Raw genomic sequence first — 57387 nt, forward strand, 5'->3', positions numbered from 1 at the left:
GCCCTGGTGGCCATGACCCACAACCCGGTCATCCGGGCGCTGAAACAGCGGCTAAGCGAACGCGGCAAAGCCGGCAAGCAGATCGTGTGCGCCGCTATGCGCAAGCTCCTGCACCTCGCCTATGGCGTCCTCAAATCGGGCACCGCGTTCGACCCGAAAAGGGGCCTTGCCTGCTAGGGGATAAGACGGTATCTACGACGACACGCATCAAGCGCACGGCAGACCAAACGCCACGCCCGCGGTTCTCACCAATCACCAAAAAACTGCAGGCCGGCCCCTCAGTCGCCCAACCCTCCGCACGCATCGATGCAGCGGGCGATCGACGGGCGCACGGCGATGGCGCACGCCTGCCCTGCAAAGCCCGAACCTGCAATGAAAAACGCGCCATCGCTGGGCGATGGCGCGTTCGGTGTTCGCGACGGTGGAGCGCGAGCTCAGTCGGCCCAGCGCCCCGGGCCGGTGGACTGCGGCAGGACCTGCACCGACAGCGGATGGTCCTTCTCCAGCAGATTGACCGCATCGCTGAGGATCGAGGCCGATTCACGCAGCAGCGGATCCGGGCGCTTGTCGACCAGCTTCTCGCGCGCGGCGTCCTTGACGATGTCGCGCTCGTTGCCGGTCAGGCCGTCGTCGCTGCTGTCGTCGGCCAGCGGATCCAGCGGCAGGCCGAGCTGCTTGCGGATCTCCTGGCGCTGCTTGCGCTGCGCATCCTGCTTCTCACGCTCGGCGCGGCGCTCGGCCTCGTTGAGCACCACGTACTTCTTCGCCGCCTCGTCGCGGAACTGGCGCACGTCCTCTTCCCACCACTGGAATTCCTTGTCGCTGGCGATGCGGCTGTTGTGCAGCGCCTCCAGCTTCGGCAGCAGCGGTGCGAAATTGCCGTACTGGGTGTGCGGCACCGCGGCGATGCGGCTCCACGGCAGTGCGTTGTCGTAGGTGCTTTCGCCGAACTCGGTGGCATCGACGCTGGCCGGGAAGGCGATGTCCGGCACCACGCCCTTGTGCTGGGTGCTGCTGCCGCTGACGCGGAAGAACTGGGCGATGGTCAGCTTGACCTGGCCGAAGCGGTCGGTCTCGTTGGCCGGCCAGCGGTCCAGGTCGACGATGTTCTGCACCGTGCCCTTGCCGAAGCTGGTCTCGCCGATGATCAGGCCGCGGCCGTAGTCCTGGATGGCGCCGGCGAAGATCTCCGAGGCCGAGGCCGAGCCGCGGTTGATCAGCACCGCCAGCGGGCCGTCCCAGGCCACGCCCGGGTTCTGGTCGCTGTTGACGGTGACGCGGCCGCCGGATTCACGCACCTGGACCACCGGACCCTGCTCGATGAACAGGCCGGTCAGTTCGATCGCCTCGTCCAGCGAACCGCCGCCGTTGTTGCGCAGGTCCAGCACCACGCCGTCGACCTTGTCGGTCTTGAACCCGGCCAGCAGCTTGGCCACGTCGCGCGTCGCCGAGGCATAGTCCTTGGCGTTGCGGCGACGGCCTTCGAAGTCCTGGTAGAACGCCGGCAGCTTGATCACGCCGATGCGCCGCGCCGGCTCGCCGTCCTTCGCCGGCAGTTCGATGGTCTCGCCCTTGGCGGCCTGTTCGGCCAGGCGCACCTTCTGCCGGGTCAGCAGCACCTGGCGGTGCTTGCCGTCCACGCCGGCTTCGGCCGGGATGTATTCCAGGCGCACCTGGGTGTCCTTGTCGCCGCGGATCTTGGCGACCACGTCGTCGATGCGCCAGCCGATCACGTCCTCGACCGGCCCGGTCTTGCCCTGGCCGACGCCGACGATGCGGTCGCCCGGCTTGAGCGTGCCGTCCAGCGCGGCCGGGCCGCCCGGGATCACCTCGCGGATCACCACCAGGTCGTCCTGCTTCTGCAGCTGCGCGCCGATGCCTTCCAGCGACAGCGACATCTGCTGGTTGAAGTTCTCGGCGGTGCGCGGGGTGAAATAGTCGGTGTGCGGGTCGACGGTGTTGGTGTAGGCATTCATGAAGAACTGAAACACGTCCTCGCTCTTCAGTTCCTTCACCGAGTCGTCGAGATTGGCGTAGCGCCGATCCAGGGTCTTGCGGATGTCGTCCGGCTTCTTGCCGGCCAGCTTGAGCCGCAGCCAGTCGTTCATCACCGACTTGCGCCACAGCGCATCCAGTTCCTGGTCGTCCTTGGCCCACGGCGCGTTCTTGCGGTCGTACTCGAACTTCTCGTCGCCGTCGAAGTTGAAGTCCTGCTTGAGCAGCTTGCGCGCATAGGCGATGCGCTCGTCCACGCGCTGCCGGTACACGGCGAAGATCTGGAACGCCGGTTCCAGCTGGCCCGAGGAGATGTTGGCGCCGAGGTTGTTCTGGAACCCGGCGAACTTGTCGACGTCGGCCTGGGTGAAGAACTGCTTGCTGCCGTCCAGGGTCTCCAGATATTTCTTGAAGACCTCCTTCGAGGTCGCCTCGTCGAGGGCGCGCGGCCGGTAGGCGTAGCGGCTGTCGGAAAGCAGGCCGTACACCAGCTTGGCGGTGGTGGCCTGGTCGGCGGTGGCAGCGGCCGGCAGCGCGGGCGCATCGGTACGGGCGAACAGCGCCAGCGGTGCGGTCAGCGCAAACGCCAGCAGGAAGGCGGAAGCTTTGAATTTCATCTGGGAACTCTCGGCACCAGGCCGTCAGGGGGGCAGCACATCGCGTGAGACAACACGACAGTGACGCAAGTTGCAGGCCGTGTCACCTGTTCATGAAGCAGACTAGCGGCCGACATGCGCAGAAGTGTGAACGTTGCCGGTGCGAGCCGTGTGGACGGTCGCTGTGCGGCGACGAACGTGCGTCGCCGCCGCGGCCATGCGCGATGCGCGCGGGCCATGTACACGAATAAGTGTCAGGCGGCGACGCCGGCGCCGGCAGCCTGGCGATCGGCGTGGTAGGACGAGCGCACCATCGGGCCGGAGGCGACGTGGCTGAAGCCCAGCGCGTTGCCGTACTCCTCCAGCGCCTTGTATTCGTCCGGCGTCCAGTAGCGCATCACCGGGTGGTGGTGCGCGGTCGGCTGCAGGTACTGGCCGATGGTGACCATGTCCACGTCGTGCGCGCGCAGGTCGCGCAGGGTCGCCTGCACCTGCTCCAGGGTCTCGCCCAGGCCGAGCATGATGCCGGACTTGGTGGCGATGGCCGGATGCTGCGCCTTGAACTTCTTCAGCAGGGTCAGCGACCACTGGTAGTCGGCGCCGGGACGCACGTTGGGATACAGGTCCGGCACGGTCTCGATGTTGTGATTGAACACGTCCGGCGGATTGGTCGCCAGGATCTCCAGCGCGCGGTCCATGCGGCCCTTGCCGCGGAAGTCCGGGGTCAGGATCTCGATGCGGGTGGTCGGCGCGGCGGCGCGGATCGCGCCGATGCAGTCGGCGAAATGCTGGGCGCCACCATCGCGCAGGTCGTCGCGGTCGACGCTGGTCACCACCACGTACTTCAGGCCCATGTCGGCCACGGTCTGCGCCAGGCTGGCCGGCTCGCCGGCGTCCGGCGGCTTGGGCCGGCCGTGGGCGACATCGCAGAACGAGCAACGCCGGGTGCAGACCTCGCCCAGGATCATGAAGGTGGCGGTACCGTGGCCGAAGCACTCGTGGATGTTCGGGCAGCTGGCCTCTTCGCAGACGGTGACCAGACGGTTCTCGCGCAGCTTGGCCTTGAGGGTCTGCACCGCATTGCCGGAGGGAATGCGCACGCGGATCCACGAGGGTTTGCGCAGCACCGGCGCGTCGGCGAACTGCACCGGCGAGCGCGCGATCTTGTCGCCGCCCAACTGCTTGACGCCGGTCTGCAGCGGCGCGGAGGCGCTGTCGCCGGAAAGGACCTGCAAGGGAATGGAGCGTGCGCTGGGCTGGGTCATGGCGTGGTCGGCGGGCAGGCGGTCAGGCCGCGTGCGTGAGCGAGAGGTCGGGCAAGGCGTCGAGCGGCTGCAGGGTCAGCCCGAACTGGCGCGCCAGTTGGGCCAGCAGGACCGGAGTGACCGCCTGCATGCCGGAGGGACCGCCCAAGTCTAGCACCGCGGTCACCTGCAGGCCCTGGTAGCCGCAGGGATTGATCCGGTGGAACGGCTCCAGGTCCATCGCCACGTTGAACGACAGGCCGTGGAAGGTGCAGCCGCGGCGCACGCGGATGCCGAGCGCGGCGACCTTGGCGCCGCCGACGTAGACACCCGGCGCGCCCTCGCGGCGCTGGCCGAGAATGTTCCATTCGTCGAGGGTGTCGATGATCGCCTGCTCGATGCGGCACACGTAGTCGCGCACGCCGATGTGCAGCCGGCGCAGGTCCAGCAACGGGTACACCACCAACTGGCCGGGGCCGTGGTAGGTGACCTGGCCGCCGCGGTCGACCTGCAGCACCGGGATGTCGCCTGGCGCCAGCACGTGTTCCGGCTTGCCGGCCTGGCCGAGGGTGAATACCGGGTCGTGTTCGACCACCCACAACTCGTCGGGGGTCGCCTCGTCGCGCGTATCGGTGAAGCGCTGCATTGCGCGCCACACCGGCTCGTAGGGCTGGCGGCCCAGCTGGCGGACGCGGCACGGCGGCAGCGTCGTTGCCGGCGCCACTGGCGCGTCCGCGGCTACAGCGTCCACTTCACTTCCGGGTGTTCCCGCAGCGCCTGGTGCGCGGCGTCGTACTGGGCGCGGTCCGCGGCACGGAAGGCGATGCGCACCGACACGTACTTGCCGTTGGACGAATGCTTCCAGCTGATGCGCTCGTCCATCACCTCCACGCCGGCGGCGGCGAGCAGGCGCGGCAGCTCGGCCTCCAGGCCAGTGTCGGCGGTGCCCATGGCGCTCAGTTCGAACACGCCGGGGAACTGGAAACCGTGATCGGGATTGTCGGAAGTGATGTCCATGCCCGCATTATCGGGCCGGCGCCGGACAAACCCAAGGCCGCGCCCGAGTGAGCCGGCAGTGCTCCGGCACCCGGGACCGCGCAGGACAGGGTACCGACCAACTGACCAGGCGTCGTCGTGGCGTGGCCTCCTGCCGGGGGCAGTGCCTCCCTGCCCCCGCACGGTGCACCACCGCCTTCACACGACAAGAGGGCAAATGGGACGGACAAACCCAAACGGACGAATTTGTCCGCTACGCCACATTTGCCTATCCTTGTCGCACGGGCTGCGTTCATGGTCCGGGGTGTTCGCCGGCATCGGCTGCCGCAGGCGCGCATCGCCGCTCACTCCCCCTCCCGACCAGAGACGCCGTCCATGCCGTCATCGCGCCCGTTTCTCCCCCTTGCCGCCGCGCTCGCCCTCGCCGCGGCGCCGGCCGCCGCCACCGAATGCCCACGCGAGACGCGGGGGGCGACCCCGCCCACGGTCAACTTCCGCCTCGACAACGATCTGTTCGGCGGTGCCGGCCAGGATCAGGGCTATACCAACGGCTTCGGCCTGATCCTGGTCTCGCCGAACCTGCGCGACTACACCGACGACCCCTGCCTGCCGCGGCTGGCGCGGGCGGTGAACCGCTCTCTGACCTGGCTGCAGCCGAACAGCGACTTCACCCAGCGCAACATGACCTTCGCGATCGGGCAGGCGCTGTTCACCCCCACCGACAAGACCCGCCGCGACCTGATCGAGGACGACCGTCCCTACGCCGGCCTGTTGCTGACGAACATCGGCTACAACGCGCGCAACGACGACCGCCTGCGCACCACGCAACTGACCCTGGGGCTGATCGGCCCTTCGGCACAGGGCAAGCAGGTGCAGGATGCGGTGCACGAGGTGCTCGGCGACGCCAAGTTCCAGGGCTGGGACAACCAGTTGCACGACGAACCGGTGTTCCGCGTGCTGCACGAACGCATGCGCCGCTGGTCCGGCGAGGGCAGCCGCGACGGCTGGGGCTGGGACGCGATCAGCCACTGGGGCGGCGCGCTGGGCACGCTGGACACCCACGCCAATGCCGGCATGGAACTGCGCCTGGGCTGGAAGCTGCCGGACGATTTCGGCAGTTCGCCGCTGCGTCCCGCCGGCGAGAACGTCGCCCCGCCCGCCAGCAGCGTGGGCAGCGGCTGGTCGGCGCATCTGTTCGTGACCAGCGACGGCCGCTGGGTACTGCGCGACATCACCCTGGACGGCAACACCTTCCGCGACAGCCACAGCGTGAAGAAGCGCCCCTTCGTCGGCGACGCCGGCGTCGGCCTGGCGGTGACGCGCGGCAAGTGGAAGTTCGCGCTCGCCCGCTACTGGCGCACCCGCGAATTCGACCTGCAGCGACAGACGCCGGTATTCGGGAGTTTCACGATCAGCTATCGGCTTTAGCCGCCGGGATTGGGGAGTCGGGATTGGGGATTCGCAAGTCTTCGCGAGCGCGCAGTGCCGTACGAGCGGCTTCAGCCGCGACGCGTTACCGGTAACGTGTCGCGGCTGAAGCCGCTCCTACAAAAACGAGAGGCAGCATGCGTTGTCGCCACCAATCCCGAATCCCCACTCCCGAATCCCCAAGAAAAAAGCCGGCGTCAGCCGGCTTTTTTCGAGAGGAGAGGAACTTACTCCGATTCCCACCACATCCAGAAGCTGTCCCACAGACGCTTGAAGAAGCCGGCCTCGTCGACCGCCTTCAGCGCCACCAGCGGGGCCTGCGCCACCACCTTGCCGTCCAGACTCACCTTGACCATGCCGATCTGCTGGCCCTGCTTGATCGGCGCTTCCAGGGTCTTGGGCACTTCGATCGCCGGCTTCAGCTCGTTGTAGCGGCCGCGCGGCACGCTGACCAGCAGCGGCTGCGCCACGCCCAGCAGCACCTGCTTCTCGGTGCCCTTCCACACGCGCTGCTGCGCGACCTGCTTGCCCGGCTCGTACAGGCTGTGGGTCTCGAAGAAGCGGAAGCCCCAGTTCAACAGCGCCAGGCTGTCCTCGGCACGCTGCTTCTCGGAGCTGTCGCCCATCACCACTGCGATCAGGCGCTGGTCGCCGCGCTTGGCAGAGCTGAGCAGGCAGTAGCCGGCCTCGGAGGTGTGGCCGGTCTTGATGCCGTCCACGCTGGGGTCGCGCCACAGCAGCAGGTTGCGGTTCGGCTGGGTGATGTCGCCGACGCGGAATTCCTTGATCTTGTTGTAGGCGTAGGTTTCCGGGTAGTCGCGCACCATCGCCCGGCCCAGCAGCGCCAGATCGTAGGCGGTGGTGTAGTGGCCTTCGGCCGACAGGCCGTGGGCGTTGACGAAGTGCGAGCCGGTCATGCCGATCTTCTTCGCGTACTCGTTCATCAGCGACGCGAAGGCTTCCTCGCTGCCGGCGGTGTGTTCGGCCAACGCGATCGCCGCGTCGTTGCCGGACTGGATCGCCATGCCCTTTTCCATGTCTTCCAGGCGCGCGGTCTTGTTGACCGGGAAGCCGCTGTAGCTGCCGTCGGTACCGGCACCGCCCTCGCGCCAGGCGCGCTCGCTGAGCATGACCTGGTCGTCGCGGGTGATCTTGCCCAGCTTCAGTTCGGCCGCGATCACGTACGAGGTCATCACCTTGGTGATGCTGGCCGGGGCCACGCGTGCGTGTTCGTTCTCGCCGGCCAGCACCTGGCCGGTGGCGTAGTCCATCAGCACCCAGGACTTGGACACGGCCGGCTTCGGCGCGGGCGGGATCGCCACGGTGGCCGGAGCGGCGGCAGCAGCGGGCGGCGGCGCGGGAACCGGGCCGGGCGTCTGCGCGGAAACCAGGCCGACGGCGAACGTGGCCACGGCAGCGACGGCGAAGCGGAATTTCATCTAAAACGACTCCTGGCGGGCCCGAAGGCCGATGGAAAACGCGACATTGTAGGCCGAGCCGGCGCCCTGGCAGGCGCGGCGCGGACACGTGCGCGAACCGGCGTTAAGCCATCGGCGCGGCGCAGGCGCGCAACGGCGGGCGCGACGCCTCAATCCTTGACGATCTGCGGCCGGCCGAAACCCAGGCCAGCGATGCGGGTGGCCAGCTCCGCGGCGCGGCCATGGTCTTCGGCCGCCACCCGCAGCCGCCACAGGGTGCGGCCGCCGGAGACGATGTCGCTGATGCTGGCGCCGACGATGCCGGCCGAAGCGAGCTGCGACAGCGCGCGGTTGGCGTTCTCGCGACTGGCGAAGCTGGCCACCTGCAGCAGGATGCCGAGCGGCCCGCGCGCGCTGTCGGCCTCGGCGCGCGGCGCGGTGGTGGCGACCGGCGCGGGCGGAGTCGCCGGCGTCGCCACGGCGACGGTCGGCGCTGCCGCGGCGGCCGCAGGCGCGGCAGTGGGCTTGGCCGTCGCGACGCCACGGGATCCGCGTGCCGGCGCACTCGCCGCGGCCACGCTGGGCGCGGGCGTGGTCGGCTTGCCGGTGGCCACGCGCACGCCGCGCGACTTCATCCAGGCATCGAAGCGATCGGCATCGCCGACCCGGCCCGGCGCGTCCTGCACGCGGTAGCGCCAGCGCTCGCCTTCCGGCAGCGCCGCGGCCGTAGCGGTCGCCGCCGCGGCGGTCGGCGCGGCAACCGCGGGCACCGGAACCGCGCGCGCCGGCACGGTCGCGGCGGCGGCCACGGTGTCGCCGGCCGATCCACTCGATTTCGCCGGCAGGGTCTTCACCAGGTCGTCCATCTGCGCGGCGCGCCGCACCGCGGCCGGATCGCGCGTGGTGGCGTCGCTGCGCGCGCTGGCCAGCAGCGTCGCGGGCTGGCGGCCGGTACGGCGACGCGCCAGCAGATCACCGTTGTCGGCCGGGGTCAGTCCGCGCACTTCCACGCGGCCGGTGCCCTTGCCGGTGATGCCGAGCTTGACCGCCGCCGCGTAGCTCAGGTCGATCAGCCGGTCGTCGTGGAACGGGCCGCGGTCGTTGATCCGCACCACCACCGATTCGCCGTTGTCCAGGTTGGTGACCAGAGCGAAGCTGGGCAGCGGCAGGGTCTTGTGCGCGGCGGTGAACGCGTACATGTCGTAGACCTCGCGGTTGGAGGTCAGCCGGCCATGGAACTTGCCGCCGTAGTAGGAGGCGGTACCGCGCTCGACGTAGCTGTGCGGATCTTCGATGACCACGTACTCGCGGCCCAGCACCGTGTACGGCGAGCGGTTGCCGATCGCCGAACGCGGTTCGTCGGTGACCAGCGGCTCGGGGATGCAGGCGACGTTGGGCACGTAGTCCGGGGTGGTATCGCGCACGCCGGGCGCGTATAGGCCGCCGGCGGTGTAGTTGCCGCGCTTGGACGGGTCTTCCTTGGCCGGCGCGTAGGGCGAGGTCGACGGGCAGCCGGTGGCGACGTGCGCCGGTCCCTTGCCCTCGACGCGGATGCCAGGGCTGGCGCCGCCGGCGGTCTTCTTCGGAGCGCTGCTGCAGGCGGCCAGCGCCAGCACAGCGACGACGGGAGCGATCCGGAGCAGCGCGTTCGGGTTCATGCCGGGGGTAACTCCTTGCCGGCGATGGCCTGGGACAGTTGATAGACGGCCATCGCGTACATCTTGGAATTGTTGTAGCGGGTGATCGCGTAGTAGTTCTGGAAGCCCAGCCAGTACTGCTTGCCGGTACTGCCGTCGAGCGTGATCGGGGTGGCGCCGCCGGCCGTCGCCGGCACCGGCGCGGTCGGCGTGTAGCCGCGCGCGGCCAGGTCGGCCAGGGTGTAGGTCGGGGTCCAGTCGCTGGGATTGAATTCCTCGGCGCCCGGACGCAGCGTCGCCGGCACCGCGACCACGCCGTCGCGCACCCAGCCGCCCTTCTTGACGAAGTAGTTGGCGATGGACGAGAACGCGTCGTCGTAGTCGGTGAACAGGTTGCGCTTGCCGTCGCCATCGCCATCGACCGCGAACTGGCGGTAGCTGGAGGGCATGAACTGGCCCAGGCCCATCGCGCCGGCATAGCTGCCGATCAGGGTGGTGATGTCCAGGTTCTCCTCGCGGCCCAGCGCGAACAACTGGCCGAGTTCGTCGCGGAAGAACAGTTCGCGGCGCACCTCGCGCTCGAGCTTGGCCGGATCGCCGCTGCGCGGATAGCGGAACGCCAGCGTGTACAGCGCGTCCAGCACGCGGTAGGAGCCGGCGTTCTTGCCGTAGCTGGTCTCCACGCCAATGATCGCCACGATGACTTCGGCCGGCACGCCGGTGCGCGCCTGCACCCGATGCAGTTCGTCGCGATGCGTGGCCAGGAACGCGCGGCCGCCATCGATCCGCGCCTGGCTGATGAACATCGGCCGGTATTCGCTCCACGGCTTGACCCGCTCGGCCGGGCGCGACATCGCCGCAACGATCGCATCCTTGAATTGGGCCTGTGCCAGGGTCGCCTCGATCTGTGCTGGCTCCATGCCGTACTTGGCCGCGGTATCGCGGACGAAGTTGGCGCGGGCGACCTCGAACGGCACCGGGGTCAGGTCCACCGGCGGTGCCTGCACCACTTCCGGGGCGGCCTCGGCCGGTGGTGCCGGGCGCGGCGCAGGCGGCGGCGCGCTGGCCTGCGGCGGCGACGGTGGCGCCTTGGGCTGGGTCGCGCATGCGACCAGGCCAAGCGTGAGCAGGCAAATCAGCGAGCGTCGGATCATGCCGGCAGACTACCAGATTCAAGATGAATTTCTACCAATAACGCCATGAAACAAAAGAACTTTGCCGCAGGTCATGTGCGGCTGCAGCATGACCTGCAGCAACTGCGGGGCGCACGCCGTGGTCCCGGGCGTGGCGGCGGCACAAAAAAGCCGCCGGGGTTGCCCCCGACGGCCCCGCCTGCGCATGGCGCCCCGCTCAGAACGGCGCGTCGATGTCGACCACGTCGATCAGCTTGTGATTGACGAATTCCTTGATGCCCAGCCCGATCAGTTCGCGCCCGTAGCCGGAACGGCGCACGCCGCCGAACGGCAGGTCGGCCTTGACCATGGTCGGGTGGTTGACGAACACCATGCCGGTGGAGATGCGCCTGGCCACCGCCACGCCGCGCGCATCGTCGCCGGTGAACACCGAGCCGCCCAGGCCGAACGGCGAATCGTTGGCGATGCGCACCGCGTCGTCCTCGTCCCTGGCGCAGAACAGCATCGACACCGGGCCGAAGAACTCCTGGTGGTAGGCCGGGTTGTCCGGGGTGACGTCAGTGAGGAGGGTCGGCTGCACGAAGGCGCCCTGCACCGGCACCGGCGGCCCGACCTCGGTCGCGGTGGCGCCATGCCTGACCGCCTCGGCGATCTGCCGCTTCAGGTCGTCGGCCGCGCCCTGCGAGGACAGCGGCGCCAGCGTGGTCGCCGGATCCATCGGATCGCCCGCACGCAATGCCGCCACGCCGGCGCGGTAGCGCTGCAGGAACTCCTCGTACATTTCCTGCACCACGATCATGCGCTTGGACGACACGCAGACCTGGCCGCCGTTCCAGTGGCGGCCGAACACCGCCCACTTCACTGTCTTCTCCAGTGGCGCATCGTCCAGCACCACGAAGGCGTCGGCACCGCCCAGTTCCATGGTCGACTTCTTCAGCGCCTTGGCCGCCTGGGCCGCGACGATGGCACCGGCGCCTTCCGACCCGGTGAGCGCCACGCCGTGCACGCGCGGGTCGTTGAGGATGGTCTCGACCTGGCCGCGGGTGGCGTAGAGATTGGCGAAGGCCCCGGCCGGTAGCCCGGCCTCGGCCATCAGCGCCTCGAACTTGGCCGCGCACTGCGGCACGTTGGAGGCGTGCTTGAGCAGCACGGTGTTGCCGGCCGACAGTTGCGGGGCGATGATCCGCGCGATCTGGTAGTACGGGAAATTCCACGGCTCGATCGCCAGCAGCACGCCCAGCGGCTCGTGCACCACCATCGCCCTGCCCTCGGCCGGATCGGCCACCGGCAGGTGCTCCGGCGCCAGCAAGCGCTCGGCGTTGACCGCGTAGTACTCGAAGATGTCCGCCGACAGCCGCACCTCGGCTTCGGCCTCGCCGATCAGCTTGCCCATCTCCAGGGTCAGCAGGCATGCGTACTCGCGGGTGTTCGCGCGTAGCAGCCGCGCTGCCGCATGCATCACCTTGGCGCGTTCGGCGAAGGAGGTCTGCTTCCAGTGCTGGAACGCGGCGTCGGCGGCGCCGATCGCGGCCAGCACCTGCGCATCGGTGGCCTCGGGGAAGCTGGCGAGCAATTCGCCGGTGTAGGGATTGCGGGTCGTATAGGCCATGGTGGTGTCCTCGTGGAAGGTCGGAAAGCGCCGGACGCCTCGCGCCGGCGCGGGAAGCGGTTGGGTCAGGCGGCCAGTTCCTTCACCGCCTGCACCATGCGGTTGAGCACCGCGGCGGCGTCGCCGTAGACCATGTCGCAGTTGTCGCCGTAGAACAGCAGGTTCTCCACGCCGGCGTAGCCCTTGCCCTGGCCGCGCTTGATCACGTAGACCTGATGCGCCTGGTCGGCGTTGAGGATCGGCATGCCGTAGATCGGCGAGGCCTTGTCGGTGCGCGCAGCCGGGTTGACCACGTCGTTGGCGCCAATCACCAGCGCCACGTCGGTGCTGGCGAAGCTGTCGTTGATGTCCTCCATGTCGTAGATCAGGTCGTAGGGCACGCCGGCCTCGGCCAGCAGCACGTTCATGTGCCCGGGCATGCGCCCGGCGACCGGATGGATGGCGAACTTCACGTCGACGCCGGCGGCCTGCAGCAGCTTCACCAGCTCGTACAGGCGCCCCTGCGCCTGCGCCACGGCCAAGCCGTAGCCGGGTACGATGATCACGCTGGAGGCGTAGCGCATCGACGTCGCCGCATCGCCCGGCTCCACCGCGGTCATGCGGCCCTGCACGTCGCCCTGCACGACCGCGGCGCCGTCGCCGAAATTGCTGAACAGCACGTTGCCCAGCGAGCGGTTCATCGCCTTGGCCATCAGCACGGTCAGCAGGGTGCCGGCCGAGCCGACCACCATGCCGGCGATCATCAGCGCCGGGTTCTGCAGGGCGAAGCCTTCCAGGCCCACCGCCAGGCCGGTGAACGCGTTGTACAGCGAGATCACCACCGGCATGTCGGCGCCGCCGATCGGCAGCGTCATCAGCACGCCGAAGCCCAGCGCGGCAATGAAGAACGCCGGCGCCGCCCAGGCGCCGCCCGTGCCGGTGACCACCAGCGCGCCGAGCACCAGCGCGGCCAGGAACATCGCGCCGTTGAACGCGCTCTGCCCCTTGAACCGCCAGGCGCTGTTGATGCGGCCATCGAGCTTGGCCCAGGCGATCACCGACCCGGACAGCGAGATCGCGCCGATCAGCGCGCCGAGCACGGTCACCGCCAGATGCAGGCCGCCCTGCTGCGGCTGCCGCGCGGTCAGCGCCACCCCGGCCACCGCCGCGGCCGCGCCGCCGCCCATGCCGTTGTACAGCGCCACCATCTGCGGCATCGCGGTCACCGCCACGCGGCGACCGCTGTACCAGGCCCAGCCACCGCCGAGCGCCAGGGCCAGCAGCGCCAGTGCGAGATTGGTCAAGACATGCGGCTGCGCGCCGGGTTTCAGGTCGGCGAGATAGCCGAACGCGGCGGCGACCGCGACCAGCATGCCGATGCCGGCCAGCACGATGCCGCGCAGCGCGGTCACTGGCGAGGACATGTGCTTGAGGCCGAGAATGAACAACAGAGCGGCGGCGAATCCGCTGACCTCCACCAGTAGCTGCAGCATGACGCTATTCCTTCGGGGGGATGGATGCGGAGGCGGGCTTGGCGCTGGGCTTGAACATCGCCAGCATGCGATCGGTGACCACGTAGCCGCCGGCGGCATTGCCGGCACCCAGCAGCACACCGACGAAGCCGATCGCCTGGCCAGCGACGGTATCGGCGTTGAACAACGCGTGCATCGCGCCGACCACGACGATGCCGTGGACGAAGTTGGAACCGGACATCAGCGGCGTGTGCAGGATCGACGGCACCTTGCCGATCACTTCGTAGCCGGTGAACGCGGCCAGCATGAACACGTACGACGCGATCAGCCAACTCATCGACAGATCCAGTGACATGACTCAGGACTCCTTGACGGGAACGGGCGTGGCGGCCTGCAGCGGCGGGTGGCAGAGGCGGCCGTCATGGGTGAGCGCGGTGCCGGCGACGACCGCGTCGTCGAAGTCCGGCGCCAGTGCGCCATCGCGCACCAGCAGGTCGAGCAGGCCCAGCAGGTTCTTGGCGTACAGCTCGCTGGCGTGCTGGGCCAGCGCCGAGGGCACGTTGCGCGGGGCGACCAGGGTGATCGGGCCCACTTCCACGGTCTGCCCCGGCACGCTGCCTTCGCAGTTGCCGCCGCTGTCGGCGGCAAGATCCACGATCACCGCGCCGGGCTTCATGCCGGCGATCTGCTCGCGATCGATCAGGATCGGCGCGGTGCGCCCGGGCACGTTGGCGGTGGTGACGATCAGGTCGGCCTGCTGGATGTGCTGGGTCAGCACCGCCGCGGCCTTGGCCCTTTCTTCGGCACTCAGTTCGCGCGCATAGCCGCCCTCGCCGCGCGCGTCGATGCCGGTGTCGACGAAGCGCGCGCCGACCGACTGCGCCTGCTCGCGGGTTTCCGGACGCACGTCGTAGCCTTCGGTGATCGCGCCCAGCCGGTGCGCGGTGGCCAGCGCCTGCAGGCCGGCCACGCCCAGGCCCATCACCAGCACGCGCGCGGCACGCAGCGAACCGACCGCAGTGGTCATCATCGGCAGGATGCGCGGCAGGTGCACGGCGCCGAGCAATGGCGCGTAGTAACCGGCCAGCGCGGCCTGGCTGGACAGCACGTCCAGCGCCTGCGCGCGGCTGATCCGCGGCACGGTCTCCATCGCGAAGGCGGTGATGCGGCGTTCGCACAGCAGCTCCAGCAGGCCCGGCGCCTTGGCCGGGTACAGCATCGCGATCAGCATGCTGCCCGGGCGCAGCGCCGCCACCGTGCGCAGCGACGGCGCCTGCACCGCCAGCAACAGATCCGCGCCGGCCACCACCTCCTGCGCATCCTCGAGCACGGTGGCGCCGGCATAGGCCGCATCCGGCAGCCGCGAACCGCTGCCGGCACCGGCCTGCAGGCGCAGCTGCGCGCCCAGCTTGGCCAGCTTCGGCAGCACCGCGGGCACCATCGCCACGCGGCGCTCCTCGGCTTGTTCTTCCCTCAGGACTGCAACGGTGAACGCCATGATCGCGGCTCGCTTGGAGGATGCGTGCACTGTGCGCGCCGGCCGACGCGCGGGCATTGATCCGGATCAAGCGCGCCGCACCATCACGGGCAAGAACGCGCACGATGAGCGCAGCAAGGTGGCGGAACGCTGCGATGTGACAGGACGATTGCAGCGCGTGGCGGCTCACGCCGTCGCCTCCGCAAGACGCAGGTACCGACTGCTTCGCGCCACGCGGGCGCGCGCCGAGTGGCCGTCGGCGTTGCGCGCGCGGGCTACAGCGCCGGAAACACCGGCGCATGCGCGCAGGCGGGGACCGACCCGGCGAGGGTTGCCGCGTAGGTGGAAGCCGCGCTGCTGTCCTCGCTCAAGCGCAGGTCGGACTGATCCACGCCGATGTGCGCGTTGCTGGCATGCAGGGCGGTGACGTCGGCGGCCACGTGCGCCAGCACCAGGTCCAGCGGCGTCGCGGCGCTGTAGCCCTGCACGGTGCTGCCCTTGCCGGCGGGCGTGTCCTGCGCGCGCAGTCCGTCGACCACGATCCCGGCGAAGGTCGGCACGCTGCCGCTGCGGCTGCCACCGTGGTCGTGGCCGTACAGCGGCGTGATCACCAGCGGCCTGGCCACGCCGAACAGGCAGGTGTTGCGGTAGAGCACGTCGCGCACCGGGCCGCCCTTGGCCAGGCCGGTCTTGATGCGCAGGCCGTTGTTGTCGGTGGCGACGATGCCGTCGGCGTCATGACCGACCACGCTGTTGCCGTCCACCAGCACGTTGCCGACGCCGTACATCACCTCGCTGCCGATGGAGATGCCGTGGGTGCCGTAGAAGCGCGAGTCGCGCACGGTGATGTCGGCCGAGCGCGCGGCACTGGTCTTGATCGCGATGCCGTCGTCGCCGGCCATCACGTCATTGTCGGCCAGGGTCGCGTTGCGCACGCTGTCCAGATCCAGGCCGTCGGTGTTGGGGCTGTTGGCGGGCGCCCTGACCCGCACGCCCCACACGGTGACGCCGTCGCCGCCGTGCACGAAGACGTGGAAGTACGGCGCGTCGAGCAGGTTGACGTGATAGAGCTGCAGATCGGCGACGTCCTGCGCACGGATCAGGTCGGGCGCGTTCTGGGTCTGGCCGGCGGCCTTGGCGCTGCGCGCGAACTGCCACCAGCTGTCGCTGCTGCCGAGCATCGGCAAATCGCCGCGGCCATCGATGCTGCCCTGGTGGCCGGCGGCGTCGCGCACGCCCATCACCCCCAGCGCGCGCCCCTGCAGGGTGATCAGCGCGCGGCAACCGCCGCTGCGGGCCGCCGCCTGACCGCAGGCGTTGCGGCCAGGGACCTGATAATCGGCGGGCTGGCGCGAGGCGAACAGGGTCACGCCACTGTCGATCGCCAGCGTGGTGTTGCTGCGAATGGTCAACGGCCCACTGAGGAAGGCAGTGCCGCGGCCGGCGCGCAACAGCACCGCGCCATGCGCGCCGTCGGCGCAGCGGTCGAGCGCGGCCTGGATGCGCGCGGTGTCCGGCGGGCTGCGCTCCTGCGCATCGGCGAAGCGGCGTTGCTGCGCCTGCAAGGTGGCGTCCAGGGTCATGCACAGCGGCGGCAGGCGCGGTTCGACGACGCGGCGGGAATCGCCGGTCCCCGCCGCGCTGCCGAACGCAGCGGCGGCAAGCAGGCCGCCGAGCAGCAGCGCCGCGCGCATGCGCGAGGTCATTGCCGGAGTGCCGCCTGCGGTGGCTGCGGCGTGGCCGAGGGCGATGCCGCGGCCGGTGCATGGTGCGGCGGCGTCCGCAGTTCGGCGATGGGCTGCGCGCCGGCGGACAGCTGCTGCCAGCGTGTGTCGACGATCGTCGCCAGGCCGGCCGGACGTTCGTCGAAATGGTGACCACCGTGCAACACCACGACCTCCGCGCCGCGCGCGCGCAATTGCGGGCAGAGCGTATCTTTCTCCTTGTCGCCGTACACGCACAGCAATTGCGCCGCGGGAATGCGCGCCAGTTCCGGCTGCACCGGCAGCGCGTCGTCGTCGTCGCCGAGATTGAGCCAACCGCGCACGCGGATCTGGAAATCGGCCTTGTGCTCCAGGCCCAGCAACGCCACCAGGCCGACCTGCTCGCGCTGCGCCGGCGGCAGCCGGTTGACCATGAACGGCAGCGTGGTGGCACCGAAGGAATAGCCGACCAGCAGGATCTTCTGCGGACGCCAGCGCTGCTGGTAGTAGGCGATGACCCGGCTCAGGTCGGCGCTGGCGCGGGCCGGCGGCTTGGCCCGCCAGAAGTAGCGCAGGCTGTCCCAGCCGACCACGGCGATGCCGCGCCGCTGCAGGGCCTCGGCCATGCCCTTGTCGATGTCGCGCCAGCCGCCGTCGCCGGACAGCACGATGGCCAGCGGCGCGCCCGGGGTCGCCGACGGCAACTCGGTCAGCGGCAGATCGTCCAGCGCGCCGCCGCGGCCGCGCGCATGCAGGTGCGCGGCGACCCGCGCGGCCAGCGCGGCATCCACGCCGCCATCGGCCGGTGCCGCCACGGTGTCGACGAAGCCCTGCGCCGCGGTGGCGGCGGCGGTGCCGGCGCAGACCTCGGTGGGTGCCGGCGCCACGCCGATGGCGCCGCCCAGGGTCGCGGAGGGCGCCGCGCCGACGATGCGCGCGGCCAGGGTCGCGGCGGTGCCGGTCCCGGCCAGGACCGGCAGGTAGTAGCTGTCGCCGTGCAACTGCCGCTGCAGCCGCCGGCTCAGCCGTTCGGCGTCATGCCAGGCCTTGTCGCAGCCGTGGCCGCCATGGCGCAGGTGCTTCAGATAGCGCTGGCCGTCGACCACCGCGACCAGCGCGCCGCTGGCGGCGATGCGCTGCGCAGCGGCCTGCCGCTGCGCCGGGCTACCGCTGGCCAGCAGGATCACCACGCCCTGCGGCGCGCCCTGCGGATGCACCAGGGTCGTGCGGCCATAGCCGCGGACGTGCAGCGCCCCCGGCGGAAAGTAGTAGCGCAGCAGTGCGTAGCCGCTCAGGCCCAGCACCACGCTCGTCAACAGCAACACGCGCAGGAATTTCATCAATACGCATCCATCTCGGCCAACGCCGAGCATCGGGACAACCACGGGAACGGCGAGGGAGCGGCGGACGACGCGAACGGACGGGCCAGGGCCCGGATCGGCGGATGCGCTGCGTGGGGTGCCTCGGCGATGTGGGCTGGGATGGATGCGCGGGGTCGCACCTGCCTGCCCGGAAGTTCCTGCACGCGTGTGGGCCGGGGGGAGCGGCGCGCGTCACGTGGCATCGACGCGCATTGTGCGCATGCGCGACACGCGCCGCAATAATGCAGTCACCTGCCTGCAAGGGCGCGGTTAAGCCAGCGCGCAGCGGCCGCGGTGCCGCTCGCTCAGTAGCCGTGCACCGGACGGTGCGCCTTCACCGCCATCACCAGGCCCAGGCCGGCCAGCAGCGACACCGCCGAGGTGCCGCCGTAGCTCATCAGCGGCATCGGCACGCCGACCACCGGCAGCAGTCCGGAGATCATGCCGCCGTTGACCAGCACGTAGACGAAGAACGCCAGGCCGGTGGCACCGGCCAGCAGCCGCGAGAAGGTGTCGCGCGCCTGCGAAGCGATCCACAGGCAGCGCCCGATCACGATCAGGTACAGGGTCAGCACCGTGGCCACGCCGATCCAGCCGAACTCTTCGCTGAGCACGGAGAACGCGAAATCGGTGGTCTGCTCGGGAATGAAGTTCAGGTGCGACTGCGAGCCCAGGCCCCAGCCCTTGCCGTGCAGGCCGCCGGAGCCGATCGCGATCTTGGACTGGATGATGTTCCAGCCGGCGCCGAGCGCGTCGTTCTCCGGATTGAGGAACATCATGATGCGGTCCTTCTGGTAGGGCCGCAGCAGCCACAACCAGGCCACCGGCGCGGCCGCGGCGACGCCGCCGACCGCGATGCCCACCCACCACCACGGCAGGCCGGCCAGCAGCAGCACGAAGCCGCCGCTGGCGGCGATCAGCACGCCGGTACCGAAGTCCGGCTGCAGCATGATCAAGGCGGTGGGAATGCCGATGATCACCGCGCTGACCAGCACGGTCGGGATCCGCGGCGGCAGCGGCATGCGGTGCAGATACCAGGCCACCATCATCGGCATGCTGATCTTCAACAGCTCGGCCGGCTGCAGGTAGAACACCTTCAGGTCCAGCCACTGCCGCCCATACTTGCCGGTGCCCAGCACGAACACCGCCAACAGCGGCAGCATCGACAACGCGTAGATCATCGGTGTCCAGGCGCGCAGGCGCAGCGCCGACACCCGCGACAGGCCCCACATCGCCGCCGCACCGATCGCGAAGCGCGCGCCCTGCGCCATCACCAGGTGCATGCCGCCGGCGCTCTTGAGCACCGCCAGCCCCATCGCCATCAACGCGCCCAGCGCCAGGCACATGGGCCAGTCCAGGGTACGGGTGAAGCGGCCGCCGATCTCGACCAGCCAGCGCAGGAAATCCTTCATCGCTCGTCCGGAATTTCGTCGGGAATCGGCGGCGGCGCGGCCTGCAGCGGCACCGCCGCGGCGTCCACCTCGGCCTGGCCGATCAGCACCGGGCGCTCACCGGCGGCCAGCGCGACCGTATCGGCCGCGGCGCGCGAACCCGGATCCTCGGCGTAGTACAGGTGGCTGCCGAAGGCGGTGGCGCCACGCAGGCTGTCCAGCGGCTCCACGCCAGGCGGCAGCCGGCCGAGCAGCCAGGCGTCGAAGATCTTGCGCGCGATCGGCGCGGCGGTACTGGCGCCGTAGCCGCCGCCTTCCACCGCGATCGCCAGGGCGATGGTGGGCTTGTCGGCCGGCGCGAAGCCTTCGAACAGCGAGCGGTGGCGCAGATGCATCGGCAGGCTGCGCGGATCGACCGCCGCCAGCCCCTTGCGGCTGACCACCTGTGCGGTACCGGTCTTGCCGGCCATCTCGTACGGCGCGCCGATGGCGATGGCATGGCCGCTGCCGCCCGGACGCATGGTGTCCATCATGCCTTCGCGCACCGCCTGCAGGTTGCTGGGGTTGTCGCTGATCGGCTTGCTCGTGCCCGGCTGTACCGGCGCCCACGGTTGGTCGAAGGCCTCGCGCGTGGCCATCACCAGGTGCGGCGTGCGCAGTTGCCCATCGGCGAGGCCGGCGACGCCGCGCACCAGTTGCAGCGGCGTCACCTTCCAGTCGCCCTGGCCGATGGCGATGTTGACCGTGTCGCCGGGGTACCAGGCTTCCTTGCGGCTCTTGGCCTTGTACGCCGGCGACGGCACGATGCCGCCGGTCTCGCCGACCAGGTCGATGCCGGTCGGCACGCCGAAGCCGTAGCGGCTCATGTACTGGTCGACCTTGGAGATGCCCATGTCGATGGCCAGCTTGTAGTAGTAGGTGTTCACCGACTGCGCGATGGACTTGCGCAGGTCGGTCCAGCCGTGGCCGCCGCGGTGCGAGTCGCCCCAGCCGCGGCTGACCCCGGGCAGGTAGAACATGCCGGTGGAGAGGATCTTGTCCTCCGGGCGGCGGGTGCCGCTGTCCAGGCCGGCCAGGCCCATGAACGGCTTGATGGTGGAGCCGGGCGCCACGCCGCCCAGCACCAGGCGGTTGAACTGCGGCCGCGACGGGTCGCTGTTGAGCGCCTGGAAATCGGCGTGGGAGATGCCGTTGACGAACAGGTTGGGGTCGTAGGACGGCAGGCTGACCATCGCCAGGATCTCGCCGGTGCGCGGATCGATGGCGATCGCCGAGCCCTGGTAGTCGCCGAAGGCGGCGACCATGGCCCGCTGCAGGTCGGCGTCGATGGACAGGCGCAGGTCGGCGCCGGACTGCGCCGGCACCCGGCCGACGGTGCGGATCGCGCGGCCCTGCACGTTGGTCTCGACCTGTTCGTAGCCGACCTTGCCGCGCAGTTGCTCCTCGTAATAGCGCTCCAGCCCGGACTTGCCGATGTGGGTCAGCGCGGCGTTGCCCTCGCCCAGCGTCTCCAGGTCCTTCTCGTCGATGCGGCCGACGTAGCCGATGATGTGCGCGAACAGGTCGCCGTAGGGATAGTGCCGGGTCAGGTAGGGTTCCAGCTCCACGCCCGGGAAGCGCCAGCGGTCCACCGCGAAGCGTGCCCGTTCCTCTTCGCTGACGCGCAGCTTCAGGGTGATCGGGCGGAAGCTGCGGCTGGCCTTGCGTGCGGCCTGGAAGCGCTCGATGTCTTCCGGCGACAGCGCGATGACCTTGCCCAGCTCGGCCAGCAACGCATCCATGTCGGCGACCTTGTCCGGGGTCACGTCGAGCCGGAACGCGGGCACGTTCTCGGCCAGCAGGCGGCCGTTACGGTCGTAGATCATGCCGCGCCCGGGCACCACCGGCCGCGGCTTGATGCGGTTGGCGTCGGAGCGGGTGGCGTAGACGTCGTGGTCCAGCACCTGCAGCTTGAAGTACCAGCCGCCCAGGCCCAGCAACGCCACCAGCACGCCGAGAAAGCCCAGCGCCGCGCGGCGTCGGAACTGCTCGGCCTCGGCGTGCGGGTTCTTCTGCGCGCGGCGCGGGTGCAAGGCCATGCTACTTGCTCCGCCGGCCCAGCCGCAGCGCGTCCAGCAGCACGAACAGCGGCGGCCACAGCGCCATGCCCAGCAGCGGCGCCCACCAGTAGTTCCACGGCAGCGTCGGCTCGCCGACCGCCAGATGCACCGCCGCGGCGACGATGCGGTCGTTGACCAGCAGGCCGCCGATCGCCAGCGCCTGCTGCGACATCGGGAAAAAGCGGATGCGCGCGCGGAAGCGCTGCAGGATGAAGCTCAGGATCACCAGGCGCAGCGCCTGCTCGCCCAGCACCCCGCCGTACAGCAGATCGGCGAGCACCCCGACCGCAAAGGCGAAGCCCAGCCCGACCTTGTCCGGCGTCTCGATCACCCAGTACGCCACCACCAGCGCCAGCCAGTACGGCCGCAACGGCTGCACCGCCAGCGGCAACGGCATCAGCCCCAACAACAGCGCCACGATCACGCTGACCGGCAACACCCAGCCTTTGCTGCGCAGGCGGCTCATTGGGTGGGCTCCTTTGGAGCCGGGATTGGGGATTGGGGATTGGGGATTGGGGAAGGCCCTGGCTGCTTGGGGGTTGCCGGCGCGGCCGCGGGCCGTGCACGCGGCTGGTCGCTGGTGGCCCGCGAAGGTGCGGCCTGCTGAGGAGCGGACCGTGTCTGTGTGGCCGCCGCAGGCGCCACATGACCATCGCCGCCGCCATTGGCGCCGCTTTTCACCAATCCCGACTCCCGAATCCCCAATCCCGTTGCAGCGGCCGAAGGCCGCAGCAACAACACATCCCGCCCGCGGTCCAGCTTCGCCGCCGGCTTCAGTTCGCCGACCAGGAAGGCGTGGGTGTCGTCCGGGCGCAGGGCGGAGATGGTGCCGACCGGGAAGCCGGCCGGGAAGCGGCCGCCCAGGCCGGAGGTGACGATCTCATCGCCCACCTCGACGCCGGCGCTGAGCGGGATGTCGCGCAGCTCCAGGCTGCCGCCGCGGCCGTAGACGATCAGGCGCACGCCGTTGCGCGCCACCGTCACCGGCACCGCGTGGTCGGGGTCGGTCAGCAGCAGCACGGTGGAGTGCAGCGGGGTCACCGCGATCACCTGGCCCATCAGGCCGCCGGCATCGATCACCGCCTGGCCGACGTGCACGCCATCGCGGCTGCCGGCATCGAGCACCAGCCGCTGTCGGGTCGGGTCCAGGTCGATGTCCAGGATCGGCGCCAGCTGCACGTCCAGGCCGCGGCGCTCGGCCACGCCCAGCAGTTCGCGCAGCTGCGCGTTGTCCAGCGCCGCGGTCTGCAGCCGGGTCAGGCGCGCCTTGGCGATCAGCAGTTCGTTGCGCAACGCGCGATTTTCCTTGACCAGCTGCGCGTGGCTGGCCGCGTTCTCCTGCACCTGGGTGCCCAGCCGCCCCGGCAGGCCGGCCAGCGCCCAGATCGGCTGCACCAGCACCGTGGCCTGGCTGCGCAGGCGGGCCAGCCAGTCGGCCTGCGCGTCGAGCACGATCAGCACCAACGCCAGCGCCAGGTAGACCAGCAGGCGCGGCGTGCTGGCGGATTCGCCGGGGCGGGCGGTGACGGGAGGACCGGCGTAAGGAGGCACGGTTAAAGCCGGGATTGGGGAATCGGGAATGGGGAATCGGGAAGCAACGGCGCGTCCCCGGCGCGATCAGGCCGGGGCGCAGGCGGTGCGGTGGAGACGGGGCCGGCAGTGCGGAGGCGGAGGGGCCATTCTATTCCCCATTCCCGATTCCCCATTCCCGGCCTCACGCTCACTCCGGCGCGAAGAACTCGTTGCCGTGCATGTCCACCAGCTCCAGCGCACGGCCGCCGCCGCGGGCCACGCAGGTCAGCGGGTCGTCGGCGACCTGCACGTGCAGGCCGGTTTCCTCGGAGATCAGCCGGTCCAGGTCGCGCAGCAGCGCGCCGCCGCCGGTCAGCACGATGCCGCGCTCGGCGACGTCGGCGCACAGTTCCGGCGGGGTCTGCTCCAGGGCCAGCTTGACCGCCGAGACGATGCCCGACAGCGGCTCGTGCAGCGCTTCCAGCACTTCGTTGGAGTTGATCTTGATCATCTTCGGCACGCCCTCGGCGAGGTTGCGGCCGGAGATCTCCATCTCCTGCACCACCGCCTGCGGGTAGGCGCAGCCGATCTCCAGCTTGATCCGCTCGGCGGTGGCCTCGCCGATCAGCATGCCGTGGTTGCGGCGCACGTAGTTGGTGATCGACTCGTCGAAGCGGTCGCCGCCGATGCGCACCGACTGCGAATAGACGATGCCGTTCAGCGAAATGACCGCGACCTCGGTGGTACCGCCGCCGATGTCGATGACCATCGAGCCGCGCGCCTCGGTGACCGGCATGCCGGCGCCGATCGCCGCGGCCATCGGTTCCTCGATCAGGTACACGTCGCGGGCGCCGGCCTCCTCGGCCGATTCCTTGATCGCGCGGCGCTCCACCTGGGTGGAGCCGGCCGGCACGCACACCAGCACGCGCGGGCTGGGGCGCAGGAAGCGCGACTTGTGCACCTTCTTGATGAAGTGCTTCAGCATCGCCTCGGTGTAGGTGAAGTCGGCGATGACGCCGTCCTTCATCGGGCGGATGGTGGTGATGTGGCCGGGAGTACGGCCGAGCATCTGCTTGGCCTCGGCGCCGACCGCGGCCACCGAGCGGGTGCCGCCGATCGCCCGGTCCTGGCGTACCGCCACCACCGACGGTTCGTTCAGCACGATGCCCTGGCCACGCACGTAGATGAGGGTGTTGGCCGTGCCCAGATCGATGGACAGGTCGTTGGAGAACATGCCGCGGAGTTTCTTGAACATCGGGGGATTGGGTCCTGGGGCGCGCCGTCGCCAGAATGGCGAAAAAATGGGCAGAAAACGAAGTCCGCTAGCCTAGCAACCCGCCTGGGTACGGGCAAGGAAAATTCTCGCTAAAACCACGCGTTGCGTGGTATCGGCGAGATCGCGATGGATCGTGGTTCTGGCCCTGCCGGGCCGCAGCCGTTACCCTTTGCGCCGCGGCGACCCCGCCCTCGCCCGCCTGAATGCGGGCTCATTCCTCCGCCAAGGCCTGCCCGATGTCTGCACTGATCTGTGGTTCCCTCGCTTACGACACCATCATGGTGTTCCCGGACCAGTTCAAGAACCACATCCTGCCGGACAAGGTGCACATCCTGAACGTGTCGTTCCTGGTGCCGCGGATGCGCCGCGAATTCGGCGGCTGCGCCGGCAACATCGCCTACAACCTGCACCTGCTGGGCGGCAATCCGATCCCGATGGGCACCGTGGGCCAGGACTTCGGCCCGTACCGGGAGCATTTCCAGGCGCTGGGCATCGACCTGTCGCGGATCAAGGTGATCGACGAACTGTTCACCCCGCAGGCGTTCATCACCACCGACCACGACAACAACCAGATCACCGCCTTCCACCCCGGCGCGATGATGCGCAGCTACGAGAACCACGTGAGGGACGTGCCGGGCGTGACCCTGGGCCTGGTCGGCCCGGACGGGCGCGAGGGCATGATCCAGAACGCCGAGGAATTCAGCGCCGGCGGCGTGCCGTTCATCTTCGATCCGGGCCAGGCCATGCCGCTGTTCAACGGCCCGGAGTTGCGCCAGTTCATCGAGCAGGCCGACTACGTGGTGGTCAACGACTACGAGTCCAACCTGCTGCAGGAACGCACCGGCTGGGACGAGAAGGACATCGTCTCGCGCGTGCAGGCCTACATCACCACCCAGGGCCCGAAGGGCGCACTGGTGCACACCCCCGAGAAAACCTACGACATCCCGCCGGCGCACGAGCGCCGCGTGGTCGACCCGACCGGCTGCGGCGACGCCTTCCGCGCCGGCCTGATCTTCGGCATCCAGCGCGGCTGCGACTGGCTGACCATCGGCCGGATGGGCAATCTGATGGGCGCCCTGAAGGTCGAACACCCGGGCACCCAGAACCAGCGCTTCGACTTCGACGAGTTCAACGACCAGTTCAAGCAGCAATTCGGTTACGCCTTGTAAAGGCGGGAGTGGGGATTGGGGATTCGTAAAAGCTGGCCCCTGGCGCCTTGAGTCCACGAAGAACCGCGCGATCGCGCGGTTTTTTCGTTTGGCCTAACGGGCAAAGAAGCAGCCCCAGCCAAGCCGCTCTTACCAATCCCCAATCCCGATTCCCCACTCCCGGCTTTTGCTGCACTGCGGGTTGAGCATGGACCCCGTTTGTGCGTCACTTGCGTCAGGGGCCCCCTGGGGGGACGAGAGCGCGCCCATGTCCGAGTCGACTGTCGCCAACCTCGCGCACGCCGCTGTCGCACCCGTGCAGGACGCCGACTGTGCGCCGCTCGCGCGTATGCGCCAGTTTCGCCAGATCGAGACCTTGCCACCCGCCCTGGCGCGCTCGTGGCGGCGCTGCCTCGACGACTACGGCCTGGATCCGGACACCCATCCCTCGCCGATGGTCCACGACAACGGCGAGTTGCGCGAGCGCCAGCAGCGGCTGGAGGCGCTGCTGCGCATCGCCAAGGTGGAGATGGAGAATCTCTACGAGCAGATCGCCGGCGGCAGCTATGCGGTGGTGTTCGCCGACACCGAGGCCACCGTGCTGCACAGCGTGCAGGATCCGGCGCTGCTGCGTGCGTTCCGCGAAACCGGGCTGTTCTGCGGCGCCAGTTGGGCCGAACGCTACCAGGGCACCAACGGCATCGGCACCTGCGCGGTCGAGGGCAGCGCGCTGAGCGTGCATCGCGGCGAGCACTACCTGGAGCGGCATCTGCCGCTCTCGTGCAGCGGCGCGCCGATCCTGGATCCGCAGGGCAACTTGCTGGCGGTGCTGGACGCGTCCACGCCCGACGCGCGCGACACCAGGCTGGTGCAGTGCCATACCGGCGCATTGGTGCGCATGTCGGCGGCGCAGATCGCCCGCGCGTACTTCCTGGAGCAGTACCGGCATGCGTGGATCCTGCGCTTCCATAGCCGCCCGGAGTTCGCCGGGTTGCTGCACGAGGCGCTGATCGCAGTCGGCGGCGACGGCCGCGTACTCGCGGTCAACGAGGCGACGCTGGAACAGCTGGGCAAGCCCGACCGCTCGCCGCTGGTCGGGCGCGATATCGCCCAGGTGATGCAACTGGATTTCGATACGCTGGAGCAGCGCGCGCGCAACGACGCCAGCACCCTGTGGTCGATCCGTTGCGCCTGCCACGGCCGCCGCTTCTTCGCCCTGGCGCAGCCGCCACGCGCGCGCAGCACTGCAGGCCGGACGCGCGCCGCGGGCGAGGATGGCCAGGCCGCGCGCGCCAACGACCATGTCGGCTCCGATCCGCGCATGCTGCACAACCTGGACAACGCGCTGAAGCTGGCCAAACACCGCGTGTCGATCCTGCTGTGCGGGGCCACCGGCACCGGCAAGGAAGAGTTCGCCAAGGCGGTGCACCGCAGCTCACCCTGGGCCGACCGGCCGTTCGTGGCGGTGAACTGCGCGGCGATTCCGGAAGCGCTGATCGAGAGCGAACTGTTCGGCTATGCACGCGGCGCCTTCACCGATGCCGCGCGCGAGGGACGCCACGGCAAGCTGCTGCAGGCCAGCGGCGGCACCTTGTTCCTGGACGAGATCGGCGACATGCCGCTGCCGTTGCAGACGCGCCTGCTACGCGTGCTGGAGGACCAGAGCGTGACCCCGCTGGGCAGCGACCGCGCGATGCCGCTGGAGCTGCACGTGATCAGTGCCAGCCACCGCGACCTGGCGCAGATGGTCGGCAGCGGCGGCTTCCGCGAAGACCTGTACTACCGCCTCAACGGCGTGGTGCTGCACCTGCCGCCGTTGCGCGAGCGCAGCGACAAGGCCGAACTGATCCGCACCCTGTTGCGCGAAGAGAGCGGCGAGCAGCCGGTGCGCATCAGCGAGGATGCCCTGCACAAGCTGCTCAGCTATGCCTGGCCCGGCAACCTGCGGCAGTTGCGCAACGTGCTGCGCACCGCCGCGGTACTGTGTGCCGACGGGGTCATCCGCATTCCCAACCTGCCGCAGGAGATCGTCGACGCCGACAGTGGGCCGTGCCTGCTCGGCGACGATGCGCACGCCGCCGACGGCGTGCCTGGCCGTGTAGCCCTGGACAGCGCCGAACGCAGCGTGCTACAGCAACAGCTCGAGCGTCATCGCTGGAACGTCAGCCGTACCGCCGATGCGCTGGGCATCAGCCGCAACACCTTGTATCGCAAGCTGCGCAAGCATGGGTTGGCGACGGTGAGCTGAGGAGGACTTACACGTTGCGGGTCTTGCCTGCGAGTTGCGAATGAAGCCTTGCCTGTTATGTTTTGCCAAGCAGCTGGCGCTACGATTGCCACGGGAAACGCAAGTCCCAACCTCTGAGGAGGCTGGATGATGCCTGGCTTCGATGTCGCGACTGAAGTCGCTCCTACGACAACAGCCGGCGAATCGATTGGGCGACACAACCTGTGGGGGGCACTTCAGTCCCGACTGCTATCGGAGCCAGATAGGTTCTGGCTCCGAGGTCGCGGCTGAAGCCGCTCCTACATGGGTTTCGCGCTTGGTACCGGCGCAGCGTTTCCTGTAGGAGCGGCTTCAGCCGCGACGGTCACCGGAGCCTAGCGGCTCGCGGCCACGGTAAGGCAAATGGCACGAAGTCCATCAGCGCCGACGCCAACCACGCGACGCGCGCTAGAAGCGCCAGCGCAAACCGACCTGGTATTGCCGCGGGGCGCCAGGCGCGACGAAGCGCGAGGGGCCGTCTTCGACCGCGGCGTCCTGCGGGCGTGCCAGTGCGCCGCCCGGGAACAGATCCTCGGCGATCGCCGCGTAGGTCTCATAGCGGCGGTCGAAGACGTTGTTGATCCGCAGGTACAGCGACAACCCGTCGGCCAGTTCCCAGGTGCCGTGCAGGTCGAGCAAGGCATAGCCGCCGGTGGACAGGTCGTGGCGCGCGGGCGCCTCGCCGTCCTCGGGATCCTCGACCAGGCCGTCCTCGTTGCCGCTGGCCACGCGCCGCGACACCGCGCGCAGGTCCGCGCCCAGCGACAATTGCGGCAACGCCTGCCAGTCCATGCCCAGCTTCAGTGTGCTGCGCGGCAGGCCGGCGATGCGCGTGCCCGGACGCAATGTCACCGTGCGCTCGCCCGACAGCAATTCGCCAGCGCTGCGGTAGGTGGCGTCCAGGTAGCTGTAGCCGGCGAACCAGCGCAGCGCGCCGTGGCTGCCGCGGTAGCTGAGGTCGGCGCCCTGGTAGCGGGTACGACCGACGTTGTCGAAATAGCCCTGCTGGGAATTGGGTGCGCGCAGGAACAGGATGTCGTCGCGGTTGTCGGCGCGGTACAGCGAGGCGTTCAGCGTCTGCGCCGGCGACGGATTCCAGCGCAGGCCGACCTCGTAGGTGCGCGAGACGATCTGCTCCAGGCGCGGATCGGCCTGCAGTCCGGTCGGCAGCCGGCACGGTTGTTCCGGGTCGGCGCAGCCGAGTTCGATCGCGGTCGGTGCACGGCTGTTCTGCGAGGCCGAGGCGAAGGCGGTGAAGCCGCTGCCCAGGCGCTGGGTGATGCCCAGCGAGGGATTGGCCTTGGCGAACACGAAGCGTTCGCGCGGCAGCACGCCATCGTCGCCGGTGGACAAGGTATTGGCGACGGCGACGCGGTTCCAGCGCAGCGCGGCGTTGAGGTGGGTGGCCTCGCCCAGTTCCCAGGTATCGGCAGCGAACAGGCCCAGGGTGCTGCTGCGGCCGTCGACGCCGGAGAAGAACGCCCGCTCCTCGCCCGGATCGGCGACCACCGACCGGTCGTCCTGCACGAACGCGTCCTGCTCGTACTGGCGGTAGCGCACGCGGTTACGGTCGTAGGTGGCGCCGATGCTCAGCGCGTGCGCGCCGGCCTGGTGGCTGAAGTTCAGCGCCAGGCCCTCGGCGTGCTGGCGCATCTGCGTGGTGTTGAGCACGCCGCTGTGCAACGCGTCGGCATCGGCGCGCGAGACCGTGCACCCCGCATCCCGAGGCGTGCCGTCGGCGGCGTAGCCGTCGGCGCAGTCGTCGACGAATGCCTCGTAATCGTCGTTGATGTCGCCATTGACGGTGTCGCGGCGCCCCTGGCGGTAGTAGGCCAGCAGGTGCAGCGCAGTGCGTTCGTCGAAGCGATGGTCGAACTGCCCGGTCAGCAGCGTGTTGCGGTTGCGGGTCAGGTCCGGCGAGGTGTAGACCGCGGCGCGGTCCGCCTCGTACAACCCGGGCTCGGTGCCATCGTCGGTGTAGCGATGGCTGGGCAGCAGGCCATTGCCGACCAGGCGGCTGCGCCCGTGCAGCAGCGACACGTCCCAGTCCGTGCTGTCGCCCTGCCGGCCAAGCTTGCCGAACACGGTGCCCAGGCGGCCGGCGGAGGCGTCGCGCCAGCCGTTCTCGTCGAAGCCGGTGACTGCGACGAAGGCATGCAGGCCGTCGCGGCCGGCGTAGCCGTACGACGCATCCAGGCGCTTGCGCGCGCCGCTGCCCACCGACAGGTCGGCGCGCACGCCCGGTGCGGTCAGGCCGGACTGGGTGGTGAAGGCCAGCGCGCCGCCCAGCGTGTTGGGACCGAACAGCGGGTTCGAACCCGGCATCAGCGCCACGCTGCGGATCGCCGCCTCCGGCATCATGTCCCAACTGACGATGTCGGCGAACGGCTCGTTCATGCGCACGCCGTCCAGATACACCGACACGCCCTGCGAGGCGCCCGGCAGCGCCGAGGCGCGGAAGCCGCGGAAGGTCAGATCGGTCTGGAACGGGCTGCCCTGCACCTCGTTGGTGTCTACGCCGTTCATCTCGCGCAGCAGGAAGTCGGTGAGGTTGCCGGCCTGGCTGCGCGCGATGTCGTCGGCATTGGCGGTCTGCACCGTGTACGGCAACAGGTCGGCATCGATGAGCGTGCCGGGAATCGGCGTGGCGGTGACCTCGACCCGGTCCAGCGCGGTGATCTGCGCATCGTCGGCGTTGACCGTGGTTTGCGCGCGCGCGGGTGCGGCGAGCAGGCCGATGGCGGTGGCGACGGCCAGCGCGAGCAGGTTTGCCGACGGGATGCTGCGTCCGTGGATGCGGGTCATGCCAACTCCTTGCGTGTCAGTAAAGAACGATCGATTTGATGCCACGGCCGGCGCGCATGGTCTCGAAGCCGCGATTGATGTGGTCCAGCGGCAGGGTCTCGCTGATCAGTTCGTCGATGCGGATCTCGCCGGCCAGGTAGCGCTCGGCGTACGCGGGCAATTCGCTGCGGCCCTTGACCCCGCCGAACGCGCTGCCGCGCCAGGCGCGGCCGGTGACCAGTTGCAGCGGGCGCGTGCTGATCTCCTGCGCGCTCGGCGCCACGCCGAGGATGATGCTTTCGCCCCAGCCCTTGTGGCAGCACTCCAGCGCCGCGCGCATCGCGCGCACGTCGCCGACGCAGGCGAAGCTGTGGTCGGCGCCGCCGTCGGTGAGGTCGACGATGACCTGCTGCACCGGTGCGCCGAAATCCTTCGGGTCCAGGCAGTCGGTGGCGCCCAGCGCGCGCGCCAGCGGGAACTTGTCGCGGTTGATGTCAACCACGATGATGCGTTCGGCGCGCGCCATCACCGCACCCTGCACCACCGACAGGCCGATGCCGCCGAGCCCGAACACCGCCACGCTCTCGCCCGGACGCACCCGCGCGGTGTTGAGCACCGCGCCGATGCCGGTGGTGACCGTGCAGCCGAGCAGGCAGACCTTGTCCAGCGGCGCGGACGGATGGATCCTGGCCACCGCGATCTCCGGCAGCACGGTGTATTCGGCAAAGGTGCTGGTGCCCATGTAGTGCAGTAGCGGGCGCCCGTGCAGCGAGAAGCGGCTGCTGCCGTCGGGCATCAGCCCGCGCTCCTGGCTGCTGCGGATCGCCTGGCACAGGTTGGTGCGGTTGGAACGGCAGTACTTGCACACGCCGCATTCGGGCATGTACAGCGGGATCACGTGATCGCCCGGACGCACGCTGCTGACGCCGATACCGATCTCCTCGACCACGCCGGCGCCTTCCTGGCCCAGGATCACCGGGAACGCCGCCTCGGCATCGACGCCGGACAAGGCGATCTCGTCGCTGTGGCAGATGCCGCTGGCGACCATGCGCACCAGCACCTCGCCGGCCTTGGGCGGCTGCAGATCCACCTCCTCGATGGCCAGCGGCTGGTTCGCCGCCCAGGCGACCGCGGCTCGCGTCTTCATTCCGGCTCTCCCCGCCTCCCCGTCGCGGCGCCCGCTGGCGCCGCTCGCCTCACGTCATTGCGCCACGACCACACCCCATGGCATCTCGCCCACCGCGATCTGCTTGATCTCCTTCATCGCCGCCGTGTCGATCACGCTGACGCTGTTGGAACGGCCGTTGGCCACGTACAGCTTCTTGCCGTCCGCACTCAGCGCCGGATTCCACGGGCGCTGCCCGACCGGGATCTGCGCCAACGCACGGCGCGCGGCCGGGTCGATCACGCTGACCGTGCCGGCACCGTTGGACGCGTACACGCGGCTGCCGTCGCGGGCGATGGCGATGCCGGCGGTACGCTGCCCCGCCTGGATGCTGGCCACGCGCTTGCGTGCGGCCAGGTCGATCACGTCGACCACGTTGGCCGCTTCCTGCGCCACATAGGCCGTCTTGCCGTCGGGCGCGAACGCCATGCCGCGCGGATGCCCGCTGGTGGCGATGACGCCGGTGGAGGTGCCGGCCTTCACGTCGATCACGTCCAGGTCGTTGGAGCCTTCGTTGCTGGTCAGCAGCAGCGCGCCGTCCGGGGTGTAGACGCAATGTTCCGGGGCCTGCCCGCGGGTAGCGATATGCGCGCCGATCGCGAAACTGGCCGGATCGATCAGCATCACCTGGTTCTGCCCTTCCACGCACACCGCCAGCTGGCGGCCATCCGGCGCCACGGCGACGCCTTCGGCGTTCTCGCCGATGTCGACGCTGCGCAGCACGCGGTCCTGCACGGTATCCAGTTCCAGCAGGCGATGACCCTGCGCGTCGATGACGTACAGATGCCCGGCCGGTCCCGGCACCACCTGCTGCAGACGCTTGCCGAGCTGGCCCTGCGCCGACAGCGTGCGCACCACGCGATCGCTGCCGGTGTCGATCACCGAGATGGTGCCGCTGCGCTGGTTCGGCACGTAGGCCAGGGCCGCGGCGCTGGTCGCAGGCGCGGGCGCCGCGGCGTCGTTGCCTGCGGCCGGTGCCGACGTGCGCTGGCAGGCCGCGGCGAACAGCGACAGCGCGACGACGGCGGACAGACGCCACGCGTTCCTCATTGCGTGGCGCCTGCCGTCTTGTTGATGGAATGGATGAAGGCCAGCAGCTTCTCGGTATCGCCCGGCTTGAGCACCGGCCCGAACGGCGGCATCTGCCCGACCACCTTCTCGTGGCCGATCCGGGTCTTGCCGTGCGCGGTCATGCCGGCGGTGCCTTCGGTGATCAGCGCGCGCAAGGTGTCGTCATCGTTGCCATACACCCAGATATCGTTGGTCAGCGGCGGGCACATGCCACCACCACCGGTGCCGCCGTGGCAGGCGGTGCAGCCGGCGGAGTTGAAGATCGCCTTGCCTTCGGCGACCAGCTCCGGGGTGACCTTGACCGGCGGCCCCTTCGGAATCGGCGTCACCGCCGCAGCGGGTGCCGGTGCGGCGGCGGCGGGCGCGGGCGCGGCTGCCGCCGGTGCGGAGGCCGCGGCAGGCGCGGCCGGTGCAGGCGTGGCCGCCGGCGCGGGCGGCGTTTCCTGCTTGCCGCAGGCGGCCAGCAGCAGGAGCGAGGCGAACAGGGACAGGGGCAGCAGCGCGGAGACGGAGCGACGACGGATGGAAGCAGGACGCATGGGGACAACACCTTTGCGGAATGCACGATGGGAAGAGCAGGCCGCGCGAGCGGCATGTACGGGACGACAGGAAGCGGTCATTGCGTGCGTCGGTGCTGGGCCTCCGTCAGCAGGTGGGCGAGTTCGGCATTGCCGCGCTGCTGGGCCAGCGCCGCCGGGGTCTTGCCATCGGCATCGCGCGTATCGGCGCTGGCGCCGGCGGCGAGCAGGCGCCGGGCGCTGTCTTCGCGCCCGGCCGCGGCGGCTAGCATCAACGGCGTGACGCCGGCGCGGTTCGCACGGTCGGCGTCGGCGCCGCGCTTGAGCAGCAGGTCGAGGATCTTCGGATCGTTGCGCGCCACCGCGAACATCACCGGGGTGAAGCCGGCCGGGTTGGCGCGACGCACGCTGGCGCCAGCGTCGAGCAATGCCTGCACCAGGTCGGCATCGGCGTAGGAGATCGCCAGGTCCAGCGGCGTCCAGCCATCGGTGGACACCGCATCGACCTTGGCGCCATGCGCCAGCAACTGCGCGGCACTCTTGCCGTCGTTGGACCAGGCCGCCTTCATCAGCGGCGTCCAGCCACTGCTGTCGTGGCTTTCGACCTTGGCACCGGCCGCCAGCAGCTCGCCGACCAACAGTGGCGCCTGGTTGCGGATCGCCTGCTGCAGCGGCGGCTCGCCGAGCAGGTTGGGTTTGTCGGCGCTGGCGCCATGGCGCAGCAGCCAGGCCACGCGCACGCCGTCGCCGGCATCCAGCGCGTGCGCCAGTTCCTCGTTGGGATCGGCACCGCCGGCGATGCGCAACTGCAGTTGCGCCAGCATGTCCGACGAGGCCTGCGCGCTCGGCGTGTCGTCCTGCTCGGCGGGCGCCGCATAGGGGCCGTACGAGCGCAGGTCACCGGCGACGATGCAATCGGCGCAGGCCACCAGCGGCACGTGGTAGTCGCGCAGGATCGCGTCGATCTTGCCGGCGCTGCGCTGCATCGCCTCATTCAGCGCATCGCGCAGTGCCGCGTTCTTGCGCGACACCGCCCACGCCATCGAATACTCCAGCACCTCGTTGTCGATGACGTTCAACGGCACCACGCCGAGGCCGCCGCGCGCGGCGTAGTAGCCGGCCACGGGGCCCCAGGATTCGGCGGCATCGAGCTTGCCGGCGGCGACCTGCTCGGCGAGCTTGCCGGGATGCTCCTGCGGCGCGCTGGCCGAGTCGTAGAACAGGTACTGCACCTCGCCCTGCACGCCATGGTCGAACAGCGCCTGCCGCGCCGGCGAACTCTGGAACACGCCGACCTTGAGTTTCTTCAACGCCGGATCGTCCAGCGAGGCCGGGCGCAGTGCCAGGCCCTTGCGGGTGACCAGCACATAGGTGGAGCGATACAGCGGGCGCGTGGGCAGGCCCATCTCGAAATCGCTGTTCACGTCCATCAGCACGTCGCAACGCCCGGCGTTGATCGTGCTGCGCGCCAGGCCGCGCTGGTAATAGCTGCGCCATTCGTACTCCAGGCGCCGGCCCATCTCCGCGGCCACCACCTGCGCGATCTTGTTCTGGAACCCCTCGCCTGCGCGATCGGACAACGGCATGTTGCCGGGATCGGCGCAAACCCGCAGCACCGGTGCATTGGCCGGCAGCGTGGCGGCAGGCGCGGCGGAGGCCGGCGCCGCAGTGGCGGCTGGGGCAGCAGGAGCGCGAGCCGTCGCGGACGACGGCTCGCGCGTGCAACCTGCGGCGACGAGTCCGAGGCTGCACAACAGCAACACGGCGCGCGCGCCCGCAGGCAGGCGCCACGAGCCGGGCGCCATGCGGCACCCGCTCGTACCCTGGACGCGGCGCCGCCGGCTCATCGCACCGTCTTGGCGGCGACTGCCGCGCTACCGCCGCCGGCAGCCGCCGTGGCGGTCGCGGTAGGCGTGACGGTCTTGCCGGCGCCGTCGATGCGGAAGGTGTGCACCATGCCGCCCAACGGGATCTTGTCGAAGCCATTGCTGAAGGCCAGGCCGGCGGCACCCAGCGCGCCGTACGGATCGCCCGGATCCAGACCGGCAGCGACCGGCAGGCCGATCCAGCCGCCGATGCCCGAGAACACCGCCACGTACTGGTGGCCGTTGGCCTTGTAGGCGATCGGGTTGCCGATGATGCCCGAGGGCAGCTTGGTCTCCCACAGCTTCTTGCCGGTGTCCTTGTCCACGGCGCGGAACCAGCCGTCGAGCGTGCCGTAGAACACCAGCCCGCCGTCGGTGACCAGGGTACCGCTCCACACCGGGAACTTCTCCTTGATCTCCCACTTGGACTTGCCTTCGACCACGTCGAACGCCTTGACGATGCCCAGCGCGCCCGGCTCGTTCGGCTTCATCATCACGTTGGCGAACACGTACGGCAGGCCCATCATGGTGTTGCCGCGCTCCTGCGGGTCCAGCTCCATGTGCCAGTTGTTGGTGCCGCAGAAGAACACCGCCGAGTTGGCCGGATCCACCGAGCACGGCTGCTGGTCCTTGCCGCCCATCGCCGACGGGAACGCTTCGACCTTGCGGCCGCGTTCCAGCGGCGAATGCGCCGCGACCTTGACCGGGCGCCCGGTCTTCATGTCGATGCGCTCGGCCCAATTGGCCGGCACGAACTTGTTGGCGCGCAGCAGCGTGCCGTCGCGGCGATCGAGCACGTAGGCGAAGCCGTTGCGGTCGAACTGCACCACCGAGGGCACCTGCTTGCCGTCGATGGTCAGGTCCACCAGGATCGGCTCGTTGATGCCGTCGTAGTCCCATTGGTCGAACGGAGTCTTCTGGTAACCCCACACCGCTTCGCCGGTATCGATCTTGCGGGCGAACAGGGTCATCGACCACTTGTTGTCGTACTCGCCGCTGTCGCATTCCTTCTGCGTGGTCTTGCCGCAGCGGTACGACGGGCTCCACAGGCCGGGATTGCCGGTGCCGTAGTAGACCAGCTTGAGTTTCGGGTCGTAGCTGTACCAGCCCCACGCCGCACCGCCGCCGCGCTTCCAGCCTTCGTCCGGATAGGTCTTCTGGCCGAGGTCGCCGAGCTGGCCGTGCTGTGGATTGGCCTTGTTGAAGTCCGGGCCGAGGCAGATGTCCTTGTCGGTACCGGTGGCTTCGCAGGACCAGGCCTGCTTGCCGTCGGCCAGCGCATACGCGGCGACGCGGCCGCGCACGCCGAACTCGTTGCCGCTGATGCCGGCCACGACCTTGCCGTCGGCGATGATCGGGGCCATGGTGATGGTCTCGCCCTTCTCGGGATAGGCGAGCTTCTGCTTCCACACTTCCTTGCCGGTCTTGGCATCGAGCGCGATCACGTCGCCGCTGAGGCTGCCGAACACCAGCTTGCCGTCGGCATAGGAGGCGCCGCGGTTGACTGTGTCGCAGCAGGCCACCGCCACCGCGCGCTCATCCTGCTGCGGGGTGTACTTCCACAGCACCTTGCCGTTGTCTTCCTGCGACAGGTCGATCGCGAACACGTTGTTCGGATACGCGCTGACCATGTACATGGTGCTGCCGATCACCAGCGGCTGGCCTTCGTGACCGCGGGTGGCGTCGGTCTTCATCTCCCACGACATCTTCAGGTTCTTGACGTTGTCGCGATTGATCTCGGCCAAGGGGCTGTGCCGGTTCAGGCCGAAGTCGCGACCGATGCCACCCCAGTTGTCGGGGTTGGCGGCATTGGTGGCGAACTCGCTGTCGGTATCGGCGACCGCGGCCGGCGCGGCGGCCGGCGGTTGCTGTGCGGCGGCCGGTGCGGCTGGTGCCGGGGCCTCTTCCTGCTTCTTGCAACCCGCCAGCGCCAACGCAGTGGCCAGCGCGAGCAATGTACAAGCCCGGGTACGACGTGAATGACTGTGCATCGTTCTACTCCCCTCGTTGAAGAGCCGCGACAGCTGCACCTGGGTCGGCGTGTGCCACGGAACCTGAAGCGTGGGTGTCTACGAGCAACGTCCATGCCATCGCACCGCTGCGATGCAACATCCCTTGACGTACGGATCACAACGTCGGTTGTGGTCGCAGAGACGCGCGTCGTCGCGGTCGCAGGCGTCCCGAGAACGTGACACTTTGTGCCATGCCGTTGCATCGCGATTGGCGCAGTGTGGGCACACGCACCGGTGGCACACCCTGCGCCATCGGCGCGCTTGCCGCACAGGTGCAGGCGCACGGGGACGCACGGCAGGAGCGCGCATTCGGCATGCATACGCCGATACGCGGACGGGGTTGGGTGTGAGGACGCGGCGGCCGTCAGCCGCCGCGTGCAGCATCAGTGCGGCTGCGGTCCGACGTGGTCCTGCCACCACGCCAGCAGCGCGGCGCAATCGGCGAAATGCAGATCGGCCAGCGCCGGCCATGGGTTCTCCGGGTGCAGCAGCACGGTGGTGGCACCGGCGTGGCGCCCGCACTGCAAGTCGTACGCGTGGTCGCCGACCATCGCCAGCGCCTGCGGTGCCACGCCCCAGTGTTCGGCCAGCTGCAGCAGGCCGCCCGGATGCGGCTTGGGCGGGGCCTCGTCGCGGCCGAGGATGGTCACTTCCTCGAACAGGTCGTCGACCTCGATCTCTTCCAGGGTCAGCTGCGCCAGTTCGCGGGCATTGCGGGTGAGCACCGCCAGCCGGCAATCGGCCGCATGCAGGGTGCGCAGCAGCGCCGGCGCGCCGTTGGCCGCGGTGGCCTCCTGGGCCAGTACGCGCTCGTGCTCCAGCAGCCAGGCATGCTTGCTGGTGCGCTGCGCGTCCGGCAGTGCCGCCAGGTGCTGCAGGATGTCGGCCTGCGGCGGGATCTGCAGTTCGCGGCGGATCAGCGCGAAATCGTGCACGGCGCGGGTCAGGGTGCCGTCCATGTCGAACACCCAGTGGCGCACCTGGCACAGCGCCTCGGCCGGCGGGGGCGTGGCGGCATGCATCGCGTTCAATCCCAGCCCGGCATCTGCGCACCGTCCAGGCCGCCGGTCTCGAACACCGCGGTGCGGGTGCCGCCGGCCTTCACCGGGAAGGTGATCTGCAGCACCGTGGTCTTGCGCGCCAGCTTCCACAGCGCCTTGTCGTCGCTGATGAACATGGCGATGGCCTCGTCGGTCTTGGGCCGCCAGGCCGCGGCCGCGTGCGGCGTCGCGTCGTCGGCCTTCAGTTCCACCTTGCAGCCGCCGGCGCAGCGGAAATCGCCGGACTGCAGCACCAGGTAAGCGCTGCGCTTCCATTCCGGGTGGTCGCGGAACACCAGTTGCACCGGCTTGGGCCCGCTGTCGTCCACGTCGACCTTGTCGCGGCTGTACAGCATCGCCGAGCGCTGCACGCCCTTGCCGGCCGGCACCTGCGAGTACTGCCAGGCGGCCTGCATGCGCCGCAGCTCGCGCGCCGCCTCGCCCTTGGCCTTGACCTCGGCGTAGCCGGGCTGGATGCGCTCGGCCGCGTCCGACCCGGGATACTGCTGCAGCAGCGCCGCGCCGTGGATCCGGGCCAGGTCCCAATTGCCCGACTTCACCGCGGCATCGTATTGCTTGGCAAGGTCGTCGGCGGCCTGCGCCTTGGCCTGCGCTTCGGCCGCGGCCTGCGCCTTGCGCTCGGCCTCGTGATCGCCGCAAGCGGCCAGGGCGACGGCGCACAGCGCGCCGAGCAGGATGCGTTTCATCGTGGGGTTCCTCGTTGGATCAGGGTGTCGATGGCCTGCGCGACCTCGGCCGGCTTCTCGACGATGGACATGTGGCCGCTGCCGTCCAGCAGCACCTGGATCGCCTGCGGCAGGCGTTGCGCGTACAGCGCCAGCGCGCTGGCGTCGATCACCGCGTCCTGCACGCAATTCAGCAGCAGCGCCGGCTGGCGGATGTGCGCGGCTTCCTCGAACGGCAGGAACGCCTCCTCGCCACGGCCGATGCGCGCCAGCACCTGCTGTTCGAACGCGGCCTCGCGACGGCGCCAGGCCACCACCGCCGGCACCGCCCAGCGCGGGATGCGCGGCTTGGCGCGTTCGAGCAGGAACACGGTGTCGATGTAGCGCTGCAACGACGCCGCATCGTGCACCGCGAACGGATTGTGCCCGTCCAGCACCGCCTGGCCGAAGGCGTTGTCGGCAAAGCGCACGCCGGCGGCGTTGAACAGGCCGACCCGGTCGAACACCGCCGGATGGCGCGCCGCGGCCAGCGCGGCGATGCCGCCACCCATCGAATGTCCGAGCAGCACGCATTCGCTGCCGGCACGACGCGCGCACTGCGTGGCGAACGCCGCCACGCGCTCGGCCTGCGCGACGAAGCCGTAGTCCTGCCCGGCGATGCGCTGGCTCTCGGCCCAGCCGGGCAGATCCGGGATCACCAGGTGATAGCGCGTGCCCAGCGCGCGCGCCAGCGGCAGCCAGTTCTCCTTGCTGCCGGTGAAGCCATGCACCAGCAGCAGTGTCGGCGCGGCGGGGTCGGCCGCGGCGCGCACCAGGTAGGTCCAGGTGTGTCCGGCGACCTGCGCCTGGCGCCGCTGCAGTCCGCTGCCACGACGCTGGCGCAAGCTCTCCAGGCGCACCAGCAGGAACGGATCGCGCAGCACCAGCAGCACGCCGATCACCACTGCCACCACCAGCAGGATGCCGGCGAGCAGCAACCAGGCCATCGTCAGCACCAGCACGGCGACACCGGAAGGCGACTACGGATCATGCGCTCAGACCACCACGTCGGCTTCGCCGAGGTGCAGGGCCAGCCACACGGTCGGCTGCCCGGGATCGGTGAAGGTCACCCGATGCGGCGTATCGGCCGGGATGAACAGATGCTCGCCCGGCGCCAGCGCGACCTCGCGCTCGCACAGCGCCACCCGCGCGCTGCCGCGCAGCAGCAGTACCCATTCGTCGTGCGCCTGCAGGTAGGGCGCGTCCTGCGGCGTGGTCTGCCCGTGCGAGACGATGCGCTCGACGCGGCAACCGGAGCGCCGCAGCAGTTCGGTGAAGATTTCGCCACCGCGGGCATCGGGCAATTCGGCCAGCAAGGAGCCGGACAGGGCGTGAGCGTCAGTCATCTCGGCATTGCCTCCGCAGGCGCGAGCGGGTCCGCTCGCATCGGCGATGGCAGTGTCCTGCCAGGGCGATGGCGCTTGCTGCGACGACCGGGGCGGTGGCGAACGATGTCATGCACGCATGGACCGAGGACCATCGGGACTGCCGAGGATATCGCGAATGCGTGGCAGCGGGTCGTGCACGCCCGCGACGGCGCGTGTGGAAAAAGTTAAGCACGATGGGACAGGCACGCGCGTCATGCAGGCAGCGCATGCGACGGCGCGCAGGGCGACATCGTGCAACGCGCGCGACCAAGCGCCGCCGAAGCGTTCGCCTCCGCCCCACACAGCGCACTCACCGCAACAGGCCGGCCGCACATACGCACACGGCGCCGGGATCGCTCCCGGCGCCGCGTGCGCGGTCTTTCCAGGTGGCGGCGCGCGTCAGTGCGCGGTGCTGCCGGCCTTGGCCTTGTCCAGCATCTCCTGCACCGACACCGTGGTGATCGGGTGATAGCCCGGCTTGGCCTTGGCGAACACCTCCTCGGCGAAGGCCAACCCGTCCGGGGTCTTCACCAGTTCGGCGTAGATCGGCAGGATCAGCTTGCGGCGGCCGACGCGGGCGATGAACTCGCCGGCGGCCGGGCGCGCGTCCACGTAGCCGCTGCGGATCGCCAGCGGATACCAGCGCATGGCGATCTCGCCGTTGGCGGTGCCGGTGAAGTGGTAGGCGTCGTCGAGCTGCTTGAGCTGCGCCGGGGTCAGTTTCTCGCCCAGGCCGCTGAGGAAGCGCGTCCACTCCTGGGTGCTCCAGGCATCGGTGACCTGCTTGCCCGGCAGGGTGCCGCTGCCGGTCCAGGCGATGCGCGCGGTATCGACCATGGCGAAGTTGCGCGAGCGCGCCTTCTGCGCGAACGCCGGAATGCCCGGCTCGTCCAGCCACGCATGCAGTTCCTGCGCGGTCACCGCGTCGGGCTTCTTGGCCAGCAGGTGGGTCTTCAGGTACGCGACGAACTGGTCGGTGTTGGCGCTCTGGAACGCGTGGTCGTCGAACCAGCCGCGCAGGAACGGATCGAAGGTGTCGCGGCCGAAGCGCTGCTCCAGGAACTGCAGGAACCACGCGCCCTTGACGTAGGCGACCTGGCTCAACGCCTCGTCCGGATCGCGCTCGGTCAGCGCCGGCAACGCCAGCGCCTGGTCGGCCGGGCTCATGCCCTTCAGTTCGGCCAGCAGGTCGGTCTGGTCGATCTCGCGCTCCATCTCCGCCGCTTCGGGGCCGTACAGCGCCTCGGTGATGCGCGCCTGCACGTAGGTGGTGAAGCCCTCGTTGAGCCAGATGTCCTTCCAGCTGGCGTTGGTCACCAGGTTGCCGGACCAGCTATGCGCCAGTTCGTGCGCGATCAGCGACACCAGCGACTTGTCGCCGACGATCACCGTCGGCGTGGCGAAGGTCAGGCGCGGATTCTCCATGCCGCCGAACGGGAACGACGGCGGCAGCACCAGCATGTCGTAGCGGCCCCAGCGGTACGGACCGTACAGCGTCTCGGCGGCCACGATCATTTTCTCGGTGTCCTCGAACTCCTTGGCCGCCTTGTCGACCATCGCCGGCTCGGCCCACACGCCCGAGCGCGCCGAGATCGGCTTGAACACCAGGTCGCCGGCAGCGATGGCCAGCAGGTAGGACGGGATCGGCTGCGGCATCTTGAAGCGGTAGTCGCCGTTGCGCACCGCCTTGGGATCGTTGTCGGCGCTCATCAGCACCATCACGTCCGGGCGCGAGACCACGTGCGCGCTGTAGGTGAAGCGCACGCTCGGCGTGTCCTGCAGCGGCACCCACGAACGCGCGTGGATCGCCTGCGACTGGCTGAACATGAAGGGCAGCTTCTTGCCCTCGGTCATCGACGGCTCCAGCCACTGCAGGCCCGAGGCGGTCGGTGCGGTGTGGTAGGTGATGCTGATCTTCTGCGGCTGCGTCGGCGCCTCGATGGTCAGCTTGCTGCCGTAGATCTTGTCGGCCGGCGCCAGCGCGTACTGCAGCGGCGCGCCCTGGCCCTTGCCGTCGTCGGCCTGCACCTTCTCGATGGTCAGGTCGCGGGTATCCAGCACCAGTTGCTTGGCGCTCTTGTCCTTCCAGTCCAGCGTGTAGGTGGCGGTACCACCGATCTGCTTGCTGTCGAAATCCAGCTTCAGATCCAGCGCCAGGTCCTTGATCACGACCTTGGACGGCTCGGCGTAGGAGGTCTCGTCGTGGCTGCGATCGGCCGGCTTGGCCGCGGCGGGCGCCGGCTTGGCGGCAGGTGCGGCCGCATCGGGCGCGGACGCTTCACGGGAACACCCGGACGCGATCACCGCGGCCAGGGACAACAACAGGAACGGGGAACGCATGGCAGACAGCACCGGTTCGGGGAAACCGGAAGTTTACCGGAAGGCCGGGATTGGGGATTCGGGAGTGGGGATTCGCAACGGCAGTGCGGCGCACGCTGACGAATCCCGAATCCCCGATCGAAGTGGGGAGTGGGGATTCGGGAGTGGGGATTCGCAGCAGCGAACAGCCGGCGCGCTTACGAATCCCCAATCCCGATTCCCGAATCCCGGCTTCTCAGATCTTGTAGCCCGAATGGATCGCCACGATCCCACCGGTGAGATTCTTGTAGTGGCTGCGGGCGAAGCCGGCCTCTTCCATCATCGCCTTCAGCGCGTCCTGCGGCGGATGCTTGCGGATGCTCTCGGCCAGGTACTGGTAGCTGTCGGCATCCTTGGCGAACAGTTGGCCCAGGCGCGGCAGCACCTTGAACGAATGGAAGTCGTACAGCGGCTTGAACCAGTCGGCGGTGACTTCGGAGAACTCGAGCACCCGCGCCTGGCCGCCGACCTTGAGCACGCGGTACATCTCGCGCAGCGCGGCGTCCTTGTCGGTGACGTTGCGCAGGCCGAAGGCGATGGTCACCAGGTCGAAGCTCTGGTCCGGGAACGGCAGCGCCTCGGCGTTGCATTGCACATAGTCCAGGCCCGCGACCAGGCCGCGGTTGGTGAGGCGGTCGCGGCCCACCGAGAGCATGCCGGCGTTGATGTCGCCCAGCACGATCTCGCCATCGGCACCGACCCGGTCCTTCAGCAGCGCGGCGATGTCGCCGGTGCCGCCGGCCAGGTCGAGCACGCGGTCGCCCGGCTTGACCTGCGCGGTGGCGACGAAATAGCGCTTCCAGACCCGATGGATGCCCATGCTCATCAGGTCGTTCATCAGGTCGTAGTTGCCGGCGACCGAAGTGAAAACCTCGCCGACCAGCTTCTGCTTGTCCTTGGCGGCGACGTCGCGGAAGCCGAAATGGGTGGTGCCGGATTTGTAGGGGGATTCGCTCATGCCGGGATTATCGCACCGCCGGCCGCTCCGTGCCGGTGAAGCGCCGCCCGGGATGACAGCCGCCCGCCGCCTGCGCCAGACTGCCGGCAGACTCCTTTCCCCCAGGCAATTCCATGCTGACTACGCCCGACTACCGCGCCCTGCTCGACACCGCCATCGCCGAAGCCCGCCAGGGCCTGGCCGAAGGCGGCATCCCGATCGGCGCCGCCCTGTACCACCGCGACGGCCGCCTGCTCGGCTGCGGCCACAACCGCCGCGTGCAGGAAGGCGACCCGTCGGTGCACGGCGAGACCGACGCTTTCCGCAAGGCCGGGCGCCAGCGCCGCTACCGCGACACCATCATGGTCACCACCCTGGCGCCGTGCTGGTACTGCAGCGGCCTGGTGCGGCAGTTCAACATCGGCACGGTGGTGGTCGGCGAATCGGTGACCTTCCAGGGCGGCATCGACTGGCTGCGCGAGAGCGGAGTGAACGTGATCGACCTGCACAGCCAGGAGTGCATCGACCTGCTCGGCGGCTTCATCGCCGCGCACCCGGACGTGTGGAACGAGGACATCGGCGAGGACTGAGCGGCCCGCCGCGGGCGCCGGCGCGGCGCACCGAGCACCACGCCGCCGCTTTCAGGCCCGCAGGCGAACCAGGCGACGCCGACCGCCGCCGCCCCGCCTGGCGCATCCACCTCTGCCCCACTCAAGCGTGCCGCCGCAGCGCCGGCAGCCCTGCACTGCCATGGCCTGAGCCCCCACGCCAGTCGCGCCGGGAATGGCTCTGCCACTCGAGTGTTATATTGTTTCAAAATCGACACCGATCGCACCGCATGCCGTCTGTTGCCCTCGCTTCGCCCACTTCCCTTGCCGTTCCCGCAACGCCGGCCGCGCGGCTAGCCTCGATCGACCTGCTGCGCGGCACGGTGATGCTGCTGATGCTGCTCGACCACGTGCGCGAGACCTTCTACCTGCACCACCCGGTCGGCGACCCGATGGAGGTGGAAGGCACGGCGCCGGCGCTGTTCGTCGCGCGCACCCTCGCCCACCTGTGCGCGCCGGTGTTCGTGTTCCTGACCGGCCTGTCGGCCTGGCTGTACGCCGCGCGGCAGGCCGACGGCCGCGCGGCGGCCGCCCGCTTCCTGCTCAAGCGCGGCCTGTTCCTGATCGTGCTGGAGCTGACCCTGGTCAACCTGGCCTGGAGCGGCGCCTTTCCGCCGCAGACGCTGTACCTGCAGGTGATCTGGGCGATCGGCCTGAGCATGCTCGCCCTGGCCGCACTGCTGTGGCTGCCGCGGCCGGCGCTGGCCCTGCTGGGCGCGGCGCTGGTCGCCGGCCACCACCTGCTGGACGATGTGCAGGTGCAGGGCGAAGGCCCGCTCGCGGCCGTCTGGGCGGTGCTGCACGACCGGCGCTGGCTGGAGCTGGGCGAGCTGCGCCTGCGCACCTCCTATCCGGTGCTGCCGTGGATCGGGGTGATCGCGCTCGGCTACGCCGCCGGCCCCTGGTACGGCGCCGCCACCGACCCGGCGCAACGCCAGCAGCGCCTGCTGGCCTGGGGGCTGGGCGCGCTGGCCGGGTTCCACCTGCTGCGCTGGCACAACGGCTACGGCGATGCGCCCTGGCAGGTGCAGAACGACCTCGTGCATACCGCGATGAGCTTCTTCAACGTCACCAAGTACCCGCCGTCGCTGCAGTTCCTGCTACTGACCCTGGGCGTGGGCCTGCTGTTGCTGCGGCTGTACGAACATCCCGCCGTGGCCCGCACGCTGGCGCCCCTGGCAGCGATCGGCGCGGCGCCGATGTTCTTCTACCTGCTGCACCTGTACGTGCTGAAGCTCGTCTACCTGGCCGCGGTGGCGCTGTGGGGCACCAACCAGGGCGATCTGTTCGGCGTGGACAGCGTGGCCGCGCTGTGGGCCATCGCCGCCTTGCTTGGCCTGGCCCTGTACTGGCCCACCGCCGCATTCGCGCGGCTGAAGGCGCGGCGCCGCGACCTGGCCTGGCTGCGCTACTTCTAAGCTGCGATGGTTCATCTGCGTGCAATGCCGGCGTGGTCGACTGCCGGTTCCTTCGTCCGCGCCTGGAGACCTGCGATGTCCACCCGCCTGCCGCAGTTGCTGCTGATCGGCCTGACCCTTGCCGCCTGCGCCGGATGCGCGACCGCGGCAAGCAAGCGCGACGCCTGGGTAGTGCAGCAGATCCACGACTACAACCATCCCTACGCCGCGCAGCGCGCCGAGCTGGACACCAAGATGGCGACCATGGCCACCAGCGCCTACGCCTTCTACCGCGGCACCGACCACATTTTCTATCAGGACATGACGACCCTGCCGGGTTCGCTGTGGACCTCGCCGCAGACCGGCTACACCTGGCTCGGCGGCGACACCCACATCGGCAACTTCGATGCGGCACGCGACAGCAGCGGCAAAGCGGTGTTCAAGGTCGCCGACTTCGACGAAGGCCACCTCGGCCAGTACGTGTGGGACCTGCGCCGGCTGGCCGCGAGCATGGTCCTGGCCGGACGCGACAACGGCCTGTCCGACAGCGACATCGGCGACGCCATCGACACCATGGTCGGCGCCTACCTGGACAAGATCGCCGATTTCCGCGGCAGCGACGCCGAAGCAAGCTTCCAGTTGAGCAAGCGCAACACCAGCGGCGCGGTGGCCAAGATCATCGACGGCGCCGACGGCAAGAGCCGCAGCAGCCTGCTGTCCAAGTACACGGTGGTCAGCGGCGGCAAGCGCCAGTTCCAGGACCTGGACAACCTGGTCGCGGTGGACGCCGGCACCGCCTCGGCGGTGGCCACGGCGATGAACGGCTACATCGGCTCGATCGCCGCGTCCAAGCGCTATGCGGCCAGCTACTACAGCATCAAGGACGTGCGCCAGAAGCTGGGCTCGGGCACCGGCAGCCTCGGCCGCCTGCGCCTGTACGTGCTGATCGAAGGCCCGAGCGCGTCGACCAGCGACGACGTGATCCTGGAATGGAAGCAGGAAGCGGCCAGCGTGGTCGCGGTGGCCGCGCCGTCGCAGATGCCGGCCTCCACCTACGACAACAACGAGGGCGCACGGGTCGCGCGCACCGCCAAGGCGCAGACCATCGACGCCGACGTGCTGGTCGGCTACGCCAGCGTCAACGGCACGCCGTTCTATGTGCACGAGAAGTCGCCATTCCAGCAGGACCTGGACCCGACCGCGCTGGACAGCGCCGGCAAGCTCGCCACCGCCGCCAACTACCTGGGCCAGGCCCTGGCCTCGGCGCACGCGCTGGCCGACCAGGACTACGACCCGAACGTGGTGCCCTACAGCATCGACAAGCAGATCGATCAGGCGGTCACCAGCAAGAGCGGCCTGAAATCGGAACTGCGCCAGTTCGCGTTCGACTACGCCGCGCAGGTACAACTGGACTGGCAGTCGTTCGTGGCCGCGTACAAGGCGGGAACGCCGCTGTATTGAGTTGGCCGGGTGCGGGCAGGTGACGCACGCGCTGCGCGGTTTTGCGGCGGGCCTACGCGGCGGAGCCGCGTCTTGTAGGAGCGGCTTCAGCCGCGACGAGGCGTTACCGGGAAAACCCGGTCGCGGCTGAAGCCGCTCCTACGACAGCACTACCCGGCTTCGGCGCGTTTAGCCATGCATCGACAGGGCAGGCGCGCAAGCGGAATGGCTGCGGCACGCAGCTCTTGTAGGAGCGGCTTCAGCCGCGACGAGGCGTTACCGGGAAGGCTCTTAGTCGCGGCTGACGCCGCTCCTACGACGCGCGCGATGTAGGCGCGACGTAGGGATCAGGTGCACAGCGGCAGGCGCAGGTAAGGCGCCTGCCGCTTTAGATCGCGCTGGCGTTACAGGATGTACCGGCTCAGGTCCGGATCCTGCACCAGCTCGCCCAGGTGCGCATCGACATAGGCCGCGTCCACGGTGACGCTCTGCCCGTCGCGGTCCGGGGCTTCGTAGCTCAGCGTGTCGAGCAGGCGCTCGAGCACCGTGTGCAGGCGCCGCGCACCGATGTTTTCCTGGCGCTCGTTGACCAGGAAGGCGATCTCCGCCAGGCGCGCGATGGCGTCGTCGGTGAAGCGCAGGCTCACGCCCTCGGTCAGCAACAGCGCCTCGTACTGCTTGGTCAGCGCCGCCTTCGGCTCGGTGAGGATGCGGATGAAGTCGTCCTTCGACAGCGCCGACAGCTCCACCCGGATCGGGAAACGGCCCTGCAGCTCCGGGATCAGGTCGCTGGGCTTGGCCAGGTGGAACGCGCCGGAGGCGATGAACAGGATGTGGTCGGTCTTGACCGTGCCGTACTTGGTGCTGACGTTGGACCCTTCCACCAGCGGCAGCAGATCGCGCTGCACGCCCTCGCGCGAGACGTCGCCACCGGTGGCGCCGGCCTCGCTGCGCTTGGCCACCTTGTCGATCTCGTCGATGAACACGATGCCGTGCTGTTCGCAGGCTTCGATCGCCGCGGCGCGGACATCGTCCTCGTTGACCAGCTTGCCGGCCTCTTCCTCGATCAGCAGCGGCCGCGCGGCCTTGATGGTCAGCTTGCGCGACTGCGACTTGCCGCCACCCAGGTTGGAGAACATCTGCCGCAGCTGCTGGCCCATTTCCTCCATGCCCGGCGGGGTCATGATGTCCATGCTGACGTTGACCGCGACATCCAGCTCGATCTCGCGCTCGTCCAGCTCGCCGGCGCGCAGCATGCGCCGGAACTTGCTGCGGGTGTCGTTGTCCTGCGCCGAGGGTTCGTTGCGCGCGGCTTCCGGATCGAAGCCGATGCCGGCGCTGCGCCGCGGCAGCAGCGCATCCAGGATGCGGTCCTCGGCACGCTCCTCGGCCTGCGTGCGCACGCGGGTCTTGGCCTGCTCGCGGTACAGCTTGACCGCGGTGTCGGCCAGGTCGCGCACGATCTGCTCCACGTCCTTGCCGACGTAGCCGACCTCGGTGAAGCGGGTCGCCTCGACCTTGACGAAGGGCGCGTTGGCCAGCGTCGCCAGGCGCCGCGCGATCTCGGTCTTGCCGACGCCGGTGGGGCCGATCATCAGGATGTTCTTCGGCATCACTTCGTTGCGCAGCGCGTCGGGCAACTGCATGCGCCGCCAGCGGTTGCGCAGCGCGATCGCCACCGCGCGCTTGGCCTCGTGCTGGCCGACGATGTGGCGGTCCAGCTCCTGCACGATCTCGCGCGGGGTCATGGTGGAAGTGTCGGGATTGGGCATTGGGGATTGGGGATTCGTAAAAGCGGAGGAGGAATGATCGATGCGTGGCCGGAGACCGGGAGGGAGTCGCTCAGCGAATCCCCACTCCCGACTCGCGAATCACAGCTCTTCGACCACCACGTTGCGATTGGTGTAGATGCAGATGTCGCCGGCGATGTTCAGCGCTTCGGTGGCGATGGTGCGCGCGTCCAGCGTGGTGTGGCCGAGCAGCGCGCGCGCCGCCGACAGCGCGTAGGAACCGCCGGAGCCGATGGCGATGATGCCGTCCTCCGGTTCGATCACATCGCCGGTGCCGCTGATGATCAGCGAGGTCTCCTTGTCGGCCACCGCCAGCAGCGCCTCGAGCTTGCCGAGGCGGCGCTCGGTGCGCCAATCCTTGGCCAGTTCCACCGCGGCGCGGGTCAGCTGGCCGTGCTTCTCCAGCTTGGCCTCGAACAGCTCGAACAGGGTGAACGCATCGGCGGCGGCGCCGGCGAATCCGGCCAGCACCTGGCCCTCGCGGCCGAGCCGGCGCACCTTGCGCGCGTTGCCCTTCATCACGGTGTGGCCCAGGGTCACCTGGCCGTCGCCGGCCACGGCGACGCGGCCATCGCGGCGCACCGACAGGATCGTGGTGGCGTGGAAAACATTGGGGTTCTGACTGGGATCCATGCGGCCTCCGGAGCGATGACTCAGGTGTGGGGGCTGGCGACGCGCGGTTCAAGCGTCGCCGTGCGAGGACGGGTCGTCGCCGAGCCGGGCATGCGCCGGCCGTGCCGGATCGGCGGCGATGCCCCACGCGACGTGCCAGTCCTCGCCCTGGGTTTCGATCCGGTGCAGGGTGCGCCCGGCGCCGTTGCCGCAGGCCAGGTCGTGCGCGGCGCAATAGCGGTCGCAGCCCCAGCACAGCCGTTCGGGATGGCGCGGCGCCAGCGGAAAGGGTTTGGCCATCGGGAAGCCCTCGCGACGTGGGAGGGCAGTGTCGTCCTGCGTGCGCCGGCGCGCCTTGATCCAGAACAAGCGCGGGTGCGGCAGCGGCCGTGCGACCGCGATTCCGCGATCAGGACTTGCGCTTGGCCCGCGGGTGCGCCGCGTCGTAGACCTTGGCCAGGTGCTGGAAGTCCAGATGCGTGTAGATCTGCGTGGTGGCGATGTCGGCATGGCCGAGCAGTTCCTGCACGCCGCGCAGGTCGCCCGAGGATTCCAGGATGTGGCTGGCGAAACTGTGCCGCAGCATGTGCGGATGCACGTGCTTGAACAGGCCCTGGCGCCCGGCCAGTTGCTTGATCCGGATCTGCACTGCACGCGCGCCGATCGGCGCCCCGCCGCGGCCCGGGAACACCGGCGCGGCGGCCTCGCCTTTGCTTTCCTCGCGCCACGCCAGCAGCGCGGTGCGCGCATGCGAGCCGACCGGCACCAGCCGCTGCTTGTTGCCCTTGCCCAGCACGCTGACCATGCCGGCGACGAAATCCAGATCGCGCCAGCGCAGCGCGCACAGCTCGCTCAGGCGCAGGCCGGAGGAATAGAACAGCTCCAGCAGCGCGCGGTCGCGCAGGCCCAGCGGCGCATCGGTCGGCACTTCGACCAGGCGCACCGCCTCGTCGGCGTCGAGCACCTGCGGCAGCTTGCGTGGTGCCTTCGGTGCGCGCAGAGCCGCGGCCGGGCTGGCGGCGATGTGGCCGTGCTTGAGCAGCCACGCGTAGAAGCTGCGGCACGCCGACAACCGCCGTTGCAGGCTCTTGGGCGACAGCCCGCGACGGTGCTCGGCGGCGATGAAGTTGCGCAGTTGCGCGGCATCGAGCGCGGCCGGCTCGCCGAGCAGGTTGGCTGCCGCCCACGCCTCCAGCGCCGCCAGGTCGCGCCGGTACGCATCCAGGGTATGCGCGGACATGCGCCGCTCGACCTGCAGGTAGGCGAGGAACCGGGACTCGGGACTCGGGACCCGGGACCCGGAAGAAGCGGCCTCGCTTGCGGTGCCGGCAGTGCCCTGCCCGGCCTGACGATCGGCAGCGCCGGTTCCGGCGCTGTCCCGGGTCCCGGGTCCCGGATCCCGAGTCCCGGCCCCACTCATCGCTGCAACGCCACCGCCAGCGCCTCGCCCATCATGCGCAGGAACAAGGTGCCCATGCCGGGATAGAACCGGTTCGGGTCGCGGCTGCCGACCGCGATCAGGCCCAGGCCGGGCAGCGGCAGCAGCGCGGTGGATTGCACCTCGTCCACGCGCTCGCCGTACAGCAGCGCCTGCTTTTCCGGTTGCAGGCGGCCGCAGATCGGCTCGCCGTCCTTCAGGCAATCGCGGAACGGCGCCAGCCGCGGATCGTCGGCCGCCAGCACCTGCAGCCACGGCGCCTGCTCCAGGCCGGGCAAGGGCTGCAGCAGCACGATGCTGACCAGGTCGCCCTGGAAATCCTCCTGCAGCGAGGCCGCCATCGCGCGCACGCTGTCGGCCGCGCTGCGCTGACGCATCAGCGCCAGGGTCAACTGATGGGTGCGCACCGCCAGCCGTTCGTTGACCTGCGCATTGGCGGCCAGGTCGGCCAGCCGCCGCGACAGCTCGCGGTTCTTGTCGCGCAGAACTTCCAACTGGTAGCTGGCCAGCGACGCGGTGGGGCCGTCGTCGCGCGGCACCACCAGGGTCAGCGCCAGATCGGGAAACTGTTTCAGGAAGCCGGGATGGCGCCGCAACCACGCCGCCACCTCATGCGCACCGAGCTTGTCGTGGCTGTCGCTCATCGGATCCATTCTCCATCGAAGACGAACGTCGCCGGCCCGGACATCACCACCGGTGCGGTGTCGTCCGGCCACTGCACGCGCAGCTCGCCGCCAGGCAGGCTGACGCGTACGTCGCGCTCGACCCGTCCGCGCTGCATCATCACCGCCGCCGCCGCGCAGGCGCCGCTGCCGCAGGCCAGCGTCTCGCCGACGCCGCGCTCGTACACGCGCAGGCGCAGGTGGCCACGGTCGATCACCTGCACGAAGCCGACGTTGACCGAATCCGGGAACGAGGCGTGCTGCTGCAGCAACGGGCCCAGGCGGTCCACCGGCGCCGCATCGACCAGGCCCACTTCCAGCACCGCGTGCGGGTTGCCCATCGACACCGCGCCGAAACGCACGCTCCCGCCCTGCAGCGGCAGCACGTACTCGTCGCGCGCGCGCGGAAAGCCGACCAGCGGCACGTCTTCCGGCGCGAACCGCGGCACGCCCATCGCCACGGCGAATTCACCGTCGGCGCTGCGGGTGATGTGGTGGCTGCCGGCGGGGCTTTCGATCACGAAGTCCGCGCCGCTGGCACTGCCGTCGCGTACCAGCCAGGCGGCCACGCAGCGCGCGCCGTTGCCGCATTGCCCGGCGGCGCTGCCATCGGTGTTCCAGATGCGATAGCTGGCGACCGCCGCGGCATCGCGCGGCGGTTCGATGGTCAGGATCTGGTCGCAGCCGACGCCGAAGTGGCGGTCGGCCAGGCGGACCGCCAGTGCGGCGTCCGGCGGCGGGGTGCCGTCGCGCAGGTCGAGCACCACGAAATCGTTGCCCGCGCCCTGCATCTTGCTGAAACGCAGGCGCGTGTCGTGGCGGGCCTCACTCATTCCCATTGGTGGGCATGGTGGTGTCGTTGGCCGGCGGGCGCTGCCCGTCCACCGGCTGCGCCTGCCCGGCGGGATCGGTGGTCGCCGGCGGCGTCGCGTCGGGCGCGGGCGTGGCGGGCGCGGCTTCCACCGGGACCGGCTTCTGCGGCATCACCAGCGGCCCCTTGTTGCCACAGCCGGCCAGTGCCAGCAACGCAGCGGCGGAGAGAACGAGACGGATCGGAGAAGAGGACGATGTGCTCATGCGCCGAGTATAGCCACACCGGCATGAACCGGCTGTGCCGCGCTCGCGCGCTGCGGCGCACTCACTCGCGCGGCGGTTCGGGCCGCCACCACAGCCACAGCGCCACCGCGCTCATGCAACCGATCGCCAGCACCTGCACCCACGGCCGGTGCACGAACAGCAGCAGCACCAGCGCGCACGCGGCCATGGTCAGCGTCGCCATCCACTTGCCGCGGCGGCTGACCGCGCCATACCGTTCCCAGTCGCGGATGCTGCGGCCGAAGCGCGGATCGCGCAGCAAGCGCCGGCGCAACCGCGGCGAACCGCGCGCGGCGGCGTAGGCGGCGATCAGCACGAACACCGTGGTCGGCAATCCCGGCACGAAGATGCCGACGATGCCGGTCGCCAGGCTGGCATAGGCCAGCAGCCACCAGGCCCAGCGGAAACGGGAGTTCGGACGCATCGCGCCATCATAAGCCCGCGCTGGCGCGCACTGGCGTCGACCCGACTATTGACGCGACCGCCGGACGCGTGCAGCAACGGCTGTAGGAGCGGCTTCAGCCGCGACGGGCGTTACCGGTAACGCCGTCGCGGCTGAAACCGTTCCTACGACCGCAGTCTTTCGTGGTCGCTGGAGCACACCGTTGGTCGCGAAGAAAGACGTCGCCGGCCGATCGGACTTCGGCGCAGCCGGGACCGGCGCCCATCCCGCACAACATCAGCGCCATCGGCCGGCCCGCAGGCCAGCCGATGCGCACCCCGCTCACTTGGCCGGCGGCTCCACGCCGAGCTGATCCAGCATGAAGGCATAGGACTCGGCCATTTCGCGGTAGCGACGGAAGCGGCCGGACTTGCCGCCGTGGCCGGCCTCCATGTTGACGCGGAACACGATCGGCTGGCTGCCGGTGTCGTTCTCGCGCAGCTTGGCCACCCACTTGGCCGGCTCCCAGTACTGCACCTGCGAATCCCACAGGCCGGTGCCGACGTACATCGCCGGGTAGGCCTGGCGGGTGACGTTGTCGTAGGGCGAGTAGCTGAGCATGTAGTCGTAGTACGTCTTCTGCTCGGGATTGCCCCACTCGTCGTATTCGTTGGTGGTCAGCGGGATGCTCGGGTCGAGCATGGTGGTGACCACGTCCACGAACGGCACCTGCGCCACCAGCACGCGGTAGTCCTTGGGCGCCATGTTCGCCACCGCGCCCATCAGCAGGCCGCCGGCGCTGCCGCCGGCCGCGGCGACGCGGTCCGGGGCGGCATAGCCCTGCTGCACCAGCCCGCGGGTGACGTCGATGAAGTCGGTGAAGGTGTTCTTCTTGTGCAGCAGCTTGCCCTGGTCGTACCAGTCGCGGCCCATTTCCTGGCCGCCGCGGATGTGCGCGATGGCGTAGACCACGCCGCGGTCGAGCAGGCTCACCACCGGCAGGTTGAACGCCGGGTCGGTGGACATGCCGTAGCTGCCGTAGGCGTACTGGTACAGCGCGGCGCTGCCGTCCTTCTTGAAGCCCTTCCTGTAGACCAGCGACACCGGCACCTTGATCCCGTCGCGCGCGGTCACCCAGACGCGTTCGGTCTGGTACTTGCTGGCGTCGTAGCCGATCACCGGCTGCTGCTTGAGCAGCTTGCGCTCGCCGGTGCGGGTGTTGAGTTCGTAGGTGGTGGCCGGGGTGGTCAGCGAGGTATAGCTGTAGCGCAGCCACGGCGTGTCCGCCTCGGCGTTGATCGACAGGCCCATCGAATACGCCGGCTCGTCGGCCTTGACGTATTCCTCCTTGCCGTCGGCGAAGTGCAGGCGGATCCGCTCCAGGCCGTCGGAGCGCTCGGCGATGGCGGTGAAGCCGTCGAACAGCTCGAAGCCGTCGATGAACACCTTCTCGTCGTAGGGCAGCCAGCTCTGCCACTGGTTACGCGAGGTGGCGCCGTCGGGCGCGGTCATCAGCGCGTAGTTCTTGGCCTTCCAGTTGGTGCGGATCACCCAGCGGCCATCGAAGTGGTCGGCGTGGTACTCGACGTCGCGCTCGCGCGGCGCCAGCACGGTGAAGCGCTGCGGATCGGCGGCCGGCGCGTAGCGCTGCTCGGAGGACACGGTGCTTTCGACGCCAATGACGATGTACTTGTCGTCGCGGGTACGGCCCACGCCCATGTAGAAGCTGTCGTCCTTTTCCTCGTAGACCAGCGTGTCCTGCGCGGCCGGGGTGCCCAGCACGTGCTTCTTGACGCGCACCGTCAGCAGCGTCTCCGGGTCGTTCTCGACGTAGAACAGGGTCTTGTTGTCGTCGGCCCAGACCACGTCCGGCGACACGCCGGGAATGCGATCGGCGTAGACCTCGCCGGTGTCCAGGTTCTTGAAGCGCACCACGTACTGGCGGCGGCCCACGTCGTCCTCGGTCCAGGCCAGGAGGCGATTGTCCTGGCTGACCGCCGCGTCGCCGACGCTGAAGTAGCCCTTGCCGGCGGCCATGGTGTTGACGTCGAGCAGGATCTCCTCCGGCGCCTCCATGCTGCCCTTGCGACGCGCCTGGATCGGGTAGTCCTTGCCGCTCTCGTAGCGGGTGTAGTACCAGTAGCCGCGCTCGCGGTACGGCACGCTGCTGTCGTCCTGCTTGATGCGGCCGACGATCTCCTGATAGAGCGTGTCTTCCAGCGGCTTGAGCGGCTTCAGCACCTGGTCCGCGTAGGCGTTCTCGGCATTGAGATAGGCCAGCATCTGCGGATTCTTGCGCGCGTCGTCGCGCAGCCAGTAGTAGGCGTCCTGGCGGACGGCGCCGAACGGCGCCTTGACCGCGTGCGGCTGCTTGGCCGGATGCGGCGGGGTCGCCGCGGCGGCGGAGGCGGAGGAAGCGAAGGAGGCGGTCATGAGCAGGACAAGGCTCGCTAGCAAGGGGCGGTGAGGCATCTAATGGGGCTCCGGCGGCGGTAACGCAACGGGACGCGTCGCCCAGGCCGGGCGGCGGCAGCGGGCGGGCGCCGCGCAGTGCCGGCCGAGTCTCCCTGCAACGCCGCGCCGTGGCAAGCATGTCGGGCAACGCGTGCGATGCGGCGTGGGATGCGGTGGGTCGGGCGACCTGCGGCGCGGCGATGGCATTGCGGCATACGACCTTTCGCGCAAAGGCGAATGGCGCCGTGCAACGAACGATAGCGCTCGCCGGGAAACGACGCCTGACGCGCCGACCGCCGTGTGCGCCACGCTGCACGACCGCTCCGCCCGGGTGCAGCGCACACGGTGTGTCGGCATGGCACAGCCGTTTCGCAGTCCGCTCGACATCGCTAACACGCGCGAAAGCACGCTCCTCTATCATCGGCGGCATGGCTTCCCTTCCCGGCGACACCTTCAACGCCTCGCCCGCCGCGCCTGGCTACAGCCAGCGCAGCCGCGAGATCGAACCCTTCCACGTGATGGCGCTGCTGGCCCGCGCCAACGAACTGGAACACGCCGGCCACGACGTGATCCACCTGGAGATCGGCGAGCCGGACTTCACCACCGCCGCGCCGATCGTCGCCGCTGGGCAGGCCGCGCTGGGCGCCGGCCATACCCGCTACACCGCCGCGCGCGGCCTGCCCGCCCTGCGCCAGGCGCTGGCGGATTTCTACCGGCAGCGCCACGATGTCGACCTGGACCCGGCACGCATCCTGATCACCCCCGGCGGCTCCGGCGCACTGCTGCTGGCCAGCGCGCTGCTGGTCGATCCCGGCCGCCACTGGCTGATGGCCGACCCCGGCTATCCGTGCAACCGCCACTTCCTGCGCCTGGTCGAAGGGTCGGCGCAGTTGGTGCCGGTCGGCCCGGACAGCCGCTACCAGTTGACCCCGGACCTGCTGCAGCGGCACTGGAACGCGGACAGCGTCGGCGCGCTGGTGGCGTCGCCGGCCAACCCCACCGGCACGCTGCTGTCGCGCGCCGAACTGGCGGCGCTGTCGCAGACGCTGCACGCCCGCGGCGGGCACCTGGTGGTGGACGAGATCTACCATGGCCTGAGCTACGGCATCGACGCGCCCAGCGTGCTCGAGGTCGACGACGACGCCTACGTGCTCAACAGTTTCTCCAAGTACTTCGGCATGACCGGCTGGCGCCTGGGCTGGCTGGTGGCCCCGCACGCGGCGGTACCGTCGCTGGAGAAGCTGGCGCAGAACCTGTACATCAGCGCGTCCAGCATCGCCCAGCACGCGGCGCTGGCCTGCTTCCTGCCGGAGACGCTGCAGATTCTGGAAGCGCGCCGCGCCGAATTCGCCCAGCGCCGCGACTACCTGCTGCCGGCGCTGCGTGCGCTCGGCTTCCGCATCGAGGTCGAGCCGGAGGGCGCGTTCTACCTGTATGCCGACGTGTCCGATTTCACCGACGATGCGCAGGCCTTCTGCGCGCACTTCCTGGAGACCGAGCACGTCGCATTCACCCCGGGCGTGGATTTCGGTCGCCACCGCGCGCGCCAGCACGTGCGCATCGCCTATACCCAGAGTCTGCCGCGGCTGGAACAGGCCGTGGCGCGGATCGCGCGTGGGCTGTCGCGCTGGCCGCGCTGAGGCGGCCAGCGGCACAGGAAAGCGACTGGAGCCCCCTCATGCTCACCTATCGCGAAGCCATCGCATCCGATCTCCCCGCGATCTGCGCGCTCGGCGAGGAAGTCAATGCACTCCATCATGCGGCGTTTCCCCAGGTCTTCGCCGGCGCAGGTGCCGCGGACCGCGATGCGACGCACTGGACGCGCAGCATCGGCCAGGACGATGCCACCACCTTCGTCGCCGAGGCGCAGGGCGTGCTCGTCGGCTTCGTCACGGTCGGCATCGTCGTGGAATCGCACTCATTGCTG

Annotated in this window: 45 protein-coding genes and 3 pseudogenes (1 of these 48 only partly in view); 9 read left to right on the top strand and 39 right to left on the bottom strand. The window is 69.6% G+C overall.

Annotated elements, in window-relative coordinates; genetic code table 11:
• Nucleotides 1-177 (top strand): annotated as a pseudogene (locus GGR64_RS20860) (IS110 family transposase); the annotation flags it as partial.
• 257 nt (nucleotides 178-434) lie between these two features.
• On the opposite strand, the gene GGR64_RS11375 reads toward GGR64_RS20860, so the two are convergent.
• The 4 genes from GGR64_RS11375 to GGR64_RS11390 all read right to left on the bottom strand — a co-directional run bounded on the left by GGR64_RS11375 (nucleotide 435) and on the right by GGR64_RS11390 (nucleotide 4852).
• Nucleotides 435-2612 (bottom strand): carboxy terminal-processing peptidase, encoded by a 2178-nt coding sequence (locus tag GGR64_RS11375; protein WP_184645931.1) that lies wholly within the window; start codon nucleotides 2610-2612, stop codon nucleotides 435-437.
• Nucleotides 2613-2845: 233 nt separating this feature from the next.
• Complete coding sequence (gene lipA, locus GGR64_RS11380; protein WP_160966755.1) at nucleotides 2846-3856, bottom strand: lipoyl synthase; 1011 nt, start codon at nucleotides 3854-3856, stop codon at nucleotides 2846-2848.
• A gap of 22 nt (nucleotides 3857-3878) precedes the next feature.
• On the bottom strand, nucleotides 3879-4586 hold the full coding sequence (lipB, locus tag GGR64_RS11385; protein ID WP_184645933.1) for a lipoyl(octanoyl) transferase LipB: 708 nt from the start codon (nucleotides 4584-4586) through the stop codon (nucleotides 3879-3881).
• Complete coding sequence (locus GGR64_RS11390; RefSeq protein ID WP_160966751.1) at nucleotides 4574-4852, bottom strand: YbeD family protein; 279 nt, start codon at nucleotides 4850-4852, stop codon at nucleotides 4574-4576. Before GGR64_RS11390 ends, lipB begins: the two co-directional genes overlap by 13 nt.
• A gap of 354 nt (nucleotides 4853-5206) precedes the next feature.
• On the opposite strand from GGR64_RS11390, the gene GGR64_RS11395 reads away from it, so the two are divergent.
• Nucleotides 5207-6259, top strand: a complete 1053-nt coding sequence (locus GGR64_RS11395) for a lipid A deacylase LpxR family protein (RefSeq protein WP_184645935.1) — start codon at nucleotides 5207-5209, stop codon at nucleotides 6257-6259.
• Between the two features lie 227 nt (nucleotides 6260-6486).
• Here GGR64_RS11395 and GGR64_RS11400 read toward each other — a convergent pair whose 3' ends face one another.
• The 14 genes from GGR64_RS11400 to GGR64_RS11465 all read right to left on the bottom strand — a co-directional run bounded on the left by GGR64_RS11400 (nucleotide 6487) and on the right by GGR64_RS11465 (nucleotide 24305).
• On the bottom strand, nucleotides 6487-7698 hold the full coding sequence (locus tag GGR64_RS11400; protein ID WP_160966747.1) for a D-alanyl-D-alanine carboxypeptidase family protein: 1212 nt from the start codon (nucleotides 7696-7698) through the stop codon (nucleotides 6487-6489).
• 149 nt (nucleotides 7699-7847) lie between these two features.
• Nucleotides 7848-9335: a septal ring lytic transglycosylase RlpA family protein gene (locus tag GGR64_RS11405; protein WP_184645937.1), complete on the bottom strand. Its 1488-nt coding sequence runs from the start codon at nucleotides 9333-9335 to the stop codon at nucleotides 7848-7850.
• A complete protein-coding gene (gene mltB / locus GGR64_RS11410) occupies nucleotides 9332-10468 on the bottom strand; it encodes a lytic murein transglycosylase B (RefSeq protein WP_184645939.1) in 1137 nt (378 codons plus the stop codon). Before mltB ends, GGR64_RS11405 begins: the two co-directional genes overlap by 4 nt.
• Nucleotides 10469-10664: 196 nt before the next feature.
• Nucleotides 10665-12056, bottom strand: coding sequence for an NAD-dependent succinate-semialdehyde dehydrogenase (locus tag GGR64_RS11415; RefSeq protein ID WP_184645940.1), 1392 nt, complete (start codon nucleotides 12054-12056; stop codon nucleotides 10665-10667).
• Between the two features lie 65 nt (nucleotides 12057-12121).
• Nucleotides 12122-13528, bottom strand: a complete 1407-nt coding sequence (locus GGR64_RS11420) for an NAD(P)(+) transhydrogenase (Re/Si-specific) subunit beta (RefSeq protein ID WP_184645943.1) — start codon at nucleotides 13526-13528, stop codon at nucleotides 12122-12124.
• A 4-nt stretch (nucleotides 13529-13532) separates the two neighbouring features.
• Nucleotides 13533-13862: an NAD(P) transhydrogenase subunit alpha gene (locus GGR64_RS11425; RefSeq protein ID WP_184645944.1), complete on the bottom strand. Its 330-nt coding sequence runs from the start codon at nucleotides 13860-13862 to the stop codon at nucleotides 13533-13535.
• Between the two features lie 3 nt (nucleotides 13863-13865).
• Nucleotides 13866-15005: an NAD(P) transhydrogenase subunit alpha gene (locus GGR64_RS11430; protein WP_184645946.1), complete on the bottom strand. Its 1140-nt coding sequence runs from the start codon at nucleotides 15003-15005 to the stop codon at nucleotides 13866-13868.
• Between the two features lie 254 nt (nucleotides 15006-15259).
• Entirely contained in the window at nucleotides 15260-16690 is a 1431-nt protein-coding gene (locus GGR64_RS11435; protein ID WP_260302997.1) for a glycosyl hydrolase family 28 protein, read from the bottom strand.
• A complete protein-coding gene (locus GGR64_RS11440; protein WP_160966741.1) occupies nucleotides 16687-18027 on the bottom strand; it encodes a virulence factor family protein in 1341 nt (446 codons plus the stop codon). The genes GGR64_RS11435 and GGR64_RS11440 overlap by 4 nt, the downstream gene beginning before the upstream one ends.
• 326 nt (nucleotides 18028-18353) lie before the next feature.
• A complete protein-coding gene (gene rodA / locus GGR64_RS11445; RefSeq protein ID WP_160966739.1) occupies nucleotides 18354-19460 on the bottom strand; it encodes a rod shape-determining protein RodA in 1107 nt (368 codons plus the stop codon).
• Nucleotides 19457-21517: a penicillin-binding protein 2 gene (gene mrdA / locus GGR64_RS11450; RefSeq protein WP_184645948.1), complete on the bottom strand. Its 2061-nt coding sequence runs from the start codon at nucleotides 21515-21517 to the stop codon at nucleotides 19457-19459. Before mrdA ends, rodA begins: the two co-directional genes overlap by 4 nt.
• Nucleotide 21518: 1 nt before the next feature.
• Nucleotides 21519-22004 (bottom strand): rod shape-determining protein MreD, encoded by a 486-nt coding sequence (gene mreD, locus GGR64_RS11455; RefSeq protein ID WP_048491037.1) that lies wholly within the window; start codon nucleotides 22002-22004, stop codon nucleotides 21519-21521.
• A complete protein-coding gene (mreC, locus tag GGR64_RS11460; RefSeq protein WP_184645950.1) occupies nucleotides 22001-23089 on the bottom strand; it encodes a rod shape-determining protein MreC in 1089 nt (362 codons plus the stop codon). The genes mreD and mreC overlap by 4 nt, the downstream gene beginning before the upstream one ends.
• Nucleotides 23090-23258: 169 nt before the next feature.
• Complete coding sequence (locus GGR64_RS11465) at nucleotides 23259-24305, bottom strand: rod shape-determining protein (protein WP_010343692.1); 1047 nt, start codon at nucleotides 24303-24305, stop codon at nucleotides 23259-23261.
• A 257-nt stretch (nucleotides 24306-24562) separates the two neighbouring features.
• Between GGR64_RS11465 and GGR64_RS11470 the strand changes: the two genes are divergently transcribed.
• Nucleotides 24563-25495, top strand: coding sequence for a carbohydrate kinase family protein (locus GGR64_RS11470; protein ID WP_160970804.1), 933 nt, complete (start codon nucleotides 24563-24565; stop codon nucleotides 25493-25495).
• A gap of 247 nt (nucleotides 25496-25742) precedes the next feature.
• On the top strand, nucleotides 25743-27722 hold the full coding sequence (locus tag GGR64_RS11475) for a sigma-54-dependent Fis family transcriptional regulator (protein WP_184447200.1): 1980 nt from the start codon (nucleotides 25743-25745) through the stop codon (nucleotides 27720-27722).
• Between the two features lie 426 nt (nucleotides 27723-28148).
• On the opposite strand, the gene GGR64_RS11480 is transcribed toward GGR64_RS11475, so the two are convergent.
• From GGR64_RS11480 to ubiE, 12 genes and pseudogenes are all read right to left on the bottom strand, one after another.
• Nucleotides 28149-30545 carry a TonB-dependent receptor gene (locus GGR64_RS11480; RefSeq protein ID WP_184645952.1) on the bottom strand — a complete coding sequence of 799 codons (2397 nt, stop codon included), beginning with the start codon at nucleotides 30543-30545 and terminating at the stop codon, nucleotides 28149-28151.
• A gap of 16 nt (nucleotides 30546-30561) precedes the next feature.
• The gene (locus GGR64_RS11485; protein WP_160970810.1) at nucleotides 30562-31671 is read right to left on the bottom strand and encodes an S-(hydroxymethyl)glutathione dehydrogenase/class III alcohol dehydrogenase; all 1110 of its coding nucleotides are present in this window, start codon (nucleotides 31669-31671) and stop codon (nucleotides 30562-30564) included.
• Nucleotides 31672-31725: 54 nt separating this feature from the next.
• Nucleotides 31726-32739 carry a beta-propeller fold lactonase family protein gene (locus GGR64_RS11490; RefSeq protein ID WP_184645954.1) on the bottom strand — a complete coding sequence of 338 codons (1014 nt, stop codon included), beginning with the start codon at nucleotides 32737-32739 and terminating at the stop codon, nucleotides 31726-31728.
• A complete protein-coding gene (locus GGR64_RS11495) occupies nucleotides 32736-33299 on the bottom strand; it encodes a c-type cytochrome (protein WP_184645956.1) in 564 nt (187 codons plus the stop codon). The genes GGR64_RS11490 and GGR64_RS11495 overlap by 4 nt, the downstream gene beginning before the upstream one ends.
• 77 nt (nucleotides 33300-33376) lie before the next feature.
• A pseudogene (locus GGR64_RS11500) lies at nucleotides 33377-35041 on the bottom strand (quinoprotein dehydrogenase-associated putative ABC transporter substrate-binding protein); the annotation flags it as partial.
• Between the two features lie 80 nt (nucleotides 35042-35121).
• Nucleotides 35122-37134 (bottom strand): methanol/ethanol family PQQ-dependent dehydrogenase, encoded by a 2013-nt coding sequence (locus tag GGR64_RS11505; RefSeq protein WP_184447206.1) that lies wholly within the window; start codon nucleotides 37132-37134, stop codon nucleotides 35122-35124.
• A 404-nt stretch (nucleotides 37135-37538) separates the two neighbouring features.
• The gene (locus GGR64_RS11510) at nucleotides 37539-38177 is read right to left on the bottom strand and encodes an HAD family hydrolase (protein WP_184646324.1); all 639 of its coding nucleotides are present in this window, start codon (nucleotides 38175-38177) and stop codon (nucleotides 37539-37541) included.
• Nucleotides 38178-38182: 5 nt separating this feature from the next.
• Nucleotides 38183-38902 carry a hypothetical protein gene (locus tag GGR64_RS11515; RefSeq protein WP_184645960.1) on the bottom strand — a complete coding sequence of 240 codons (720 nt, stop codon included), beginning with the start codon at nucleotides 38900-38902 and terminating at the stop codon, nucleotides 38183-38185.
• Nucleotides 38899-39882 (bottom strand): alpha/beta fold hydrolase, encoded by a 984-nt coding sequence (locus GGR64_RS11520; RefSeq protein WP_184645962.1) that lies wholly within the window; start codon nucleotides 39880-39882, stop codon nucleotides 38899-38901. Before GGR64_RS11520 ends, GGR64_RS11515 begins: the two co-directional genes overlap by 4 nt.
• A 33-nt stretch (nucleotides 39883-39915) precedes the next feature.
• Nucleotides 39916-40266, bottom strand: a complete 351-nt coding sequence (locus tag GGR64_RS11525; RefSeq protein WP_184645964.1) for a cupin domain-containing protein — start codon at nucleotides 40264-40266, stop codon at nucleotides 39916-39918.
• A 420-nt stretch (nucleotides 40267-40686) separates the two neighbouring features.
• Complete coding sequence (locus tag GGR64_RS11530) at nucleotides 40687-42627, bottom strand: M1 family metallopeptidase (RefSeq protein ID WP_184447211.1); 1941 nt, start codon at nucleotides 42625-42627, stop codon at nucleotides 40687-40689.
• Nucleotides 42628-42841: 214 nt separating this feature from the next.
• On the bottom strand, nucleotides 42842-43603 hold the full coding sequence (ubiE, locus tag GGR64_RS11535; RefSeq protein WP_152243601.1) for a bifunctional demethylmenaquinone methyltransferase/2-methoxy-6-polyprenyl-1,4-benzoquinol methylase UbiE: 762 nt from the start codon (nucleotides 43601-43603) through the stop codon (nucleotides 42842-42844).
• A 113-nt stretch (nucleotides 43604-43716) separates the two neighbouring features.
• Between ubiE and GGR64_RS11540 the strand changes: the two genes are divergently transcribed.
• From GGR64_RS11540 to GGR64_RS11550, 3 genes are all read left to right on the top strand, one after another.
• On the top strand, nucleotides 43717-44172 hold the full coding sequence (locus GGR64_RS11540; RefSeq protein WP_160969773.1) for a nucleoside deaminase: 456 nt from the start codon (nucleotides 43717-43719) through the stop codon (nucleotides 44170-44172).
• 248 nt (nucleotides 44173-44420) lie between these two features.
• Nucleotides 44421-45608, top strand: coding sequence for a heparan-alpha-glucosaminide N-acetyltransferase domain-containing protein (locus GGR64_RS11545; RefSeq protein WP_184645966.1), 1188 nt, complete (start codon nucleotides 44421-44423; stop codon nucleotides 45606-45608).
• 75 nt (nucleotides 45609-45683) lie between these two features.
• Nucleotides 45684-47048 (top strand): DUF2252 family protein, encoded by a 1365-nt coding sequence (locus GGR64_RS11550; RefSeq protein WP_184645968.1) that lies wholly within the window; start codon nucleotides 45684-45686, stop codon nucleotides 47046-47048.
• Between the two features lie 383 nt (nucleotides 47049-47431).
• On the opposite strand, the gene hslU is transcribed toward GGR64_RS11550, so the two are convergent.
• The 9 genes and pseudogenes from hslU to GGR64_RS11595 form a co-directional block, all read right to left on the bottom strand.
• The gene (gene hslU / locus GGR64_RS11555) at nucleotides 47432-48799 is read right to left on the bottom strand and encodes an ATP-dependent protease ATPase subunit HslU (protein WP_048491054.1); all 1368 of its coding nucleotides are present in this window, start codon (nucleotides 48797-48799) and stop codon (nucleotides 47432-47434) included.
• A gap of 99 nt (nucleotides 48800-48898) precedes the next feature.
• Nucleotides 48899-49450, bottom strand: a complete 552-nt coding sequence (gene hslV / locus GGR64_RS11560) for an ATP-dependent protease subunit HslV (protein ID WP_048491055.1) — start codon at nucleotides 49448-49450, stop codon at nucleotides 48899-48901.
• A gap of 48 nt (nucleotides 49451-49498) precedes the next feature.
• Nucleotides 49499-49729, bottom strand: a complete 231-nt coding sequence (locus GGR64_RS11565; protein ID WP_184645970.1) for a DUF3079 domain-containing protein — start codon at nucleotides 49727-49729, stop codon at nucleotides 49499-49501.
• 109 nt (nucleotides 49730-49838) lie between these two features.
• Nucleotides 49839-50699: pseudogene (gene xerC, locus GGR64_RS11570) on the bottom strand (tyrosine recombinase XerC); the annotation flags it as partial.
• Nucleotides 50700-50845: 146 nt separating this feature from the next.
• Nucleotides 50846-51511 carry a DUF484 family protein gene (locus tag GGR64_RS11575; protein WP_184447217.1) on the bottom strand — a complete coding sequence of 222 codons (666 nt, stop codon included), beginning with the start codon at nucleotides 51509-51511 and terminating at the stop codon, nucleotides 50846-50848.
• Complete coding sequence (dapF, locus tag GGR64_RS11580; protein WP_184645972.1) at nucleotides 51508-52362, bottom strand: diaminopimelate epimerase; 855 nt, start codon at nucleotides 52360-52362, stop codon at nucleotides 51508-51510. The genes GGR64_RS11575 and dapF overlap by 4 nt, the downstream gene beginning before the upstream one ends.
• Nucleotides 52355-52606: a lipoprotein gene (locus GGR64_RS11585; protein ID WP_017914634.1), complete on the bottom strand. Its 252-nt coding sequence runs from the start codon at nucleotides 52604-52606 to the stop codon at nucleotides 52355-52357. The genes dapF and GGR64_RS11585 overlap by 8 nt, the downstream gene beginning before the upstream one ends.
• 61 nt (nucleotides 52607-52667) lie before the next feature.
• A complete protein-coding gene (locus GGR64_RS11590) occupies nucleotides 52668-53048 on the bottom strand; it encodes a YbaN family protein (RefSeq protein ID WP_184645974.1) in 381 nt (126 codons plus the stop codon).
• 300 nt (nucleotides 53049-53348) lie between these two features.
• Entirely contained in the window at nucleotides 53349-55439 is a 2091-nt protein-coding gene (locus tag GGR64_RS11595; protein ID WP_184645976.1) for a S9 family peptidase, read from the bottom strand.
• A gap of 449 nt (nucleotides 55440-55888) precedes the next feature.
• Between GGR64_RS11595 and GGR64_RS11600 the strand changes: the two genes are divergently transcribed.
• Both GGR64_RS11600 and GGR64_RS11605 read left to right on the top strand, forming a co-directional pair.
• Nucleotides 55889-57100: a pyridoxal phosphate-dependent aminotransferase gene (locus GGR64_RS11600; protein WP_160969745.1), complete on the top strand. Its 1212-nt coding sequence runs from the start codon at nucleotides 55889-55891 to the stop codon at nucleotides 57098-57100.
• 38 nt (nucleotides 57101-57138) lie between these two features.
• A protein-coding gene (locus GGR64_RS11605) for a GNAT family N-acetyltransferase (RefSeq protein ID WP_184645977.1) crosses the window boundary here: on the top strand, nucleotides 57139-57387 show its 5' portion. It continues 234 nt past the right edge of the window; 249 of the gene's 483 nt are visible here — the first part of the coding sequence; it begins with the start codon at nucleotides 57139-57141; its stop codon lies beyond the right edge, outside the window.

The organism is Xanthomonas sp. 3307, assembly GCF_014199735.1.
In the GTDB taxonomy this organism is placed as follows: Bacteria; Pseudomonadota; Gammaproteobacteria; order Xanthomonadales; family Xanthomonadaceae; genus Xanthomonas_A; species Xanthomonas_A rydalmerensis.

Excerpts from the sequence above, each read along its gene's own strand:
- GGR64_RS11485 (WP_160970810.1), bottom strand. The coding sequence starts at position 31,671 with ATGAAGACGCGAGCCGCGGTCGCCTGGGCGGCGAACCAGCCGCTGGCC.
- GGR64_RS11375 (WP_184645931.1), bottom strand. The coding sequence starts at position 2,612 with ATGAAATTCAAAGCTTCCGCCTTCCTGCTGGCGTTTGCGCTGACCGCA.
- GGR64_RS11465 (WP_010343692.1), bottom strand. The coding sequence starts at position 24,305 with ATGTTCAAGAAACTCCGCGGCATGTTCTCCAACGACCTGTCCATCGAT.
- GGR64_RS11400 (WP_160966747.1), bottom strand. The coding sequence starts at position 7,698 with ATGAAATTCCGCTTCGCCGTCGCTGCCGTGGCCACGTTCGCCGTCGGC.
- GGR64_RS11390 (WP_160966751.1), bottom strand. The coding sequence starts at position 4,852 with ATGGACATCACTTCCGACAATCCCGATCACGGTTTCCAGTTCCCCGGC.
- GGR64_RS11530 (WP_184447211.1), bottom strand. The coding sequence starts at position 42,627 with ATGCGTTCCCCGTTCCTGTTGTTGTCCCTGGCCGCGGTGATCGCGTCC.
- hslU (WP_048491054.1), bottom strand. The coding sequence starts at position 48,799 with ATGCCCAATCCCGACACTTCCACCATGACCCCGCGCGAGATCGTGCAG.
- GGR64_RS11425 (WP_184645944.1), bottom strand. The coding sequence starts at position 13,862 with ATGTCACTGGATCTGTCGATGAGTTGGCTGATCGCGTCGTACGTGTTC.
- GGR64_RS11495 (WP_184645956.1), bottom strand. The coding sequence starts at position 33,299 with ATGCGTCCTGCTTCCATCCGTCGTCGCTCCGTCTCCGCGCTGCTGCCC.
- GGR64_RS11540 (WP_160969773.1), top strand. The coding sequence starts at position 43,717 with ATGCTGACTACGCCCGACTACCGCGCCCTGCTCGACACCGCCATCGCC.
- mltB (WP_184645939.1), bottom strand. The coding sequence starts at position 10,468 with ATGATCCGACGCTCGCTGATTTGCCTGCTCACGCTTGGCCTGGTCGCA.
- GGR64_RS11575 (WP_184447217.1), bottom strand. The coding sequence starts at position 51,511 with ATGAGCGACAGCCACGACAAGCTCGGTGCGCATGAGGTGGCGGCGTGG.
- lipA (WP_160966755.1), bottom strand. The coding sequence starts at position 3,856 with ATGACCCAGCCCAGCGCACGCTCCATTCCCTTGCAGGTCCTTTCCGGC.
- GGR64_RS11505 (WP_184447206.1), bottom strand. The coding sequence starts at position 37,134 with ATGCACAGTCATTCACGTCGTACCCGGGCTTGTACATTGCTCGCGCTG.
- GGR64_RS11480 (WP_184645952.1), bottom strand. The coding sequence starts at position 30,545 with ATGACCCGCATCCACGGACGCAGCATCCCGTCGGCAAACCTGCTCGCG.
- ubiE (WP_152243601.1), bottom strand. The coding sequence starts at position 43,603 with ATGAGCGAATCCCCCTACAAATCCGGCACCACCCATTTCGGCTTCCGC.
- GGR64_RS11440 (WP_160966741.1), bottom strand. The coding sequence starts at position 18,027 with ATGAAATTCCTGCGCGTGTTGCTGTTGACGAGCGTGGTGCTGGGCCTG.
- GGR64_RS11515 (WP_184645960.1), bottom strand. The coding sequence starts at position 38,902 with ATGAAACGCATCCTGCTCGGCGCGCTGTGCGCCGTCGCCCTGGCCGCT.
- GGR64_RS11430 (WP_184645946.1), bottom strand. The coding sequence starts at position 15,005 with ATGGCGTTCACCGTTGCAGTCCTGAGGGAAGAACAAGCCGAGGAGCGC.
- GGR64_RS11420 (WP_184645943.1), bottom strand. The coding sequence starts at position 13,528 with ATGCTGCAGCTACTGGTGGAGGTCAGCGGATTCGCCGCCGCTCTGTTG.
- GGR64_RS11490 (WP_184645954.1), bottom strand. The coding sequence starts at position 32,739 with ATGAGGAACGCGTGGCGTCTGTCCGCCGTCGTCGCGCTGTCGCTGTTC.
- GGR64_RS11395 (WP_184645935.1), top strand. The coding sequence starts at position 5,207 with ATGCCGTCATCGCGCCCGTTTCTCCCCCTTGCCGCCGCGCTCGCCCTC.
- GGR64_RS11595 (WP_184645976.1), bottom strand. The coding sequence starts at position 55,439 with ATGACCGCCTCCTTCGCTTCCTCCGCCTCCGCCGCCGCGGCGACCCCG.
- GGR64_RS11525 (WP_184645964.1), bottom strand. The coding sequence starts at position 40,266 with ATGACTGACGCTCACGCCCTGTCCGGCTCCTTGCTGGCCGAATTGCCC.
- GGR64_RS11475 (WP_184447200.1), top strand. The coding sequence starts at position 25,743 with ATGTCCGAGTCGACTGTCGCCAACCTCGCGCACGCCGCTGTCGCACCC.
- mreD (WP_048491037.1), bottom strand. The coding sequence starts at position 22,004 with ATGAGCCGCCTGCGCAGCAAAGGCTGGGTGTTGCCGGTCAGCGTGATC.
- GGR64_RS11550 (WP_184645968.1), top strand. The coding sequence starts at position 45,684 with ATGTCCACCCGCCTGCCGCAGTTGCTGCTGATCGGCCTGACCCTTGCC.
- GGR64_RS11590 (WP_184645974.1), bottom strand. The coding sequence starts at position 53,048 with ATGCGTCCGAACTCCCGTTTCCGCTGGGCCTGGTGGCTGCTGGCCTAT.
- GGR64_RS11510 (WP_184646324.1), bottom strand. The coding sequence starts at position 38,177 with ATGCATGCCGCCACGCCCCCGCCGGCCGAGGCGCTGTGCCAGGTGCGC.
- dapF (WP_184645972.1), bottom strand. The coding sequence starts at position 52,362 with ATGAGTGAGGCCCGCCACGACACGCGCCTGCGTTTCAGCAAGATGCAG.
- rodA (WP_160966739.1), bottom strand. The coding sequence starts at position 19,460 with ATGAAGGATTTCCTGCGCTGGCTGGTCGAGATCGGCGGCCGCTTCACC.
- GGR64_RS11435 (WP_260302997.1), bottom strand. The coding sequence starts at position 16,690 with ATGACCTCGCGCATGCGCGCGGCGCTGCTGCTCGGCGGCCTGCTTGCC.
- hslV (WP_048491055.1), bottom strand. The coding sequence starts at position 49,450 with ATGGATCCCAGTCAGAACCCCAATGTTTTCCACGCCACCACGATCCTG.
- GGR64_RS11565 (WP_184645970.1), bottom strand. The coding sequence starts at position 49,729 with ATGGCCAAACCCTTTCCGCTGGCGCCGCGCCATCCCGAACGGCTGTGC.
- GGR64_RS11600 (WP_160969745.1), top strand. The coding sequence starts at position 55,889 with ATGGCTTCCCTTCCCGGCGACACCTTCAACGCCTCGCCCGCCGCGCCT.
- GGR64_RS11545 (WP_184645966.1), top strand. The coding sequence starts at position 44,421 with ATGCCGTCTGTTGCCCTCGCTTCGCCCACTTCCCTTGCCGTTCCCGCA.
- GGR64_RS11405 (WP_184645937.1), bottom strand. The coding sequence starts at position 9,335 with ATGAACCCGAACGCGCTGCTCCGGATCGCTCCCGTCGTCGCTGTGCTG.
- GGR64_RS11415 (WP_184645940.1), bottom strand. The coding sequence starts at position 12,056 with ATGGCCTATACGACCCGCAATCCCTACACCGGCGAATTGCTCGCCAGC.
- mrdA (WP_184645948.1), bottom strand. The coding sequence starts at position 21,517 with ATGGCCTTGCACCCGCGCCGCGCGCAGAAGAACCCGCACGCCGAGGCC.
- GGR64_RS11585 (WP_017914634.1), bottom strand. The coding sequence starts at position 52,606 with ATGAGCACATCGTCCTCTTCTCCGATCCGTCTCGTTCTCTCCGCCGCT.
- GGR64_RS11470 (WP_160970804.1), top strand. The coding sequence starts at position 24,563 with ATGTCTGCACTGATCTGTGGTTCCCTCGCTTACGACACCATCATGGTG.